The organism is Nocardioides sp. NPDC051685 (assembly GCF_044453405.1).
In the GTDB taxonomy this organism is placed as follows: Bacteria; Actinomycetota; Actinomycetes; order Propionibacteriales; family Nocardioidaceae; genus Nocardioides.
In genome coordinates, this window is sequence record NZ_JBITCR010000003.1 from 1 (window position 1) to 57,671 (window position 57,671).

General features: G+C 70.9%; 48 protein-coding genes (1 of these 48 running past the window's edge). 27 read left to right on the top strand and 21 right to left on the bottom strand.

What is annotated here, in order from left to right; translation table 11 throughout:
* Window positions 1-231: 231 nt before the first annotated feature.
* The 6 genes from ACIA03_RS10060 to asnB form a co-directional block, all read right to left on the bottom strand.
* The gene (locus tag ACIA03_RS10060; RefSeq protein WP_396981828.1) at window positions 232-567 is read right to left on the bottom strand and encodes an ArsR/SmtB family transcription factor; all 336 of its coding nucleotides are present in this window, start codon (window positions 565-567) and stop codon (window positions 232-234) included.
* Between the two features lie 4 nt (window positions 568-571).
* Complete coding sequence (locus ACIA03_RS10065; RefSeq protein WP_396981830.1) at window positions 572-1,213, bottom strand: SRPBCC family protein; 642 nt, start codon at window positions 1,211-1,213, stop codon at window positions 572-574.
* A gap of 41 nt (window positions 1,214-1,254) precedes the next feature.
* The gene (locus ACIA03_RS10070) at window positions 1,255-2,193 is read right to left on the bottom strand and encodes a hypothetical protein (RefSeq protein ID WP_396981831.1); all 939 of its coding nucleotides are present in this window, start codon (window positions 2,191-2,193) and stop codon (window positions 1,255-1,257) included.
* On the bottom strand, window positions 2,186-2,413 hold the full coding sequence (locus ACIA03_RS10075) for a hypothetical protein (protein WP_396981833.1): 228 nt from the start codon (window positions 2,411-2,413) through the stop codon (window positions 2,186-2,188). Before ACIA03_RS10075 ends, ACIA03_RS10070 begins: the two co-directional genes overlap by 8 nt.
* 78 nt (window positions 2,414-2,491) lie before the next feature.
* A complete protein-coding gene (gene nadE, locus ACIA03_RS10080; protein WP_396981835.1) occupies window positions 2,492-3,502 on the bottom strand; it encodes an NAD(+) synthase in 1,011 nt (336 codons plus the stop codon).
* The gene (gene asnB / locus ACIA03_RS10085) at window positions 3,499-5,505 is read right to left on the bottom strand and encodes an asparagine synthase (glutamine-hydrolyzing) (protein ID WP_396981837.1); all 2,007 of its coding nucleotides are present in this window, start codon (window positions 5,503-5,505) and stop codon (window positions 3,499-3,501) included. The genes nadE and asnB overlap by 4 nt, the downstream gene beginning before the upstream one ends.
* A 183-nt stretch (window positions 5,506-5,688) precedes the next feature.
* Between asnB and ACIA03_RS10090 the strand changes: the two genes are divergently transcribed.
* The 10 genes from ACIA03_RS10090 to ACIA03_RS10135 all read left to right on the top strand — a co-directional run bounded on the left by ACIA03_RS10090 (window position 5,689) and on the right by ACIA03_RS10135 (window position 18,637).
* Window positions 5,689-5,961: an acyl carrier protein gene (locus ACIA03_RS10090; RefSeq protein WP_396981839.1), complete on the top strand. Its 273-nt coding sequence runs from the start codon at window positions 5,689-5,691 to the stop codon at window positions 5,959-5,961.
* Entirely contained in the window at window positions 5,951-6,595 is a 645-nt protein-coding gene (locus tag ACIA03_RS10095; RefSeq protein ID WP_396981841.1) for a serine O-acetyltransferase, read from the top strand. Before ACIA03_RS10090 ends, ACIA03_RS10095 begins: the two co-directional genes overlap by 11 nt.
* On the top strand, window positions 6,592-7,422 hold the full coding sequence (locus ACIA03_RS10100; protein WP_396981843.1) for a glycosyltransferase: 831 nt from the start codon (window positions 6,592-6,594) through the stop codon (window positions 7,420-7,422). Before ACIA03_RS10095 ends, ACIA03_RS10100 begins: the two co-directional genes overlap by 4 nt.
* 19 nt (window positions 7,423-7,441) lie before the next feature.
* On the top strand, window positions 7,442-12,193 hold the full coding sequence (locus ACIA03_RS10105) for a DUF4082 domain-containing protein (protein ID WP_396981845.1): 4,752 nt from the start codon (window positions 7,442-7,444) through the stop codon (window positions 12,191-12,193).
* A gap of 285 nt (window positions 12,194-12,478) precedes the next feature.
* Window positions 12,479-13,549, top strand: coding sequence for a Gfo/Idh/MocA family protein (locus tag ACIA03_RS10110; protein WP_396981847.1), 1,071 nt, complete (start codon window positions 12,479-12,481; stop codon window positions 13,547-13,549).
* Window positions 13,546-14,550: an NAD-dependent epimerase/dehydratase family protein gene (locus ACIA03_RS10115; RefSeq protein WP_396981849.1), complete on the top strand. Its 1,005-nt coding sequence runs from the start codon at window positions 13,546-13,548 to the stop codon at window positions 14,548-14,550. Before ACIA03_RS10110 ends, ACIA03_RS10115 begins: the two co-directional genes overlap by 4 nt.
* Entirely contained in the window at window positions 14,547-15,692 is a 1,146-nt protein-coding gene (locus ACIA03_RS10120; RefSeq protein ID WP_396981851.1) for a DegT/DnrJ/EryC1/StrS family aminotransferase, read from the top strand. The genes ACIA03_RS10115 and ACIA03_RS10120 overlap by 4 nt, the downstream gene beginning before the upstream one ends.
* Complete coding sequence (locus tag ACIA03_RS10125) at window positions 15,689-16,357, top strand: acetyltransferase (RefSeq protein ID WP_396981853.1); 669 nt, start codon at window positions 15,689-15,691, stop codon at window positions 16,355-16,357. The genes ACIA03_RS10120 and ACIA03_RS10125 overlap by 4 nt, the downstream gene beginning before the upstream one ends.
* Window positions 16,354-17,463 carry a DegT/DnrJ/EryC1/StrS family aminotransferase gene (locus ACIA03_RS10130; protein WP_396981855.1) on the top strand — a complete coding sequence of 370 codons (1,110 nt, stop codon included), beginning with the start codon at window positions 16,354-16,356 and terminating at the stop codon, window positions 17,461-17,463. Before ACIA03_RS10125 ends, ACIA03_RS10130 begins: the two co-directional genes overlap by 4 nt.
* Complete coding sequence (locus ACIA03_RS10135; protein WP_396981857.1) at window positions 17,456-18,637, top strand: glycosyltransferase; 1,182 nt, start codon at window positions 17,456-17,458, stop codon at window positions 18,635-18,637. The genes ACIA03_RS10130 and ACIA03_RS10135 overlap by 8 nt, the downstream gene beginning before the upstream one ends.
* Before the next feature lie 31 nt (window positions 18,638-18,668).
* Here ACIA03_RS10135 and ACIA03_RS10140 read toward each other — a convergent pair whose 3' ends face one another.
* Genes ACIA03_RS10140 through ACIA03_RS10150 form a run of 3 tightly spaced genes read right to left on the bottom strand, consistent with a single transcriptional unit; the run spans window position 18,669 to window position 22,345 of the window.
* On the bottom strand, window positions 18,669-20,219 hold the full coding sequence (locus ACIA03_RS10140; RefSeq protein ID WP_396981859.1) for a hypothetical protein: 1,551 nt from the start codon (window positions 20,217-20,219) through the stop codon (window positions 18,669-18,671).
* Window positions 20,212-21,678, bottom strand: coding sequence for an oligosaccharide flippase family protein (locus ACIA03_RS10145; RefSeq protein ID WP_396981860.1), 1,467 nt, complete (start codon window positions 21,676-21,678; stop codon window positions 20,212-20,214). Before ACIA03_RS10145 ends, ACIA03_RS10140 begins: the two co-directional genes overlap by 8 nt.
* On the bottom strand, window positions 21,671-22,345 hold the full coding sequence (locus tag ACIA03_RS10150; protein ID WP_396981862.1) for a hypothetical protein: 675 nt from the start codon (window positions 22,343-22,345) through the stop codon (window positions 21,671-21,673). The genes ACIA03_RS10145 and ACIA03_RS10150 overlap by 8 nt, the downstream gene beginning before the upstream one ends.
* Window positions 22,346-22,465: 120 nt before the next feature.
* On the opposite strand from ACIA03_RS10150, the gene ACIA03_RS10155 reads away from it, so the two are divergent.
* Both ACIA03_RS10155 and ACIA03_RS10160 read left to right on the top strand, forming a co-directional pair.
* The gene (locus ACIA03_RS10155; protein WP_396981864.1) at window positions 22,466-23,179 is read left to right on the top strand and encodes a hypothetical protein; all 714 of its coding nucleotides are present in this window, start codon (window positions 22,466-22,468) and stop codon (window positions 23,177-23,179) included.
* A 10-nt stretch (window positions 23,180-23,189) separates the two neighbouring features.
* Entirely contained in the window at window positions 23,190-24,524 is a 1,335-nt protein-coding gene (locus ACIA03_RS10160) for an O-antigen ligase family protein (RefSeq protein WP_396981866.1), read from the top strand.
* On the opposite strand, the gene ACIA03_RS10165 is transcribed toward ACIA03_RS10160, so the two are convergent.
* From ACIA03_RS10165 to ACIA03_RS10175, 3 genes are all read right to left on the bottom strand, one after another.
* Window positions 24,480-25,334 (bottom strand): hypothetical protein, encoded by an 855-nt coding sequence (locus ACIA03_RS10165; protein WP_396981868.1) that lies wholly within the window; start codon window positions 25,332-25,334, stop codon window positions 24,480-24,482. The two genes, ACIA03_RS10160 and ACIA03_RS10165, sit on opposite strands and share 45 nt — an antisense overlap.
* 425 nt (window positions 25,335-25,759) lie before the next feature.
* Window positions 25,760-26,824 carry a hypothetical protein gene (locus ACIA03_RS10170; RefSeq protein WP_396981869.1) on the bottom strand — a complete coding sequence of 355 codons (1,065 nt, stop codon included), beginning with the start codon at window positions 26,822-26,824 and terminating at the stop codon, window positions 25,760-25,762.
* 124 nt (window positions 26,825-26,948) lie between these two features.
* A complete protein-coding gene (locus tag ACIA03_RS10175) occupies window positions 26,949-27,614 on the bottom strand; it encodes a polysaccharide deacetylase family protein (protein WP_396981871.1) in 666 nt (221 codons plus the stop codon).
* Between the two features lie 121 nt (window positions 27,615-27,735).
* On the opposite strand from ACIA03_RS10175, the gene ACIA03_RS10180 reads away from it, so the two are divergent.
* From ACIA03_RS10180 to ACIA03_RS10195, 4 genes are read left to right on the top strand one after another with little or no spacing between them, the layout of a single operon-like run.
* Window positions 27,736-28,692 (top strand): glycosyltransferase family 2 protein, encoded by a 957-nt coding sequence (locus tag ACIA03_RS10180; RefSeq protein WP_396981873.1) that lies wholly within the window; start codon window positions 27,736-27,738, stop codon window positions 28,690-28,692.
* Complete coding sequence (locus ACIA03_RS10185) at window positions 28,689-29,540, top strand: hypothetical protein (RefSeq protein WP_396981875.1); 852 nt, start codon at window positions 28,689-28,691, stop codon at window positions 29,538-29,540. Before ACIA03_RS10180 ends, ACIA03_RS10185 begins: the two co-directional genes overlap by 4 nt.
* 1 nt (window position 29,541) lies before the next feature.
* Window positions 29,542-30,744 carry a pyridoxal-dependent decarboxylase, exosortase A system-associated gene (locus ACIA03_RS10190; protein WP_396981877.1) on the top strand — a complete coding sequence of 401 codons (1,203 nt, stop codon included), beginning with the start codon at window positions 29,542-29,544 and terminating at the stop codon, window positions 30,742-30,744.
* A gap of 15 nt (window positions 30,745-30,759) precedes the next feature.
* On the top strand, window positions 30,760-31,026 hold the full coding sequence (locus ACIA03_RS10195) for an acyl carrier protein (RefSeq protein ID WP_396981879.1): 267 nt from the start codon (window positions 30,760-30,762) through the stop codon (window positions 31,024-31,026).
* Window positions 31,027-31,029: 3 nt separating this feature from the next.
* Here ACIA03_RS10195 and ACIA03_RS10200 read toward each other — a convergent pair whose 3' ends face one another.
* Window positions 31,030-32,457: an AMP-binding protein gene (locus tag ACIA03_RS10200; RefSeq protein ID WP_396981881.1), complete on the bottom strand. Its 1,428-nt coding sequence runs from the start codon at window positions 32,455-32,457 to the stop codon at window positions 31,030-31,032.
* Between the two features lie 153 nt (window positions 32,458-32,610).
* Between ACIA03_RS10200 and ACIA03_RS10205 the strand changes: the two genes are divergently transcribed.
* Both ACIA03_RS10205 and ACIA03_RS10210 read left to right on the top strand, forming a co-directional pair.
* On the top strand, window positions 32,611-33,909 hold the full coding sequence (locus ACIA03_RS10205) for a glycosyltransferase family 4 protein (protein WP_396981883.1): 1,299 nt from the start codon (window positions 32,611-32,613) through the stop codon (window positions 33,907-33,909).
* Between the two features lie 118 nt (window positions 33,910-34,027).
* Window positions 34,028-35,143 (top strand): DUF1972 domain-containing protein, encoded by a 1,116-nt coding sequence (locus tag ACIA03_RS10210; protein WP_396981885.1) that lies wholly within the window; start codon window positions 34,028-34,030, stop codon window positions 35,141-35,143.
* Window positions 35,144-35,149: 6 nt separating this feature from the next.
* Here the strand turns inward: ACIA03_RS10210 and ACIA03_RS10215 are convergent, their stop codons facing one another.
* Window positions 35,150-36,340: an MFS transporter gene (locus ACIA03_RS10215; protein WP_396981887.1), complete on the bottom strand. Its 1,191-nt coding sequence runs from the start codon at window positions 36,338-36,340 to the stop codon at window positions 35,150-35,152.
* 527 nt (window positions 36,341-36,867) lie between these two features.
* On the opposite strand from ACIA03_RS10215, the gene ACIA03_RS10220 reads away from it, so the two are divergent.
* Complete coding sequence (locus ACIA03_RS10220) at window positions 36,868-38,142, top strand: DUF222 domain-containing protein (RefSeq protein ID WP_396981889.1); 1,275 nt, start codon at window positions 36,868-36,870, stop codon at window positions 38,140-38,142.
* Window positions 38,143-38,624: 482 nt separating this feature from the next.
* Here ACIA03_RS10220 and ACIA03_RS10225 read toward each other — a convergent pair whose 3' ends face one another.
* Together ACIA03_RS10225 and ACIA03_RS10230 are read right to left on the bottom strand one after the other, a co-directional pair.
* The gene (locus tag ACIA03_RS10225) at window positions 38,625-40,523 is read right to left on the bottom strand and encodes a glycosyltransferase (RefSeq protein WP_396981891.1); all 1,899 of its coding nucleotides are present in this window, start codon (window positions 40,521-40,523) and stop codon (window positions 38,625-38,627) included.
* Window positions 40,520-41,266 carry a CDP-alcohol phosphatidyltransferase family protein gene (locus ACIA03_RS10230; protein ID WP_396981893.1) on the bottom strand — a complete coding sequence of 249 codons (747 nt, stop codon included), beginning with the start codon at window positions 41,264-41,266 and terminating at the stop codon, window positions 40,520-40,522. Before ACIA03_RS10230 ends, ACIA03_RS10225 begins: the two co-directional genes overlap by 4 nt.
* 158 nt (window positions 41,267-41,424) lie before the next feature.
* On the opposite strand from ACIA03_RS10230, the gene ACIA03_RS10235 reads away from it, so the two are divergent.
* Both ACIA03_RS10235 and ACIA03_RS10240 read left to right on the top strand, forming a co-directional pair.
* A complete protein-coding gene (locus tag ACIA03_RS10235; protein WP_396981895.1) occupies window positions 41,425-42,546 on the top strand; it encodes a glycosyltransferase family 4 protein in 1,122 nt (373 codons plus the stop codon).
* A 79-nt stretch (window positions 42,547-42,625) separates the two neighbouring features.
* Window positions 42,626-44,116 (top strand): lipopolysaccharide biosynthesis protein, encoded by a 1,491-nt coding sequence (locus ACIA03_RS10240; protein WP_396981897.1) that lies wholly within the window; start codon window positions 42,626-42,628, stop codon window positions 44,114-44,116.
* Here the strand turns inward: ACIA03_RS10240 and ACIA03_RS10245 are convergent.
* Window positions 44,103-45,236 carry a right-handed parallel beta-helix repeat-containing protein gene (locus ACIA03_RS10245; RefSeq protein WP_396981899.1) on the bottom strand — a complete coding sequence of 378 codons (1,134 nt, stop codon included), beginning with the start codon at window positions 45,234-45,236 and terminating at the stop codon, window positions 44,103-44,105. The genes ACIA03_RS10240 and ACIA03_RS10245 overlap by 14 nt on opposite strands.
* 194 nt (window positions 45,237-45,430) lie before the next feature.
* Here ACIA03_RS10245 and ACIA03_RS10250 point away from each other — a divergent pair, with 194 nt between their 5' ends.
* The 4 genes from ACIA03_RS10250 to ACIA03_RS10265 all read left to right on the top strand — a co-directional run bounded on the left by ACIA03_RS10250 (window position 45,431) and on the right by ACIA03_RS10265 (window position 51,021).
* Window positions 45,431-47,725: a hypothetical protein gene (locus tag ACIA03_RS10250; protein WP_396981901.1), complete on the top strand. Its 2,295-nt coding sequence runs from the start codon at window positions 45,431-45,433 to the stop codon at window positions 47,723-47,725.
* Window positions 47,726-47,845: 120 nt separating this feature from the next.
* Window positions 47,846-48,466, top strand: coding sequence for a hypothetical protein (locus ACIA03_RS10255; protein ID WP_396981902.1), 621 nt, complete (start codon window positions 47,846-47,848; stop codon window positions 48,464-48,466).
* 27 nt (window positions 48,467-48,493) lie between these two features.
* Window positions 48,494-50,122: a hypothetical protein gene (locus tag ACIA03_RS10260; protein ID WP_396981903.1), complete on the top strand. Its 1,629-nt coding sequence runs from the start codon at window positions 48,494-48,496 to the stop codon at window positions 50,120-50,122.
* Window positions 50,123-50,133: 11 nt separating this feature from the next.
* Window positions 50,134-51,021 carry a glycosyltransferase family 2 protein gene (locus ACIA03_RS10265; RefSeq protein ID WP_396981904.1) on the top strand — a complete coding sequence of 296 codons (888 nt, stop codon included), beginning with the start codon at window positions 50,134-50,136 and terminating at the stop codon, window positions 51,019-51,021.
* A 133-nt stretch (window positions 51,022-51,154) separates the two neighbouring features.
* On the opposite strand, the gene ACIA03_RS10270 is transcribed toward ACIA03_RS10265, so the two are convergent.
* From ACIA03_RS10270 to ACIA03_RS10280, 3 genes are read right to left on the bottom strand one after another with little or no spacing between them, the layout of a single operon-like run.
* Window positions 51,155-52,177, bottom strand: a complete 1,023-nt coding sequence (locus tag ACIA03_RS10270; RefSeq protein ID WP_396981905.1) for an acyltransferase family protein — start codon at window positions 52,175-52,177, stop codon at window positions 51,155-51,157.
* On the bottom strand, window positions 52,170-53,528 hold the full coding sequence (locus tag ACIA03_RS10275; RefSeq protein ID WP_396981907.1) for a hypothetical protein: 1,359 nt from the start codon (window positions 53,526-53,528) through the stop codon (window positions 52,170-52,172). The genes ACIA03_RS10270 and ACIA03_RS10275 overlap by 8 nt, the downstream gene beginning before the upstream one ends.
* A gap of 2 nt (window positions 53,529-53,530) precedes the next feature.
* Window positions 53,531-54,952, bottom strand: a complete 1,422-nt coding sequence (locus ACIA03_RS10280; RefSeq protein WP_396981909.1) for a polysaccharide biosynthesis tyrosine autokinase — start codon at window positions 54,950-54,952, stop codon at window positions 53,531-53,533.
* A 275-nt stretch (window positions 54,953-55,227) separates the two neighbouring features.
* Between ACIA03_RS10280 and ACIA03_RS10285 the strand changes: the two genes are divergently transcribed.
* The gene (locus ACIA03_RS10285) at window positions 55,228-55,938 is read left to right on the top strand and encodes a hypothetical protein (protein WP_396981911.1); all 711 of its coding nucleotides are present in this window, start codon (window positions 55,228-55,230) and stop codon (window positions 55,936-55,938) included.
* A 50-nt stretch (window positions 55,939-55,988) separates the two neighbouring features.
* On the top strand, window positions 55,989-56,771 hold the full coding sequence (locus tag ACIA03_RS10290) for a siderophore-interacting protein (protein WP_396981913.1): 783 nt from the start codon (window positions 55,989-55,991) through the stop codon (window positions 56,769-56,771).
* A 208-nt stretch (window positions 56,772-56,979) separates the two neighbouring features.
* Here the strand turns inward: ACIA03_RS10290 and ACIA03_RS10295 are convergent, their stop codons facing one another.
* Window positions 56,980-57,671, bottom strand: the 3' portion of a protein-coding gene (locus tag ACIA03_RS10295) for a M15 family metallopeptidase (RefSeq protein WP_396981915.1). It continues 217 nt past the right edge of the window; the window shows 692 of its 909 coding nt (coding positions 218-909); the start codon falls outside the window, past its right edge — the gene reads right to left on this strand; it ends in the stop codon at window positions 56,980-56,982.

Sequence of the window (57,671 nt, forward strand, 5' to 3'; positions counted from 1 at the left end):
TCTCCTAACGCCCTCATCGCCCTGGCCATGCTCAACCTCGGTGGCCACCGCCCCGTCCTGCCCGGACGATGACCCACGGATCAGTCAGAGGAGCCCAAAATTCTCGGCGGGGCCCGGTGTCAAGGATCGCCGGAGGCGACCGGCGAAGCCGGCGGCCGCAGGCCGTCCTTTACTCCGGGAACCGGCGAGAACACCCTCCCTAACGGGTCGGCGGCCACCAGCCCAAGCGACTCAGTCCCCCGAAGAACCCTTTCGACGCCCCCGCCTGATCTCCGTGTCGAGAGCATCGAGGTGCTGAGTCCAGAACCGGCGGAACGGGCTGAGCCAGGCATCGACCTCGGCCAGGGGGCCGGTGTCGAGGGAGTAGATGCGGCGGGTGCCGTCGGGGCGTACGTTGGCGAAGCCGTGCTCGCGCAGGACCTTGAGCTGCATGGAGACCGCGGGCTGGCGGATGCCGAACTCGGCCGAGATGGTCTCGACGACCTCGCCGGAGGTGAGGTCGCCGGCTGCGAGGAGCTCGAGGATGCGGCGGCGTACGGGGTCGCCGAGGACGTCGAAGGCGTGCAAGCGGCTACTCCGGCATCGCGGTGTAGGCGGCGACGCAGCGTTCGCCGGCGGCGCGGGCCTGGGCGGGGGAGGTGCCGAAGGCGATGTCGGCCTCGACCCAGGCGGCGGCGGAGCCCTGGATGTGCTCGACCATCGCGGGCAGGACCTCGGGGGACATCGGGTCGATCTTCTCGGCCTCGGGGGCGGAGAGGTGGAGGGCGAGGCCGAGCAGCATCTGCTCCCAGCCGATGCCGACCGCGCTGGGGCCGAACTCCTTCCACTGCTCCGGTGGGACCGGGGCGGAGTGCTCGAGGCGGAGCAGCGTACGGCCGCCGGTGGCGGTCAGGGTCGCGTCGACCCACGACCTCATGTCGCCGTAGTCCCAGGTGATCGAGAGCAGCTTCGGGCGGTCGCAGGCGAGGATCTCGCCGCCGGCGTTGCCCTCGAGCTGGTAGCGGCCGCCGACCTCGAAGTCGCCACTGGCCGGCATCAGCCAGCGCGGGATGCGCTCCTTGGTGGTCAGCGCGTCCCAGACCTCGTCCGGGTCGGCGTCGTAGCTGCGCTCGACGACGAGCACACGCAGCTCCTCGCCACCCCGGGTCGTGGTGGTCAGGGCGCGGTTCACGGCACCGAGGTGGTCGGCAGGAATGAAGGGTGGCGTGCTCATGCCTGCCGACGCTATATCAATGATTCTTGATATTCAAGGTTTCAGCCGACGGGAAGGTGCGCCTCGGGCCCGACGAACCGGAAGGCGATCTGGAGCTTCTTGAGGCTGCGGGGGTCCGGGGTGGACTTCGCGCCGGTCCCGCCCGTCTTGATCTCGAACTTCTTCCAGGCGGCGAGAGTGGCGCTGTCCACGATGCCGTTGACCACCAGGTTCGTCCCGGCCTTGACGTTGAGCGCGTTCTGGATCCACCCCACGCCGTTGGTGCGGATCCGCTTGCCCTTGCGGAGCCCTGCGGCGATCTGGAACTGCTGCTGGACGATCGCCAGGTTCGACTTGACGTCCTTCGGCTTCCAGACCGGCTTGGCCTTCGACCGCGCGAACGCCGCGTAGTCGAAGATCGTGGCCCCGATGACCGGAGGGTGCCAGGCTTCGTCAGTCCCCTCGCCGTGCTGGTTCTTGAGGCCGAACGCGTGGTGGTAGTAGTCGGTGATCTGCGAGCTGGTGGTCTGGACGCCGAAGAGTGTCGAACCCCCGTCGACGTACTTCCCGACGGTGACGCCGAGGTCGCGGAAGTCGTCGGTCCGGACCACTCCGGACTGCGGTGGCAGGGTGAACCCGTGGATGTGGTGGCCGAACAGCGGCGGGAACCGGTACCAGCAGGCGTACCCGTTGGCCCGCAGCCACTTCTCCTGCGTCCTCCAGTTCACGCCCGGGATGTGCATATCGGCGCAGGCGTCGTGGTCGTGGGTGCCCGCGGAGGCAGGCACGGTGGTGTTGAACGGGGCCTGGATGACGACGATCCCGGTGCCGAACTTCTTCCGCGCAGCGGCATCGATCGCGCACAGGTGCGCGATGGTCCGAGCCGACCCCTTGACCTGCTTGCCGCCCGAGGTCGTTCGTGGCCACAGCGCCAGGTCGGTCTGCTTCGGGGGCTTGTTCCAGTCGACCGGCTTGCCGTCGACGGTGAGCATCTCACTCATAGATCAGGTCCTCCGGAAGATCCTCGGCAGGGATCATCGCGTCGGTGCCCGCGGTCTCGGCCGCCTCGCCGTCCTCGGTGTCCTCGTCGAAGGTGTTGATGTCGGTGGCGGCCTCGTCGATGTCGATCATGGGTGCGTCGATCATCGATGCGGCCTCGGCGTCGGAGAGACCGAGGGACAGGTCTGCGATCTCGCCGGGCTCGGGTGTGGTGGCGGACATGGAACCTCCTGGTTCGTGGGGACATGCCACCTTCCAGGATCTGCCGACAGCTCCGCGGGGAGAAGCGGTTGCGGAGATCTACCCAGGACTGACGATCTCGGCGACGGCCTCGACGAGCATCGGCGCGGCGTGGAGGTAGGCGGTCGTTCGCCGCTTCTGCTCGATGTCGCGGTAGACGCGCTCGACCTGCTCGACGGTGAGCCCGGTGGCCTCGGCCACCGCGTCGGTCGCGACCCCGTTGTTGAGTCCGTAGAGGCACAGGTCCATCCGCTGGTAGGGCAGCGAGAAGTAGAACTCCTCCTGCGACTGCTCCAGCGAGTAGGTGTCGGTGGTGGAGGGACGCGCCTGGATCTCCGCAGGGACGCCGAGGTGGGCGGCCATCGCGTAGACCTGCGACTTGTAGAGGTGCGCGATCGGCTTCACGTCCGCGGCACCGTCGCCGAGCTTCACGAAGAAGCCCTGGTCGTACTCCAGCCGGTTCGGGGTGCCGGCGACGGCGTAGTTGAGCCGGTCGGCGTGGAAGTACTCCAGCGCCTTGCGGGCGCGCTGCTTGAAGTTCGTCGCCGCGACGATCTCCAGGTAGGCCTCGGTCGTGAGCCGGTGGGTGCTCTGCGCGCCGGACGGATCCTCGACCACGACGGAGAAGAGCCGGAACGCGTCGGAGTCGACCACGCTGGGCAGCACGATCTTCGACTTCCACCCCGGGCCGTACGCCGGCACGACCCGCCGGATCGCGTCGTCCCGCCGCTGGTAGGCGCCGAGGCCGACCAGCACCGGGGAGATGTCCTCGAGGGCCGAGTCGATCCCCAGCGAGTCGGTCAGCTTGGTGCTGAACCCCAGCGTGTCCTCCGACGACTCCTGCTCGGGCATGTGCAGCGCGAAGACCCGCTCCGGGCCGAGCGCCTTGACCGCCAGCGCGGCGACCACGCTGGAGTCGATGCCGCCGGAGACGCCGAGCACGATGCCCTTGCGCTTGTTGGCCACCAGGTAGCGGCGGATCGCGTCGCCGATCCGCCTCGCCTCCGCCTCCTCGTCGAAGCGGAGCGTCTCCAGTCCGTACGCCGTTTTCTGGTGGGTCGTGGTGGTCATGCTGAGGTCCTTCCGGTGGGCTCGAGAATGGTGTCGAAGACGGTGAGTGGTTCCGGTGGCGCGACCGCGCGGGCGACCGGGCCGGTGAGCAGCTCGCTGTGCAGCAGCTGGGTGGACAGGACGGCCACCAGGCGCATGTTGTCGGTGTTGCCGAGACCGCGGCCCTGGGTCCGCCGGGCCTTCTCCAGCAGCCGCTGGACGAGGTCCGGCCGGAAGACCCCGGCGGCCTCCAGGGCGGAGACCGAGGTGACGTCGACGACCCAGTCCGGGGTGCCCCCGGCGAAGAAGGCGGCCGCGTCCGGCGCCCGGTAGGGCTGCTTGGGGCGGCGCAGGATCTCCTCGGGCACCAGGTCGGCGAAGGCCCGCTTGAGCAGGTGCTTCTCGTCCATGCCGTGGATCTTGTGCTCGGCCGGGACCCGGCCGGCGAGCTCGGCGACGTGCGGGTCCAGGAACGGGAACCGGCCCTCGACCGAGTTGCCCATCAGCATCCGGTCGCCCTGGGAGGCCAGGATGTAGCCGGGCAGCAGGGTCGTCATCTCCAGCCACTGCGCCCGCGCGACCGGGTCCCACGAGGCCGCCGAGGCGGGCATGGCGGCGACCACGCCGTCGGCCGCACCGCCACCGAGCTCCCGGATCTCGGGGCGCAGCATCGAGGCCAGCACCGCGGTGGAGTCCCACCGCGGCCGGTGCGACATCGCCATGTCGTCGGGCGAGAGGTTGCGCGAGAAGAAGCTCCGGGCGAAGGCCGGCGCCTGGTTGGGGGAGCGGTGCATCCACGGGTAGAGCTGCTCCACCGCCGCCTCGGCGGCCGCCGGGTCCCGCAGCCACAGGTCGCGGATCTTGGCCTCGCGGAAGATGTCGTAGCCACCGAGCACCTCGTCGGCGCCCTCACCGGTGACGACCACCTTGAAGCCGGCCTCCCGCACCAGCCGGGACAGCAGGAACATCGGCGCCGGGGCGGTCCGCAGCAGCGGCGACTCGGCGTGGCGTACGACCTGGGGGAAGACGTCGGCGATGTCGCGCTCGCTGACCACGACGTCGTGGTGGACGGTGCCGAGGCGCTCGGCCATCAGCGCCTGGAAGCCGCCTTCGTCGAACTCGGCCTCGGCGAACCGCAGCGAGAACGTGTGCAGCTTCGAGGCGAACCCTGAGATCGCGCCGGCCGTGACCGCGGAGTCGATCCCACCCGAGAGGTACGCGGCGACCGGCACGTCGCTGCGCTCGAACCGCAGCCGGGTGGCCGCCATCAGCGTCGTACGCAGCGCCTCGGCGTTCGCGTCCAGGTCGGTGAGCTCCTCGGCCCCCGCCGGTGGGAACGACGGCGCCCAGTAGCGGTGCTCGACCGTGCTGCCAGCCCTGAAGGTCAGGTGGGAGCCGGGCGGGACCTGCGAGATCGCGCGGAAGACGGTGCGCGGCGCGACCGCCGACCACAGCGTCAGCACCTGGTCCAGCCCGGCGGGGTCCAGCTCGCGCGGGACGTCGGGGGAGGCGTACAGGGCCTTCACCTCGGAGGCGAAGAGCAGCTGCCCGGCGACGTGCGTGTAGAAGAGCGGGCGCACCCCGAAGCGGTCGCGGGAGAGGACGAGCGTCTGCGTCCGGCGGTCCCAGATCGCCAGCGCCCACTGGCCGTTGAACCGTTCGAAGCAGCCCGGACCCCACTCCTCCCAGGCATGCACGATGACCTCGGTGTCCGACCTGGTGTCGAAGACGTGGCCGCGGGCGCGGAGCTGGGCGGCCAGCTCGACATGGTTGAAGATCTCGCCGTTGAAGGTGACCCAGACCTGCTCGTGCTCGCGACGTGCGCCGCAGGAGCGGCCGGTCATCGGCTGGATCCCGCCGGCCGTGTCCACGATCGCCAGCCGGGTGTGGCCGAGCGCGACCTGCTCGTCGCGGTAGTAGCCGCTGCCGTCGGGACCACGGTGGGCGAGGGAGGCCAGCATGTCCCGGACGAGGGCAGGCTCAGGCGTCTCGGTGCTGCTCAGCACCCCACAGATCCCGCACATGGCGCTCCTCGATCGATCCCGGACGGTGCACGAAGGGTTGCCCGCGCGGGTGCGTCGGGGCATCGGGATGAGGGCGTTTATCACCCAATGTCGGCATCTCCGGGCCCCATTTCGGCTCCCGACCGCCTCCGACTGACAGAACGGGACGAGATTCGTAGAACCGTTCACAGACAGGGAGATGTGATGGCGGACGTACAGCGCACGATCGAAGGCTTCATCCTGGACAGCCTGCTGCTGGGTGATGAGACCCGGCTGCCCGAGCCGTCGGAGTCGCTGGTCGAGTCGGGCGTGATCGACTCGACCGGGATCCTGGAGCTCATCGAGTTCCTCGAGGCGGAGTTCGAGATCTCCGTCGACGAGGCCGAGACCGTGCCCGAGAACCTCGACGGGGTCGCCAACCTGGTGGCGTACGTCGGCCGGAAGACAGCCGAGGATCGAGAGAGCCTTGCTAGTTGACGGAGCCCGGGCGACAGGCGACTTCGAGATCGACCTGGCCAAGATGTACGCGATCGTCCTCGACGGTCCGCGTACGTCTTGGCTGTCCAAGCTGCGGTTCTGGCTCTTCGACTACGAGCTGCACTGTGTCGCCTGCTATCGCTTCGGACGCTGGGCGACCCGGCTGCGGACCCGCAACCGGGTCCTGGGCGTGCTCGCGCTGGGCCTCTACTGGTTCTGGAACCGGCGCAACATCCGCGTCCACCACGCCGACATCTTCCGGCGCGCCGACATCGGGCCCGGGCTGCTGCTCATGCACCGCTCGGGCATCATCATCGGCCCGGCCACGATCGGCAGCAACTGCGTGCTCCACCAGAACGTGACCATCGGCCAGCGCATCGCCGACGGCGACCTGGGCGTGCCCACGATCGGCGACGACGTCTGGATCGGCCCCGGCGCGGTGATCACCGGCGCGATCACGATCGGCGACGGCTGCACGATCTCCGCCGGGACGGTGCTGTCCAAGGACGTCCCACCCCACAGCCTCGTCGGCGGCAACCCCGGCCGCGTCATCGCCAAGGACTACGACAACAGCAACATGATCAACTTCGTCGTCCCCGCCGGCGGCTCGACCAACGGGGTGCGACCGTCATGATCGCGAGCGTCGTGGTGCCGGCGCACAACGAGGCCGGTGGGCTGTCGGAGAACCTGGGGGCCCTGCTCTCGGGTGTGCCCGCCGGCGCTCTCGACGTCGTGGTGGTGTGCAACGGCTGCACCGACGACACCGCCGCGGTGGCGCGGACGGTTCCCGGCGTACGCGTCATCGAGATCGCCGAGGCCTCCAAGGCCCGGGCGGTCGAGGTCGGCAACGCCGCGGCGGTGGTCTATCCGCGGCTTCACCTCGATGCTGATGTACGTCTCACCGGCACCGATCTGCTCCGGCTGGTCGACGCGCTCGACGAGGACGGGGTGCTGGCCGTCGCGCCCGGGCGGAGCATTCCGACCGAGCACTCCTCCTGGCCGGTCCGTGCCTACTACCGGGTGTGGCAGGCCCTCCCGAGCGTACGCAGCGGCCTGTTCGGCCGCGGCGCCTTCTGCCTCACCGCCGAGGGCCAGGCGAGGGTCGCCGCCGGAAACAGCCTGATGAACGACGACCTGGTCGCCTCGGAGCTGTTCACGCCCGACGAACGCCGTGTCGTCGCCGACGCGACCGTGGTCGTGCGGCCGCCGCGTACGGTGAAAGACCTGGTCAGACGCCGGATCCGCGTCGCGACCGGCAATGCCCAAGCCGATGACCACGGGGCTCGGCAGGGATCCACCTCGTTCACGGACCTGCTCGCGCTCGGGCTGCGTCAGCCGGCGATCGGACTCCGGGTTCCGGTCTTCATGACAGTCACCCTCGTCGCCCGGATGCTCTCCCGCAGAGCTGTCCGGACCGGCGACTACACCACCTGGTTGCGCGACGAGAGCTCGCGAGCCTGATCCGAGAAGGAGCACGACTGTGAAGCTGCGAACGGGACTGGCCGCGTTGCTCGGAGTTGTTCTTGTCATCCCTGTCCTCTCGCTGGTCACTGCGTCCAGCGCAAGCGCCGACCCGTGCGGCCCGGAGGGCAACGCGATCGCCTGCGAGAACAGCAAACCTGGGAATCCGTCGAGCGAATGGGGCATCACCGGCGCGGGCGACAGCTCGATCCAGGGGTTCGCGACCGACATCAGTGTCGACGCCGGCAACCGGATCGACTTCAAGATCGACACCAACGCCTCGGCCTACGGGATCACCATCTATCGGATGGGCTACTACGGCGGTGACGGTGCCCGCCGGATCACCTCGGTGACGCCGTCGGCGAACCTGCCGCAGAGCCAGCCCAACTGCTACCGCGACACCACCACCGAGATCACCGACTGCGGCAACTGGGCGGTCTCGGCCTCCTGGAACGTCCCGGCGACCGCGGTCTCGGGCGTCTACATCGCCAAGCTGGACCGCCCCGACACCAACGAGTCGAGCCACATCACCTTCATCGTCCGCGACGACGACAGCCACTCCGACGTCGTCTTCCAGACCTCCGACACCACCTGGCAGGCGTACAACTCCTACGGCGGCTCGAGCTTCTACGTCGGCGGCGGGAACGGAAGGGCCTACAAGCTGAGCTACAACCGCCCGTTCGCGACCCGCTCCGGCGGCACGTCCCACGACTTCTTCTTCGCCAACGAGTACCCGGCGGTACGGTTCCTGGAGCGCAACGGCTACGACATCAGCTACATCTCCGGGATCGACACCGACCGCCGTGGTTCGCTGCTCACCAACCACAAGACGTTCCTCAGCGTCGGTCACGACGAGTACTGGAGCGGGCAGCAGCGGGCCAACGTCGAGGCCGCGCGCGACGCCGGCGTGAACCTGCAGTTCCTCAGCGGCAACGAGGTCTACTGGCGGACCCGCTACGAGGCGTCGAAGGACGGCACCAACACGCCCTACCGCACCCTGGTCACCTATAAGGAGTCCTGGGCACAGGCGAAGATCGACCCCAGCGCGGAGTCGACCGGCACCTGGCGCGACCCGCGCTACGCACCCAAGTCGCAGGGCGGCGGGAAGCCGGAGAACTCGCTGACCGGCACCATCTTCATGTCCAACCTGACCGACCTGCCGGTGACGGTGAAGAAGTCCCAGGGTGGGCTGCGGCTGTGGCGCAACACCGGGCTGTCCGCGATGACCGCCGACTCGACCGCACTGGCGCCGCACACCGTCGGCTACGAGTCCGACGAGGACCAGGACAACGGGTTCCGGCCGCCCGGGACGATCCGGCTGTCGGAGACGACCGGGTTCATCCCCGGCCAGTACATGCGCGACTTCGGCCGGGTCACGGGCGACGGCACCACGACCCACTCGCTCACGCTCTACCGGGCGGCCAGCGGAGCGCTGGTCTTCGGCGCCGGATCGGTCCAGTGGACCTGGGGCCTCGACTCCGAGCACGACAACCCCTACCACGACGAGACCGCCGACCCTCGGATGCAGCAGGCGCAGGTGAACCTGCTGGCCGACATGGGCGCCCAGCCGACCACGCTGATGACCGGCCTGACCGCAGCCACCAAGTCGACCGACACGACCGGACCGACGGTCGCCATCACCTCGCCCGCCGCCGGCTCGACGCAGCCCAACGGCACCAAGGTGACGCTCACGGGCACCGCGTCCGACACGGGCGGCGGCGTGGTCGCCGGCGTCGAGTACTCCCTCGACGACGGCACCTCGTGGCACATGGCCACCGGGACGACCGCCTGGTCGGTGACGTACGTCCAGCCCGGGGTCGGCAGCACCCCGGTGCGGGTCCGCGCCGTCGACGACAGCGCCAACATCGGCACCTCCGTGACCAGGAGCTTCGCGGTCACCTGCCCGTGCAGCATCCTCGGACAGCGTGAGGTGCCGACGACCTGGAACGCCGTCACCAGCCCGGCGACCCCCTCGGCCGACGACAACAGCGCCGCCGAGCTCGGCCTGCGGTTCACCCCCCAGACCGACGGGTACGTCGCGGGTGTCCGCTTCTTCAAGGGCGCCGGCAACACCGGCACCCACGTGGGCTCCCTGTGGAGCAGCAGCGGCGAGCGGCTGGCCCAGGTCACCTTCGCCAACGAGTCGAGCGGCGGCTGGCAGTCGGCGACGTTCAGCCAGCCGGTCTCGGTCGCCGCGGGGGCGAGGTATGTCGTCTCCTACACGGCTCCGGCCGGGCACTACGCCGTGGCGCCGTGGGCGTTCGCGGCGCAGGGGTTCCAGGCGTACCCGTTCGAGGTGGAGGGCGGCTACGGCGCCGCGCCCGCGGGGGTCTACGGCAATGCCGGGCAGTTCCCGGGCAGTTCCTACCAGAACCCCAACTACTTCGTGGACGTGCTGCTCACGACCACGGACAACTCGCCGCTGACCGCGACCAACCAGTGGCCGCTGGACGGCTCCTCCTCGGTGCCGCGCAACACGACGGTGAGCGCCAGGTTCACCAAGCCGGTGGTCGCCTCCACCGTCGGGCTGCGACTGACCGACTCCGTCGGCAACGTGGTGACCGGGTCGACGGCCTACGACTCGACGACCAGGACGGTGACGTTCACGCCGTCGGCCGACCTGGCCGGGTTCGTCACCTACACCGCCACGCTCTCGGGCGAGGACAGCGGGGGGACGGCGGTCTCGACCGGGAAGACGTGGTCGTTCCGTACGGCCAAGCCGCCGGCCACGGCAGGAGTTTGCCCGTGCTCGCTCTATGACGAGGACGCCACGCCGACGGTCCTCCAGGACCCGGAGAACGCGCAGCTGACCCTGGGCGTCAGGTTCCGGGCCGATGTCGCCGGCACCGTCACCGGGGTGAAGTTCTACAAGGGCGTCAACAACGCCGCCCCGCATACCGGCACCCTGTGGTCGGCCAGCGGGGCCGTGCTCGCCCAGGGCACCTTCACCGGTGAGTCGACCAGCGGCTGGCAGACGCTGACCTTCGCCACGCCGGTGCAGATCCAGGCGAACACCGACTACATCGCCTCCTACCGCACCAACGGCTACTACTCGGCCACCCCGAACGCCTTCGCCTCGGCCGACCTGTCGAAGCCGCCCCTGCGGGTGACCTCGACGGCAGGGGCGTACGCCTATGGCACTGGGTTCCCGGCGGCGACCTCGCCCTCGAGCTACATGGTCGACGTCGTCTTCGAGAAGGGTGCACCGACGCTGACGATGACCTCGCGCAGCCCGGTGCCCGGGGCGGTCGAGGTGCCGCGCGGGACCAACGTGGTGGCGTCGTTCTCCTCGGCGCTCAGCTCCGGCTACTCGGTGACGGCGACCTCGGGCGGCCAGTCGATCCCGGGGACGACGACGCTCGGCAACTCCGGCACGACGCTGACCTTCGACCCCGCCTCCCTGCTGCCCGCGGCTGCGGACGTGACGGTCACGATCAGCGGGATCACCTCGACCGAGGGAGCCAGTATGTCGACGCAGACCTGGACGTTCACGACCAGATCCGCGGAGACATCGTCCAGCCAGACGCTCTTCGGTGACGTGGTGCCCGCGGTCGAGGCCCAGGACGACAGCTCGCCGATCGAGGTCGGGACCGTGTTCAGTCCCACCCGCGACGGGCGGGTGACCGCGATCCGGTTCTACAAGGGAGCCGGCAACGGCGGCACCCACGTCGGGTCGCTGTGGAACATGGCCGGTCAGCGGCTCGCCCAGGTGACCTTCACCGGGGAGACCGCCACCGGCTGGCAGCAGGCCACCCTGTCCAGTCCCGTCGACGTGCAGGCAGGGGTGTCGTACCTCGTCTCCTACCTGGCTCCTCAGGGGCACTACGCGACCACGTCGGGCTTCTTCTCGACGGCCTACGCCTCCGGGGACCTCACCGCCCCGGCGGGCAGCAACGGGCGCTATCTCTACGGCGCCGCCGGCGGGTTCCCGCAGTACACGTACGGCTCGACGAACTACTTCGCCGACGTCGTCTTCGAGCGGGCGACCCCGACCATCTCGGTCACTCAGCGTGACCCGAGCCCGGGCCAGACCGATGTGGCCACCTCGGTGAACCCGTCGATCACGTTCTCGACCGGGATCGCGAGCGGCTGGAGCATGTCGGCCACGGCCAACGGGTCCCCGGTGGCGGGGTCGGCGACCCTGAGCAGCGACGGACGTACGCTGCGCTTCACCCCGTCGGCGGCGCTGCCGGCCGGGGCGACGGTGGCGGTGACCGTCTCGGGCGTGGTCTCGACCGACGGGGCGAACCTGCCCACGCAGACGTGGTCGTTCACCACGCTCGCGCCCACCGCGACGGAGGTCTCGCTGTTCACCGGCGTCACGCCGCAGAACGCCTCGACGCTCGACGTGATGCCGATCGAGGTCGGCACCGCCTTCCGGACGTCCGTGGCCGGCACGGTGACGGCGATCCGGTTCTACAAGGGCACCGGCAACACCGGCACCCATGTGGGTTCGCTGTGGAGCCCGACCGGACAGCGGATCGCCCAGGTGACCTTCACCAACGAGACCGCGACCGGCTGGCAGCAGGCCACGTTGGCGACGCCGGTCGCGCTCACGCCGGGGTCGACGTACATCGTGTCCTACTACGCGCCCAACGGGCGCTACGCCGCCACGCCCGCCGCCCTCACGCAGAACTGGACGGCAGGCCCACTGACGGCTCCGGGCGGAGCCAACGGCCGGTATCGCTACGGGACCGGAGGGGGGCTCCCGACCCGATCCTGGAACTCCACGAACTACTTCGTGGACGTGAGGTTCCGCCCGGCGTCTTGATCCGGAAACCGCCGACTCGGCGCATCTGCCCCACGCAGACGCGTCGAGTCGGCGCGTCTGTCTCACTCGGGTGTGTCGAGCCGGCGCGTCTGCCCCGCGTTAACGCGATCGGGCGGCGTCCTATGGGGCAGATGCGCCGACTCGACGTCTGTGGATGGGGCGGATGCGCCGAGTCGGCGGGAATATCTGGGGCAGACGCGCCGGGTCGGCGGTGTCGTCCCGAATTGAGGGGATAGGTGGGGCGAGGCTCCTTGGGGCCCGCCCCACGCCGATTCCATGGGCCATATGACTGATGGCGAACCGCTCGGCGTGGCAGTGGTCGGAGCCGGTTACTGGGGGCCCAACCTGGTCCGCAACTTCCGCAACGCACGGGACTGGGAGCTGGTCGCGGTGGTCGATCTCGACCTCGAGCGGGCCCAGGAGGTGATCGGGGGCGGCACCGGCGTGCTGGCCACGACCGACCTCGACGAGGTGCTCGCGCGCGAGGACGTGGACGCGGTCGCGATCGCGACGCCGGCGGGCACACATCGGCGGCTGGTCGAGGCGGCGCTACGGGCCGGGAAGCACGTGCTCGTCGAGAAGCCGCTGGCCGACGACGTCGAGTCGGGGCGGAGCATGGTCGAGTCCGCGCGGGCCAACGGTCTGGTTCTGATGGCCGACCACACCTACTGCTACACGCCGGTCGTGCAGAAGATCCGGGAGCTGGTCGAGGACGGCTCGCTCGGCGAGATCCTGTTCATCGACTCGGTGCGGATCAACCTCGGGCTGGTGCAGCCCGACGTCGACGTCTTCTGGGACCTGGCCCCGCACGACCTCTCGATCCTCGACTTCGTCCTGCCCGGCGGGCTGCGCCCCACCGGGGTGGCCGCGCACGGCGCCGACCCACTGGGTGCCGGGAAGGCGTGTGTCGGCTATCTGACCCTGCCGCTCGAGGGCGGGGCGATGGCCCACGTCCACATCAACTGGCTCAGCCCCACCAAGATCAGGCAGATGGTGATCGGCGGGAGCCGGCGTACGTTGGTCTGGGACGACCTCAACCCGCAGCAGCGGCTCAGCGTCTTCGACCGTGGCGTCGACCTGGTCCAGCAGAGCGTGGACATCGCGGACCGTGCCGCCGCGACCATCTCCTACCGGCTGGGCGACACCTGGGCGCCGGCGCTGCCCGAGTACGAGGCCCTCGCCCGGATGGTCGGCGAGTTCGCCGGCGCGATCCGGGGCGAGCGCGCGCCGGTCACCGACGGGGCTGCCGGGCTCCGTGTCCTCTCCGTCCTGGAGGCGGCCCAGACCAGCCTCCGAGCCCGTGGCGCCCTCGTCGAGGTGGCCGCCCAGACCCCGACCCTGGAGCTGATCCGATGACTCAACTGCGTGGTGCGAACGTCCTGGTCACCGGAGGTGCGGGCACGATCGCCTCCACCATCGTCGACCAGCTCCTCGACGAGGGGGTTGCGCACGTCGACGTGCTCGACAGCCTGATCCGGGGACGCAAGGCCAACCTCGACGACGCTCTCGCCACCGGTCGGGTGCGGCTGGTGGAGGGCGACATCCGCGACCGTGACCTGGTCGGCGACCTGACCGCCGGCAAGGACCTGGTCTTCCACCAGGCCGCCATCCGGATCACCCTGTGTGCCGAGGAGCCGCGGCTGGCCAACGAGGTGCTGGTCGACGGCACCTTCAACGTCGTCGAGGCCGCCGTGCAGGCCCGGGTGGACAAGCTGGTCTACGCCTCCTCGGCCTCGGTCTTCGGGCTGGCCGAGGAGTTCCCGACGCCCGAGGGGCACCACCACAACAACAACGACACCCTCTACGGAGCCGCGAAGTCCTACAACGAGGGGCTGGTGCGGTCCTTCCGGGCGATGTACGGGCTCGACTACGTCGGGCTCCGCTACTTCAACGTCTACGGGCCGCGGATGGACGTGCACGGCGCCTACACCGAGGTGCTGGTGCGGTGGATGGAGCGGATCGCCGACGGGAAGCCACCGCTGATCTTCGGCGACGGCCGACAGACGATGGACTTCGTCTGCGTCCCCGACATCGCCCGCGCCAACATCCTGGCGGCCGCCTCCGACGTGACCGAGGGCGTCTACAACATCGCCTCCGGCACCGAGACCTCGTTGCTCGAGCTGGCCGAGGCGCTGCTGCGGGTCATGGGTGCCTCGTCGCTGGAGATCGAGCACGGTCCCGAGCGTGCGGTCAACGGGGTCACCCGCCGGCTCGCCTCGATCGCGGCGGCCCGCGAGGACCTGGGCTGGTCGCCGTCGATCGGGTTGGACGAAGGGCTGCGCCGGCTGGTCGAGTGGTGGGCGCCGCTGCGCTCCGAGATCGCGGCGGGGCGCGCCCTGCAGGGCGGTGCGTCGTGAGCCGGATCAACGTGATGCAGCCCTGGCTGGGCGAGGAGGAGGTCGCCGCGGTCGCCGAGGTGCTCCGCTCCGGCTGGGTCGCGCAGGGGCCGCGGGTGGCCGAGTTCGAGCGCCGTTTCGCGGCCTCGCAGCAGGCCGCCCACGCCGTCGCCACCTCGAGCTGCACCACGGCGCTCCAGCTGGCGCTGGTGGTCGCCGGGGTGGCTCCCGGCGACGACGTCGTCGTCCCCTCCTTCTCCTTCATCGCGACCGCCAACGCCCCCACCTACCTCGGCGCCCGGCCGGTCTTCGCCGACGTGTCGGCGGTGACCGGCAACCTCACCGCGGAGACGGTCAGGGAGGCGCTCACGCCGCGGACGACCGCGGTGATCGTGGTCGACCAGGGCGGGGTGCCGGTCGACCTGGACGCCATCCGGGCGGTCTGCGACCCCCTCGACATCGTGGTGATCGAGGATGCGGCCTGCGGCGCCGGGTCGACCTACCACGGCCGTCCCGTAGGTGCCGGCGCCGAGATCGCGGCCTGGTCCTTCCACCCGCGCAAGATCCTCACCACCGGCGAGGGCGGGATGCTCACCACCTCGCGCGAGGACTGGGCCGCGCGGGCACGGACGCTGCGCGAGCACGCGATGAGCGTCTCGGCCGCCGACCGGCACGCCAGCCTGGTCTCGCCGCCGGAGTCCTACGAGGAGATCGGCTTCAACTTCCGGATGACCGACCTGCAGGCCGCGGTCGGCCTCGTGCAGCTGTCCCGGCTGCCCGAGGTGGTCGCCCGTCGCCGCGAGCTGGCTGCGGTCTACGCGAAGGCCGTCGCCGAGATCGACGGGCTGCGCGCGGTCGCGGACCCGGCCTGGGGGACCAGCAACTTCCAGTCGTTCTGGATCGAGGTCTCGACGAGCTCGACCACCGGGGCTGCGTACGGGGTCGGCCGGGAGGGGCTGCTGAGCGCCCTGGCCGAGGCCGGGATCTCCGCGCGACGCGGGATCATGGCGGCACACCGGCAGCCTGCGTACGCCTCCTCGGGGGTCAGCCTCCCGGTCACCGAGCACCTCACCGACTCCACGCTCATCCTGCCGCTCTTCCACCAGATGTCGGACTCGGAGCAGGCGCGGGTCATCGACGTACTCCGGGGGGAACGTCGATGACCGCGCTCGTTCTCGTCGCCGCCAGCGGGTTGGCGGGCGAGGTCGCCGCGGCGGCCGCGGCGACCGAGTTCCGCTACGACGAGATCGTCGCGGTCGACGACGACCGCGAGCGCTGGGGTGAGCTGATCGGCTCCGTCGACGGGGTCGGCGGGGCCAAGGTCATCGGCCCGGTCGAGGTCGTCGCCGACTGCGGCGCCGACCTGGTGATCTGCGCCGGGGCCGGCACCACCCGCCGCCGCCTCGCCGAGCGGCTGAGCGGCTACGGCGTCGGACCGGACCGCTTCGCGACCATCGTCCATCCGTCCGCGTCGGTGCCGGCCGGCTGCGAGCTCGGCGCCGGGAGCGTGCTGCTCGCCGGGGTCGTGCTGACCGCCGCCGTACGCGTCGGGCGTCATGTCGTGGTGATGCCCAACGCCGTCCTCACCCACGACGACATCATCGGCGACTACACCACCCTCTGCGCCGGGGTGACCCTCGGCGGCGAGGTCGTCATCGGCGAGGCCGCCTACCTCGGGATGAGCTCCTCGGTGCGTCAGCGCACCACCGTCGGAGCCGACTCCGTCCTCGGCATGGGAGCGGTCCTGCTCAGCGACCTGCCCGCCGGGGAGACCTGGGCCGGTGTGCCCGCCCGTCCGCTCAACTCACGTCAGGAGCTTGTCTGGTGAAGGTGCCGTTCGTCGACCTCGGGGCGCAGCAGTCGGAGATAGAGGACGAGGTACGCCTCGGGCTGGACAGCGTGTTCTCGCGGACCGCGTTCGTGGGCGGACCGGAGGTGACCGCTTTCGAGGGGGCCTATGCGGCCTACGTCGGAGCCGAGCACTGCGTCGGCGTCGGCAACGGGACCGACGCGCTCGAGCTCGCGATGCGGGCGGTCGGTGTGAGACCCGGGGGCGAGGTGATCGTGCCCGCCAACACCTTCATCGCGACCGCCGAGGCGGCCACCCGGATCGGGGCGGTGCCGGTCCCGGTCGACGTCGACGAGTCGCACCTGCTGATCGACGCCGCTGCGGTGGAACGGGCGATCACCCCACGCACGCAGGCGATCGCGCCGGTGCACCTGTTCGGGCAGGCCGCGTTCGTGGAGCAGCTGCTGCCGCTCGCGTCCGCGGCGGGGATCCCGGTGATCGAGGACGCCGCGCAGTCCCAGGGCGCTCGACGGCACGGTCGCGCCGCCGGCTCGCTGACGACGGTCGCGGCGACCAGTTTCTACCCCGGCAAGAACCTCGGTGCGGCCGGCGACGCGGGCGCGGTGACGACCTCCGACCCGGAGATCGCCCGGACGGTCCGGCTGCTCGCCGCGCACGGCTCGGAGACCAAGTACGTCCACGAGGTCGCCGGGATGAACTCGCGCCTCGACACGATCCAGGCCGTCGTGCTCTCCGCCAAGCTCGCCCGGCTGGAGAAGTGGAACGAGCTGCGCCGGCAGGCCGCCGAGCGCTACCACCGGCTTCTGTCCGGGGTTCCCGGGGTCCGGGTGCCCGAGTCGGCTCCGGGCAACATCGACGTCTGGCATCTCTACGTCGTCCGCGTCGCGTCCCGCGACCGGGTCCTGTCGGCGCTGCTCGATGCCGGGATCGGCACGGGGATCCACTATCCGTTCCCGGTGCATCTGACCGCTGCGTACGCCTCGCTGGGGTTCGGCGAGGGCTCCTTCCCGGTCGCCGAGCGGGCCGCGGGGGAGATCCTGTCGCTGCCGATGTCCCCGCACCTGAGCCCGGAGCAGCAGGAGTACGTCGCCGAGGTGGTCGCGGAGGCGGTGAGGCATGGGTGAGGTGCGCACGCCGGTCTCGATCGTCTGCGTCTACAACGACCCGGCGGTGCTGGAGTCGTGCCTGGCCGCCTCGGTCAAGGCCGGCACGGATGCATCGCGGCAGACCGAGGTGATCGCCGTCGACAACGTCTCCGGTGCGTTCGCGAGCGCCGGCGCGGCGCTGAACCACGGCGCCCGGATGGCGCGCAACGAGGTCGTCGTCTTCGTCCACCAGGACGTCTACCTGCACTCGCTGCCCGCGCTGGAGGCCGCCGCGTCGGCCGTCCTGGCGGATCCGGCGATCGGGGTGCTGGGGGCGGTCGGGGTCGACCACCGCGGCGAGGTGATCGGAGCGATGCGCGACCGGGTCGTCCCGCTCGGCCGCTCCACGTCGGTCCCGACGGACGTGGACTCGCTCGACGAGGTGCTCTTCATGGTCGCTCGCTCGCAGGTGCTGCGCGAGCCGCTCTCGGAGTCGCCCGACCTGGCGTGGCACGCGTACGCCGTCGAGTACTGCCTCCGGATGCGGGCCGCCGGCCGGCGTGCCGCCGCCGTCGACATCCCGCTGACCCACAACAGCATGACCACCAACCTCGCCCGCCTCGACGTCGCCCACCGTGCTGTCGGGCGGACCTACGCGGGGCTGGTGCCGGTGCGTACGACCTGCGGGATCGTCGGCGGCGAGCACGGTGCCGCAGCGACCTCCTGGCCGGTCCGGCGGGCTCGCGGCGCCCGCCGGTTCCTGGGTGAGTCGGTCCGCGCCCGCCGGGTGAGGCGCTCGCTGCGCCGGGTCTCCCGGCCCGCTCGTGGTCAGGTGGTCCTCGCCGACATCCGGCTGCTCGTCGACGACGTCGCCCGCCTCGCCGGCAGCTCCTCGATCCGCGTCATCGACCCGTCCCGCGACGGCACCCTCGGCGAGGCCGACGGCCTCGAGCGCAACGGCATCCCCTTCTCCGCCGCCACCCTCCGCTGGCCCGGCGTCGTCGCCGCCGTCGCCGCAGCCGCCCCCTCCGAGCTGCTCCTCGTCTCCGGTCTGCGGCCCGAGGAGATCGCCCCGCTCGCCGCCACCACCCCGGCGCCCTACGTCGTGGGGCTGGCCAGCGACACCGGTCTCTGGCTCCTCCTCGGCGTCGAGCCCGAGGTTCTCGCGCCGCTGTGGAGCCGCCCACGGAACCGGCCGTTCTTCGTGGGGTGACGGGCGGAAGGGATACCCGGTCGACCGGGGATCACGCCGCCCGGCGCCGCAGCCGCGCCCGGACCGCAGCCGCGGCCCACTCCGGGGCGAGGTCGCGGAGGCGACCGGCGCCGCCGCGGCGGGTCTGGCGCCACATCGGGAGCCGGTCGGTGAGCGGCATCGCGCCGAGGAGGCCGGCGGTGATGTCGGCGGAGGTGCGGCTGAACGGGTTGGTCGCCTGGACGGAGACGGTGAGCAGGTCGAGGTGGCCGCGGCCGCGGACGGGCGGGAGGAAGTCGTCGTCGAGCCGCTGCGGCATCCGGTAGAGCGACTCGGCGTCGGCGAGCCAGCCGGGACCGGTGTGGCACTCCAGGATCGCCTGGGCGGTCGCGGTGCCGCGGGTGACCCGCTCGCGCGGGCGACGGACGAGGTCGACGAGGGTGTCGCGCAGCTGGTCGGGGGTCGTCGGCCGCAGCATCAGGTGGTCGATCCCGGGGGAGTCGGAGCCCCACACCGCGCACTCGGGCCGATGGCCGCGGAAGGTGACCACCGGGTTGGCCAGGCCGCCGGACTCGAGCAGCGAGGTGAGCCCGGCGAACGGGAACGAGTCGAGGTAGACGTCGGCGGCCTGGTGGAGCGGGGCGACGTCGGGGAGCATGCCGACGGCCTGGATCCGGCCGGACGTACGCCGGGCCAGCCCCGCCCACGGCTCCGACTCCGGGTCGGGGCCGGCGATCCGCCACTGCAGCCGGGGCTCGGCGGCCACCGCGGCCTCGACCGCCGCGAGGTAGGTGTCGCCGCCCTGGAACTTGCTCGAGTCGGCCGCGGTCACGACGAGGACGTCGGAGGCAGGTACGCGCCACCGTGGCTTCGCCGTCTCCCGTCGGTTCGTCCGGCCCCGGACGGCCAGCGGGCGGTTGCGGAGGACGGAGCGTTCCGTCGGCAGGCCGCGGCGGTGCAGGGCGAGGTCCTGGCCGCTGCGGCGCAGGTGGACGACCCGGTCGTAGGCTCGCACCCCGACCCAGAAGACGTGGTCGGTGTTGTCGATGTAGACCACCGGCGGCAGGCCGCGGCGGTCGGCGAAGGCGAGCGCCGGGACCACGTCGAAGGGGTGGCAGTGGGAGACCACCAGGTCGGCGGTCGAGGCGAGCGCGCGCAGCCGCGCGGCGCGGTACAGCAGCGACCCGGGCGCGGTGTCGAGCATGGTCAGGCCGACCCGGTCCCCGAGCCGGGACGCGACCTTGGCCGGCACCGGGGAGGTCATGTGCCGGGTCGCGACGATCTCGTGGGCGTGGTCGGCGAGCTGGTCGGTCCAGCCGGCGATGATCTGGGTGTGCCCGCCGCTCTGGTACATCTGCGTGACCACGTGCAGCGTGCGCCCCGGGCGGGCCGGCACCGGCACGGAGGGGAGCGAGCGGCCAAGGTCGGAGAGCAGCACCTCGAGCGGTTCGTACGCGAACCAGCCGGTGTGGTTGCCCCAGGCGAACTCGGCCGCGGCCTGGGCCAGGGCGGCCGCGCGCTGCGGCCGTCGTCGCCCGGCGGCTGCGGCGGCTGCGTACATCTCCTCCAGGGTGTGGTGGTTGTCGTCGAGACGGTCAGACATGCACGTCCTCGCTCCGGGGATCGGTGGGGGTCTCGGTGGGGGAGCCGGCGCCGGAGCGGAACCAGCTGACGTCCTCGCGCCGGCGCCGCAGCAGCACCGCCCAGACAGCGGCGAGCACGACGCCGGTGACCACGCAGGTCACCCAGACCGACGGCTGCGCGGCACGAAGGACGATCGCCGCGACCCAGACGGCAACAGCGCCGAGAGCAGGCAGGGTGGCACCGGCGGCGAGGCACCCGAGCCCGACCCCCGCCCGCGCGAGGTAGACGAGGTGCAGCGGCAGGATGACGACGAGCCCGACCGCGAACGCGGCCAGCCCGACCCCGCCGACGCCGGACCAGGCCGCCCCGGCCAGCAGCGCCGGCACCAGGGCGATCAGCCAGACGATCTGGATCGTCATCAGGCTGCGCGTCGAGCCGGCGATGACCAGGAAGTCGTAGGCGAGCTCGAAGGAGATCCGCAGCACGGCCAGCGCACCGAGCCAGAGGAGCGGCGCGGCCGCGGCCAGCCAGACATGGCCGTAGACCAACCGGATCACCTCCGGCGCCAGCGCGGCCAGCGCCGAGCAGCCGGGGAGCGTCACGGTCAGCACCAGCGCGGAGAGCCGGGAGAAGGCACGCCGCATGCCGTCCGGATCACGCTGCAGCCGGGCGAAGATCACCGGGGTGACCTGCCGCAACGGCCGCGACAGCATCGTCACCGGCCAGCTGGAGAGGTTGAAGGCGACCACGTAGAACCCGAGCGCGGTCGCGCCGAGCGTGCTGCCGATGACGATCTGGTCGGCGAACCCCACCGCGAAGACGAGGATGCTGGTCACCGCGAGCGGCGCTCCGAAGCGGAGCAGGGCGACCGCATGAGACCGGGAGAGCCCCAGGCGCCACGGCAGCGGCGACATCCGCAGGAACATCACCGTGGTGACGGAGACCCCGAGGAGGTGGCCGATGACCAGGGAGAACGGCCCCGCACCGGCCAACGCGAGCCCGAGCATGACCGGCACCGCCACGACCGTGGCCATCTGGTCGATGAGCATCCGCTTGCCCTGCATCAGGTCGCGCTGCAGCAGCGCCGCGGGCGTCGCGCTGATCCCGCTGAGCACCACCGGGACCGCGAAGAGAGCCACCAGCACCGCTGCGTCCGGCTCGCCCATCGCGCGCGCGTACGGCGCGGCCCCGATCACCATCGCCGCGGCGATGAGCAGGCTCGAGACGACCGAGATCGTGGTCACCGTCGGCGCGATCTCGCGGGGGTCGTCCTTCCAGCGCACGACCGCGAGACTCACCCCGAGCTCGTTGAAGCTGAGCACCGCCATCAGGGCGAGGAAGGCGACGGCGTACGTCCCGTAGCTCTCCGGGCCGAGCAGCCGCGCGACGAGGATGCCGACGACCATCGTGCCGAGCTTGGTCACCGCGGTGTTCGCGATGCTCCAGGCAAGGGCGGTGTGCGGGCGGGTCTCAGACAACGTCGGGCTCCGTGAGGGTCTCGGCGCGGCGCTCCCGGCGGCGCAGCAGGATCGGGTCGATGCGTACGACCAGGTAGAGGGTCGCCGCGGCGCCGAGCATCCCGGAGACCGCGAACGCCCGCCGCGAGCTCCCGCCGACGGGGTAGACGACGGTCGATCCGGGCGCCTCCTTGGTGGTCATCCGGAACGCCCGGGCCACGTGGTACTCGTCCTGCACCCGGTCGAGCGCGGCCGTCATGGCCTCGACCAGCTGCTCCTTGCGGGTGCGGACGGTCTCCGGGTCGGGACCGACGACCTCGATGATCAGCCACTGGTCGACGTAGTTGGGTGCCCACTGGCCACCGGTGTCGGGCAGCCGGACGGTCCACCCGTCGCGTACGCCCATCCCGATCAGCCCCGCGTCGGTGGCGGTGAACTTCGGCACCTGCCGGGTGCCGGAGACGAGCTTGCCGACCACGCCGGCGGTGATCACCATGTCCTCGGAGGTCGCCCGCAGCGCGTTCGGGTACTGCGCGTTCTCCGGAGCCAGGAAGAGCAGGTCCGTGCGTGTCCAGTACACGCTGCGGTCCTCGCTGGCGTAGTTCGCGGCGGCGAGGGTCAGGATCGCGCCGATCACCACGATCGGCCATCGTCGGACCATCGCCCGCAGCAGGTCCCACAACGCCATGCTCCGAACGCTAGGTCCGGCGAGGCTGGGTCTGCGCAGGTCAGCGGGGTCATCGCCCAAATCGGGTAGGAGCTCGGCGAGGTCGGTTCGTGCCGATCCCGGCTCGGTACGTTCGGGCCCATGGTCTTGTCGGAGTTCGTCGGTGCGATCCGCCGGCGCTGGTATCTCGCGGTGGTCGGCATCCTGCTGACCGGAGTGCTCGGGTGGAGCGCATCGGCCTTCGTGGCACCGTCCTACACCGCGCGTGGCTTGGTCCTGATGCTGCCCTCCAAGAGCGCGGTCGGCCCCGGCGGCAACCCGTTCCTCGGGCTCGGCGGGCTCGACCTGCCTGCCCGGGTCGTGGTCGCCTACTACACCAGCGCGCCCGCACAGGAGGCGATCGCGGAGGTCACCCCGGGCGCCTCCGTCACCGTCTCGATGGAGGAGTCGACGCGCGGTCCGGTGATCGCGATCGACGTCAGCGCGGACAGCGAGGCCAACGCCATCGAGGCGCTGAACTTCGTCGCCGACTCCATCCCGGAGACCCTCGGCAGGCTGCAGGACGAGGTGAACGCGAGAGGCAACGCCCGGCTGCGCTCCCGGCCGCTCGCGCTGGACGAGACCGCGGCCATCGACGGCAGCGGACCGCTGCGGGCCCGGATCCTGGCCGTCGTGGTCGGCCTCGCGATGACCTCGGTGCTGATCTACGCGATCGACGGGATCGTGCTGCGCCGCCGCCTGGCCCGCGAGGAGCGGGCCGCGTCCCTGGCCGCCCAGGACGTCGCCGACGACGAGCCCGCTCAGGACGACCGGGTCGACCGCGACGACCACGTCGTCCAGCGCCTCCACGGCTGAGGCCGGAACGATGGCCGTACGCCGTGGTGTCGATGCGGTGACGTGGCTGAGCCTCTACACGTTCGCCGTCTTCGTGATCCCGTCCTGGCTGGTCTTCCGGCCGTTGGGCAGCGCCGGCTCGGTCTCGATGCTGATGGGGTTGGGGAGCTTCGCGATCTGGGTGCTGCTCAGCATCGGCCGGCCACTGCCGGTGGACCAGCCCCAGCAGCCGATGCGCCTGGTCCTGGCGCTGTTCCTGTTCAGCGTCGGGATCACCTACGTCATCGCGATGTCGCGCCCGATCAGCCGCGACGAGGTGAGCCCGGCCGACGTCGCGATCCTCGCCATGGTCTCCTGGGTGGGCACGCTGCTGCTCGCCGGCGACGCCATCCCGAGCATGGCCCGGGTCCACGTGCTGGTGTGGCGGCTGGTCGTGGGCGGCAGCTTCCTCGCGGTCCTCGGCCTGGCCCAGTTCTTCGCCAAGCAGATCTTCGTCGACCGGATCTCGGTCCCGGTCCTGACCCCGATGACGACGGTCGAGCTGGCGATGCGCAACGGCCTCGTACGTCCCGCCGGGACCGCCCTGAGCCCGATCGAGTACGGCACCCTGATGGGGATGCTGGTGCCGATCGCGCTCCACGTCGGCTTCCAGCATCGCAACCTCAACCCGCTCGTCCGCTGGACCCCGGTGGTGCTGATCTGCATGATCATCGCCGCCTCCTCGAGCCGGTCGGCCTATCTCGGCGCCGCCATCGCGGTCGCGGTCTGCATGATCGGCTGGTCGCGCAAGCAGCGCGCGATGGTGCTGGCGCTCGCGGTTGGCGGGCTGGGACTGGTGTTCCTGGTGGCGCCCCGGATCATCAACTCGGTGACCGGCATGTTCGTCGGCGCCGAGGAGGACCCGAGCGTCACCTCGCGCACCGACAGCTACGGGGTGGCCTGGTTCTTCGTCGACCGCAACCCGTTCTTCGGGCGCGGGCTGGGGACGTTCCTGCCGAAGTACCGCATCTTCGACAACCAGTACCTCCAGATGATGGTGAGCATCGGCATCATCGGCGTGCTCCTCTTCGCGGCGTTCATCATCGCGACGTTCATCCAGCTCGCCCGGGTCTATCGCGCCTGCGAGGACCCCAAGACCCGCGACCTCGTCGTCGCACTCATCGGCGCCGCCGCCGCCGGCTTCGCCGGGCTCGCCTTCTTCGACGCGTTCGCCTTCCCGATGACGATGGGCACGATCTTCCTGGTGCTCGGGCTGGGGAGTGCGGTCACCCGGCTCGCACCCGGACAGCCACCACCCGCGGCGCCTTCACCCGAACGGCCGTCACCCGCAAGGAAGATCTCGGACCGGCCGGGGTTGGCCCGCTGAGTCCATCGTCGCGATCGCGGCCTGCCACTGGGTGACCAGACTGCACCTGACGTCGAGCGGCCCGAAGACCCAGCTGCGGTCGACCACGTACAGGTTCCTCACCGTGCCCGGGGTGCCGAGCCGGAAGGGGTAGCCGCCGCCGCTCACGACCAGGCCGTCGATGTCGACGGAGGTGTTGTCCTGGTCGGGGTAGAAGAACGGGGCGGTGCCGCCGCAGCCGTTGGTGTCGACGAAGTCGATGACCGTCTTCCGGACGGTGAGCGCTCCACCGCCGTACCCCTGGATGCCGTCACCGTGCCAGTCGGTGCAGACGTCGGGAGAGACGACACGTACGTAGGAGTCGTAGATCTCCACGCCGCCGCACGCCGACCGTCCCTGGGCCCGGAAGCCCTCCGGGACCCCGTCGATGAGTACGTTGCGCGCCGTGTAACCGCCCGAGGTGACCGCGGGCCAGGCCTCGTCCGTCGTTGGGGCCGTGCCACGGACGATCTCGGAGTCCTCGATGACGAGACCGGTCGCGCAGGTGGCGCTGGTGTAGTTGGCGATCACCGAGCCGACCGCCTGCACCCGGCGCAGGGTCACGTTCTTGGCGGTGACGTTGATCGTCCCGTTCGTGACGCGCAGGTCCTCGACGACTGCCCCTGGCGTGTTGATCGTGTACGTCCCGGTCACCGTCCGCTTCGGCTGCCAGCCGTCCGGCAGCCCGGCCGAAGCGCGGGTCGGGAAGCCACCGGAGGTCGGCGTAGAGGCGGTCGTCGGAGTGCCGGCCGGGGAGCTCGGTGAGCTCGACGGGGCTGTCGGCGAGCTCACCGGAGCGCTCGGGCTGACGCTCGGCGAGGGGCTGGGGCTCAGGGTCAGAGGCGCGCTGGTGGGCGATGCACGATGGTGTCGACCTGGTGGTCGGTGCCCCGGCACCGCCGGGGCCGCGTGGTCGGGGAGAAGGCTGACCGTCTCAGGGTGTGCGGTCGCCGTTCCGAACGCCCAGAGGGCGCTGCCTGCGATGAGGGTGACGAGGACGCTGGCGAAGGCGGTACGCCGCCACCGGGTGGTCCTGCGGCGACCGTGGGGAGGTCGGTCGATCCGTCGTCGATGCGTGCTGGGGGGCATGCTGGGGGAGGGCATGAATGCACCTGTTCGTATGGGATACCGGCAACGGCATCGACACTACGTTTGATCCGTCCGGGACGGGCACCCCCAAAATTCGGTATCTATTGCCGGTTTTCGGGCCCAGAAGGTCACTCGCAGGGTAGGGCGCTGATCGGCACCGGCTGGCCCGCTGAGTCCATCGTGACCACGGCCGCGCTCCACTCGGTGACCACCGAGCAGTCGACGTCGAGCGGGCTGTAGACCCAGCTCTGGTCGACCACGTAGAGGTTGCGGACCGGCCCGGGCATGCCGTTGCGGAACGGGTAGCCGCCGCCGGCCACGACCAGGCCGTCGATGTCGACCGACTCGTTGCCCTGATCCGCAGGGTTGAAGAACGGGGCGGTGCCGTGGCACTCGTTCTTCACGTCCAGGACCATCACCGTGCGGCGCACCTTGACCTTGCCCCCGCCGTAGCCCTGCAGGCCGTCGCCGTGCCAGTCGCTGCACACGTCGGGCGAGGTGACCCGGATGAAGGAGTCCTGGATCCCGACGCCGCCGCAGCGCTCCTTGTTGGAGGCGCGCAGCCCCTCGGGCACGCCGTCGATGACGACGTTGCGCACGGTGTAGCCGCCGGCGGAGACCGCCGGCCAGGCCTCCTCGGTGGTGGGGGCGCTGCTCCGGACGAAGTCGGAGTCCTCGATCAGCAGGCCGGCGTTGCACTGGTCGTTGTAGTCGTTGACCACGACCGAGGCGATCGCCTCGACACGACGCAGGGTCACGCCGGGGGCGGTGACGTAGATGACGCCGTTGGTGATCCGCAGGTCCTCCACGACCGCGCCGCGGTGCCGGATCCAGAAGTCTCCGGTCACGGTGCGCTTCGGCTTCCAGCCGGCGGGCAGGCCCGCCGACTCACGGGTGGGGAAGCCCTTGGCCGGCGGTGCCACAGCGACGTCCGAGGACTGGGTACGTCCCGGGGTCGCCGAGGGCGCGGGTGTCGGTGTCGGCGGGGTCGATGAGAGCAGCGGGCTCGGGTCGGCCGAAGGTGTCGGGGACGGGGTCGCGCTCGCGGGTGGCCGGACCGTCGGCAGCGAGTCGGAGCCGACGTTGCCCACCGGGCTCGGGTCGGGCCACAGGAACCAGGTCAAGGCGGCCAGCAGCACAGCCAGTCCTGCCGCGGTCGCGATCCGCCGGCGCCGGCCTGGCTTGGTTGGCATGTGTTCGCACCCGTTCGCGTCTCGGTGGCCATTGTCTTGTCGGCACTGTCGTGCCGACACTGCCCGACCGCGGGGTCGGGGGCATCCTTCAAACTGGTTACTTCCTCAGCGGGTCAGCGTGTGCTCAGCGCAGCCTCTTGACCAGGCCTGCCGCCTGACGTTCCACCCTCTTGGCGAGGCCCTGCCCGGTCAGGATGTGGCTGCGTACGCTGGCCCCGTCGTCGCCCGAGGTGACGCTGAACCTCGGCTGCAGCCAGGCTCCGGCGACCGCGTGGGCGCGGTCGCTGGTGTAGACGTGCTGGTAGCCGAGGCGGCGCAGGTGACGCAGCGTGGTGCGGTCGTAGCGGCCGAGCGGCAGCGCCGCGTCGTCCACCGTCTCGCCGGCGGCCATGGTGATCTGCTCGCGGGCCTGGATCAGCTCGCGGCGTACGCCGGCGGCGTCGAGGCCGCGCCAGCTGACGTGGTCCATGCCGTGGGTGCCGATCCGCATGCCCGCGACCCGGAGGAGTCGCACGTCGAGACGGTCGAGGCTTCCCGGCCCGTCCAGGCGTCCGGCCAGCACGAAGAAGGTGGCGCTCAGGCCGCGTGCCTGCAGACCCGGGAGCCCGATGGCGACGTCGGAGTGGTTGCCGTCGTCGAAGCTGATCCGCACCTCGGGGCGGCCGGCGATGGCATCCAGGATGTCCTCGTAGGCGTCCTGGCTGATCCAGTAGCGCTCCTCGCCCGGCTCCAGCTCGCGCTCGGGCACGCCGATGCCGTGGAAGCAGATGTTGGTCACATGGGCGGGCATGCACTTCACGTTAAGGAACCGAACGCCGGGTGCGTCCACCTGCTGGCAAGGCCTACCTCATACGGGGGATCGCGGTCGGGAGCGGGCTCCCGCGCGGCGGGAGCCGTCAAGACTCACCTGTGTGTCTCAGCCGATCCGCACCATCGCCGTCGTGGTGGTGACCTACAACAGCGCTCACCTGCTGGCCGATCTCTGCGGTTCCCTGCCGGGTGGGCTCGCCGGTCTCGGATGGCGTCTGGTGATCGCGGACAACGCCTCGGCCGACGACACCGTGGCCGTCGCGCACCGGCTCGCGCCGGAGGCGACCGTGGTCGAGACCGGGCGCAACGGCGGCTACGCCGCCGGCATCAACGCAGGTGTCTCGGCTGCCCTCTCCGCGGACCCCGGCCTCGATGCGGTGCTGGTGCTCAACCCGGACGTACGTCTCGAGCCCGGCTGCGGGGTGGCGCTCGCGGGCGAGCTCGCCCTGCCGACCGGTGGTCAGCCCGGCGTCGGTGTCGCGGTGCCCCGGCTGGTCGACGCCGAGGGCCGGCTGATCGAGTCGATGCGCGGGGCGCCGAGCCTGGTGCGGGCCTTCGCCGACGCCGTCGTGGGCGCCAACCGCGCCGGGCGGGTCCGGTGGGCGGGAGAGATCGTGGCGTCGCCCGAGGAGTACGAACGCGTCCAGGACACCGACTGGGCCGAGGGATCGACGCAGCTGATCAGCGCCGCGTGCTGGCGGGCCTGCGGGCCGTGGGACGAGTCCTACTTCCTCTACTCCGAGGAGACCGAGTTCCACCTGCGCGCCGGCGACCGTGGCTTCCGGGTGCGGTTCGTGCCGTCCGCGCGCGCGACCCATCTCGGCGGAGAGTCCACCACCTCGCCCGGGCTGTGGGCGCTCCTGGTCGCCAACCGGGTGCGGCTCTTCACCGTCCGCCGCGGGCGGGTCCAGGGGGCTGCGTACTGGCTGATGGTGCTGGCCCGCGAGTGCAGCCGGGCGCTGCTGGGGAAACAGACCTCGCGACGTGCCGTACGCACCCTGGTCAGCCGCCGGCGGATGAGTGCTCCGCGCGGTCCCGAGTGGGTGGCGAGCGCATGAAGGCGGCGCTCGCCCCGATCAGGGCCGACGACCTTCCGGCCGTCTCCTCGTTCCTGCACGAGCAGCTGAACCCGAGGGTTCAGGAGCTGGAGTGGACCCAGGCGCTGCGGGTGCCGTGGGACGTACCCCAACCCAACCACGGCTTCTTCCTCGCCGAGGGCGATCGGGTCGTCGGGGCCTACCTCGCCTACTACTCCGAGCGGGCGGTCGGTGCCGAGAAGCTCCAGATCTGCAACCTGGGCGCCTGGTGCGTGCTCGACAGCCACCGTCATCAGGGGCTGCGGCTGCTGACCACGCTGCTCAAGCAGCCTGGCTACGAGTTCACCGACTTCTCGCCCTCGGGCAACGTGATCGCGCTCAACCGGAAGCTGAAGTTCACGGATCTGGACACGACCACCTCGCTGGTCCCCGCCGTGGCCGTGCCGAGGCGCGGGGTGCGGGTGAGCAGTCGTCCCGACGTACTGGACTCGGTGCTGCAGGGCGAGGAGCGGGACCTCTATGCCGACCACCGCGCCGCGGCGGCGGCCCGGCACGTGGTGCTGAGCACCGGCTCCGAGCACTGCTACGTGGTCGCCCGCAAGGACACCCGCAAAGGGGTGCGGGCCTTCGCCTCCGTCCTCTACGCGAGCAACCCGGAGCTGCTCCGGCGGCACGCGCCCCGGCTCGCCTCGCACCTGCTGACCCAGCACGGCGCCGCGGCGACCCTGGTCGAGCACCGGGTCGCGGGTGGGGCGCCGAAGGGTTCCTACCGGCTCTCGCGGTCGCGGCCGAAGATGCTGCGCAGCGACGCCCTCGACCCGGCCCGGGTCGACTACCTGTACAGCGAGCTGACATGTCTGGAGTGGTGAGATGACGTACGTCGGGGGCATTGCCGTCGGGGGTGTGCCCGTGCGGCTGTTGGCGGAGAGGGTCGGCTCGACGCCGTTCTTCGCCTACGACCGGGCCGCGATCGACGCCCGGGTGGCCTCGCTGCGGGCGGCGCTGCCCGGCGACGTACACCTGAGCTACGCGGCCAAGGCCAACCCGATGCCCGCGGTGGTGCAGCACCTGGCCCGGACCGTCGATGCGCTCGACGTGGCCTCGGGGGCCGAGATGCGGGTGGCGCTCGACACCGGGATCGCTGCCGGCTCGGTGAGCTTCGCCGGCCCCGGGAAGTCGGTCGCCGAGCTGACCCAGGCCGTCGCGGCCGGGGTGCTCGTCGAGATCGAGTCGCCGCTGGAGGCCGACCGCCTGGTCGAGGCCGCCGACCGGCTCGGTATCCGGCCGCGGGTCGCCGTTCGGGTCAACCCGGACTTCGAGGTCAAGGGCTCCGGGATGCGGATGGGCGGCGGCGCCCAGCAGTTCGGGGTCGACGCCGAGACGGTGCCGCTGCTGCTCAAGACGCTGCACGACCGCGACGTCGAGGTGGCCGGCTTCCATGTCTTCTCGGGGTCCCAGAACCTGCACGCCGAGATCCTGGCTTCGGCCCAGGAGCAGACCGTCGATCTTGTGCTGCGGCTGGCTGTGGATCTGCCGGGACCGATGACCTACCTCAACATCGGCGGCGGCTTCGGGATCCCCTACTACGCCCAGGATCGTGCTCTTGACCTCGGCCTCGTCGGCTCGCGGCTCGAGGAGCTGCTGGCCACCCGCGTACGTCCCTCGCTGCCGTCCGCGCAGGTCGTGATAGAGCTCGGCCGCTACCTGGTCGGCGAGGCCGGGGTCTATGTGACCCGCGTCGTCGACCGCAAGATCTCCCGCGGCAAGACCTTCCTCGTCGTCGACGGCGGCATGCACCACCAGCTCGCCGCCTCCGGCAACTTCGGGCAGGTCATCCGCCGCAACTACCCGATCTCCGTGGTGGCGGCTGCTGGTGATGCCCAGGATGCGGTGGAGACCGTGCAGGTCGTCGGCTGTCTCTGCACGCCCCTGGACCTGCTCGGCGACAAGGTGAGCCTGCCGCGGGCCGAGGTGGGCGACCTGGTCGTGGTCCATCAGGCCGGGGCGTACGGCCTCACCGCCAGCCCCACCGCCTTCCTCAGCCACCCCGTCCCGCTCGAAGTTCTCGTCTGAAACCCAAGGAGTCCCATGACCATCGACGCCACCGAAGCGACCCTCGACCGGGTCGGCGAGGCGATCACCGACGTGATCGGCGCCGACCACAGCGCCGGCACCCTGACCGCGGACACCCTGCTGTTCGGCTCCCTGCCCGAGCTCGACTCGCTCGCCCTGGTCGAGCTGATCACCGTCCTCGAGGACCGCTTCGGCTTCGAGATGGACGAGGACGACATCAACGCCGAGGTCTTCGAGTCCGTCGGGTCCTTGGCCGAGTACGTGCGCGGGCAGGTGGGGTGATGTTCACCGAGGCAACTCGGTGAGCATCCCGCCCTCGACCAGCCCCTGAGCCGCCACCTGGTCGATCTTGCCGTTGCCCAGGCGGGGGAGCTGGGCGACGGGGACGAGTACGTCCGGGACCGAGTCGGGGCGGAGGACGGTCGGGAGCCGGCGGCGGAGGTCGTCGAGATGGGTGCCGGGGCCTTCGACGAGGCAGACCAGGTCCCCGCTGGGAGTCGCGGCGGTGAAGGTGGCCAGGCCGAAGGCCTGCTTCACCTCGGCGTCGAGCGAGTCCAGGTCGACGAAGCTCGCGCTGCGCTTGACCCGGCGGCCCGCGCGGCCGAGGCAGAAGAGCTCCTCGCCTCGCCGGGCGCCGAGGTCGCCGGTGAGCACCCGCTCCGGGCCCTCCCAGCGCGGGAACTCCCCGTTCGGGTTGCCGAAGAGATAGCCGCCGGGCAGGTGCGGCGACTCGATGGTCAGCATGTCCGCGGCCTCGTCCGGAAGCAACGAGGTACGCCACGCCCCGACCGTCCCGCGCCCGATCCCGAGCGCGCCGTGGACCGCCGGCAGGTCGTCGCCGGCATCGAACCGGGCGGCGCTGGCGAACCCGATCGTCTCGCTGGTGCCGTACGTGTTGACGACGGTCGCGACGCCGAGGCCGAAGACGCGCTGCGCGTCGGCGGCGGAGAGCCGGTCGCCGCCGGAGCCCCACACCCGCAGGCTGGTCGGGGTCCCGTCGCCACGCTCGGCGGTGGCGAGGTCGATGAATCGAGGGGCCAGCCGCAGATGGGTCGCCGAGACCCGGGCGCAGAAGCCGAGCGGCCGGAGCCGGTCACCCAGCGACGACGACACCTGGACGGACGCGCCGGCGGAGAGGGCGACCAGCAGGTTGGTCATCGCCAGGTCGTAGGAGAGGTGCGAGACCTCGGCCCACACCGAAGAGGCGTCGAGGTCGAGCGCGGCCGCGCCGTGCGGGACGAAGGCGTCGATCCCGGCCCAGGCCGACAGCACCCCCTTGGGGCCGCCGCCGGTGGAGCCGGAGGACATCGCCACGTACCCGGCCTCGCGTGCGTCAGTGGACGATCCCGCCGACGACTCCGCGTACGGGGACGAGGCGACCGTGCGGATGCCCGACCGGTCGAGCACGACGTCGGGATGCAGCGCCTGGACGAGTGCCTGGCGGTGCGCCTCGGGCGCCGACGGGTCGACGAAGCAGACGGAGAGGTCGCCGACGATCGCCGCCACGAGCGCGACGACCGCATCGGTCGACAGCGGCAGTGCGACCGCGACCAACGGCCGTGGGACACCCGCAGCCGCGACGAGCGCCAGCCGCAGCTCCTCGGCCGCCTCGACCAGCCCGTCTGCGCCGACCGACGAGCGCCGGTCCGCGATCACGGCCGTCGACGAAGGTCGGGTGCGTACGGAGAGGATGCGCTCGGCCAGCGGGTTCACAGCATGCGACGCTAGGAGCCGCAGAGGGCCGCGGCACCCGGGTCACCGATCACGATCCCCGGATTCGGGGATATGCCTGGTGTGCCCGGCGGACGGGTCTCCGCACTCCTCAACGCTGCTCCTATGGTCAACGCAGCCCAGCAGAGACATGGCGTGGCAGAGACGCACGTGCTGATCATCGTCCAGAACCTTCCCGTGCCGCTGGACCGGCGGGTCTGGCTGGAGTGTCAGGCGCTGGTCGCGCGCGGCTACGAGGTCAGCGTGATCTGCCCGAAGGGCCCCGGCGACCCGGGGCGTCAGCAGCTGGGCGGCGTACGCATCTACAAGTACCGGGGCGCGCCGCAGGCCCGCGGCGTGCTCGGCTATCTGCTCGAGTTCGTCTACTGCTGGATCCGCACCGCGCTGCTGGCCAGGAAGGTCTGGCGCGACCGCCCGTTCGCGATCATGCAGGCCTGCAACCCGCCCGACACCTACTGGCTCCTGGCCCGCATCTGGAAGCGCCGCGGCGTCCGGTTCGTCTTCGACCAGCACGATCTCAACCCCGAGCTCTTCCTCTCCCGGTTCGGCACGCCGACCTCGCTCTCCGGCCGCGCCCAGCTGGCCGTGCTGCGCTGGCTCGAGAAGCAGACGTACGCCACCGCCGACCAGGTCATCTCGACCAACGAGTCCTACCGGAAGGTCGCGATCACCCGCGGCGGGATGGCTCCTGAGGACGTGACCGTGGTCCGCAGCGGACCGGACACCTCGGTGATGCGTCCGGTGCGGCCGCACGACCCTGCTCCCGCGGGCCGTCGGCACACCCTGGTCTACCTCGGGATCATGGGGCCGCAGGACGGTGTCGACACGGTGCTGGAGGTGATGGAGGAGCTCGTCCACCGGCGCGGCCGCACCGACGTCGACGCCGTGCTGATGGGCTTCGGAGACTGCCTCGAGGACCTCAAGCGCCGCTGCACCGAGCTAGGCCTCGACGACGTGGTCACCTTCACCGGCCGTGCCGGATCCGCGCTGATCGCCGAGCACCTCAGCGCCGCCGCCATCGGCCTGTGCCCCGACCTGAAGACGCCGCTCAACGACGTCTCGACGATGAACAAGACGATGGAGTACATGGCGTACGCCCTGCCCTCGGTCTCCTTCGACCTGGTCGAGACGCGGGTCTCCGCCGAGGACGCCGCGCTCTTCGTGCCCTCCGGGGACGTGGCCGCGTTCACCGACGCCGTCGAGACCCTGCTCGACGACCCGGAGCTGCGGGTCGAGCTGGCGCTCCGGGCACGGGAGCGCGCGGCGAAGGTGCTCGACTGGGGCCCGCAGTCGGCGGCGTACGTGCAGGTCTACGATTCCATGTGCGCGATCGGGGAGGCGCCGGCGGCGATCGACGGCTTCGAGTACGTCGACCTGGACGACCCGGACGCACTGCGTCAGTTCGTGCTCACCCGCGGACCTGCGGTGACGTAACCGATTTCGGGTATATGACCCCGACTTCAGGGCCGCGGATCGCGCGGATCCCCTTGGATGGCTCCTTGTGCTGAAAGTAGGGGCCGTCGGCTCCTAGCAAACTAGGAGTCAACCCCACGTGACCCCCACTGTACGCATGCTCGGGACCCGTGGCGTGCCCGCTGCTCATGGCGGTTTCGAGACCGCGGTGGAGAACATCGGCCTCGACCTGGTCGACCGCGGCTGGCGGGTGGTCGTCTACTGCCAGGACGACGAGCCGCATGCGGACCTGCGCATCGACACATGGAAGGGCATCGAGCGCGTTCACGTGCCGGCCCGGCACGACGGCCCGCGCGGGACGATCGAGTTCGACGTCGGCGCGGTCCGGCACGCCGCTCGGGAGGCCGAGGTGGACGGCAGCGTGTGCGTGACGTTCGGCTACAACACCGGCGCGCTCAACGCGGTGCTGCGCTCCCGCCGCGTCCCCAACATCATCAACATGGACGGCATCGAGTGGAAGCGGGCTCGCTGGTCGGGTCCGGAGAAGGCGTTCCTGTGGACCCAGGAGCGGGCCGCGTGCTGGCTGGGTGACCACCTGATCGCCGACCATCCCGAGATCGCCCGCCACCTGGCGACCCGGGTTCCGGCCGAGAAGATCACCACGATCGCCTACGGCGCTCCGGCGGTGGTCGACGCGCCCGAGTGGGCGGTGCTCGACCATGGCCTGGAGCCCGGCTCCTACCTCACCCTGATCGCCCGGCCGGTGCCGGAGAACAGCATCCTCGAGGTCGTCCGGGCCTTCTCCAGCCGGCGCTGGGGCCGGAAGCTGGTCGTCCTGGGCTCCTACGACCCGTCGGACGCCTACCAACGCGCCGTCCTCGAGGCGGCGAGCGACGAGGTCGTCTTCCTCGGCGCGATCTACGACACCGACATCGTCTCTGCCCTGCGCTTCCACTCCGCGGCGTACGTCCACGGGCACCAGGTCGGCGGCACCAACCCGTCGCTGGTCGAGGCGCTCGGCTGTGGCAACGCCGTGATCGCCCACGACAACCGCTACAACCGCTGGGTCGCTTCTGGTGCCGCGCTCTATTTCTCGGACGAGGCCGGCATCGTCACCGCGCTGGAGCGGGTCCTCTCCGAGCCGTCGCTCACCGCCTCCCTGTCCGCCGCTGCCCGTGCCCGGCACTCGGCCGAGTTCACCTGGAGCCGGATCACCGACCAGTACGAGGCGCTCATCCGCGCCCACCAGCGCTGAGGCGTCCTAGACGTCGGTGGTGATGTCTGCTGCGCGGGGCGCGGCCTCACGCGCGGCGTAGGCGCGGTAGGCGAGCACGCAGGCGACGGTGAGGACGGCGGCGGTCGCGGCGCAGACGGTGAAGAGCGCGTGCCATTCGTTGTTGTCGGCGGCCGGGCCGGCGGCGACGGCGGCGACGGAGCTGCCGATGAAGAGCGAAGCGGCGAAGCAGGCGACGACGGTGCCGCGCGCCTCGGGGACGATCGAGGTGGCCCACGTCTGCAGCGAGGTGTGCAGGAAGGCCCAGGTGACACCGAGCATCACCACGATGCCGATGATCGTGGGCACCGAGACGCGCATGGTCGCGACGGCGTACCCGGCCGTCAGGGCGCTGCCGCCGATCCCCATCAGCGCCCACCGCGAGAGCCGCCGGGTGAGCGCCTTGAGGACCTGCGAGGAGAGCAGGACCGCGATGCCGTACGCAGCCGCCGCGAGCCCCGCTCGGGCGGCGTCGACGCCCTGCGCCTGCAGGGCGGGCGCGAGGAGGGTCAGGACGCCCAGGACCAGGCCGCCCTCGACGAAGACGAGCACCCCGACGACCAGCACCCAGCGGTTGCTCAGCGCGGCCCGGAACGCTGCTCTGACCCCGCCGTCGGTGGTCCGCGGTGGTTCGGCGAGCTTCCTGATGCCCCAGGCGCTGACCAGTGCGACCACCGCCGGCACTGCGAACACGACCCGCCACCCCGCCAGCTGGCCGGTGATCCCCGCCGCGGCCGCTGCCAGTGCGGTCCCGACCGCCATCGCCGCCATCAGATCCGAGAGCGCCCGCTGTCGGTGGGTGGTGGAGACGGTGTCCCCGACGTACGTCAGCGACGTCGGCACGATCGCCCCGAAGAACGCTCCTGCGACGACCCGCACCACGACGAGCGTGATCAGGTTCGGGGCTGCGGCCGATACGAGGCCGGCGATCCCGGCCCCGACGAGCGCGCCCTGCATCAGGCGGACTCTGCCGAATCTGTCCGAGAGGGCGCCCCAGAGGGGTTGGCACAGTCCGTACGCCAGGTAGTAGCCGCTCGCGATCGCCACCGCCTGCCCTACCGAGACCTCGAACGTCGCGGCGACCAGGACCAGGATCGGGCTCACCACGAACCGGTCGAAGCTGCTCACGAACGATGCGACCGCTATCCAGAGTGGTGGGCGTCTCGGGTCTGGGGGCACCTGATCAGGTTAGTAAAGAGCTGATGCCTCGGTGGTCGAGCTTGTCGAGACCGCCCCGCTCCGATGGTCGAGCCGCCGGAGCCGCTAGGCGGAGGCGTGTCGAGACCAACACGGTCCTTTCCGGTGGTCGACTTGTCAGGGGCTCCCTGCCGGAATGTTTTGCTTGAGGGCTGGTCTTGGCCGCCGACCCTGTTTTGAGGGTCTTCACGACGGGTCCCGGAGTAAAGGACGCCCTTCGGGCGCCGGCTTCGCCGGCCGCTTCGCGGTCCTTGACACCGGAACCCGTCGCGAAAGATTTGGCTGGCTATCGGGGCGGCGGCCGGGGTGTGGCGCAGCGGATTCGTACGCGATCGAGCGGGTGTCGTGGGGGTGGGAGGGTGGCCCTTCGGGCCACTTATCATCCACAAGTCCCATTCTGTTCTCTGGCCGCAAAAACCGCCTTTGACCTGCATCTATAGGTGGTTAGGTATCCCATCTGGAGCGTAGAATCACCCATCACAACACGCCTTTTGAAGGGAAGGATGGCGATGAGTCTCGGCCGCGACATCGACCACTGGGGAACCAACCCCGGCGAGGCGATCGATGCTGCCCTGAGTGCCATCGAGACTGCCCTTCACGACCTCCTCGCCACCGACCCGGCATACTGGCGAACCGGGCAGAAGAAGGACCTGCTCGAGCGGTTGGAGAAACTCCAAGCGCAACAGGCCGCGCTGAGGCTGCGGGTTCTCGCATCGGCCGGCGACATCGCTGACGAGACCGGGGACAAGGACGCCTCGGCGTGGATGCGTGCCGAGCTGTTGGTCGACAAGGCTGCCGCCCGGTCCCAGATCAAGCTCGCGACCAGTGTCGCCAGGTACGAACTGGTTGCCGCCAGTCTCGCCGAGGGCGACGTCTCGCAAGAGAAGGCCCGGGTGATCACCACAGCGCTCGACAAGATCGACGCCGACCCGGTGGCCAGTGCCGAGGATCTGGTGTTGGCCGAGAAGCTCCTGGTGGATTACGCCGGTCGTCTGACCGCGAACGAGCTCCGCATCGTCGGCAAGAAGATCCTGGCCGAGATCGACCCGGCCTGGTTCGAGGACGCCGAAGCCAAAGCGTTGCTGGCTGAGGAGGAACGTGCGCAGCAGAAGACCGCGCTCCGGGTCTGGGACAACCACGATGGGACCGTCGGCTTCGACGGCGTCCTCCCGACGGCGATCGGGATGAGGTTCAAGCGGCTCGTCGAGGCCTACGCCCAGCCCCGCAAACAACAGCTCCTCGACAAAGGCACGCCGCTGCCGCCGTGGGAACGGTTGCTGGGCCAGGGCTTCGCCCGGTTGTTGGAGACCATCGACCCGGCTGCGTTGCCCCGCCACGGTGGTGACGCCACCACCATCAACGTCGTGATCAGCCTCGAGGAGCTTCGCAAGGACCTCGGGATCGCGACCCTGGGCTACGACGAGACCAACGGCGCCACGATCAGCGCGGCCGAGGCGCGGCGGATGGCGTGCAACGCCACCATCATCCCCTGGGTCCTCAGCGGAGACAGCGAAGTCCTCGACAAAGGTCGAGAAAGCAGGCTCTTCCAACCCATCCAACGCAAAGCACTCCGGCTCCAGCAGAAGAGCTGCCAAGCCGAGGGCTGCGACGTGCCACCCGAGTGGTGCGACGCCCACCACCTGGACCCCTGGGCCGCAGGTGGAAAGACCAACCTGAAGGACGGCGCCCTGCTCTGTCTCCATCATCACCGGCTGGCCCACAACCCTGCCTACGTCCATGAACGGCTGCCGGATGGCACGATCCGGTTCACCCGCCGGCCCTGACCCGGCCGGCCATCGATTCCTCTCGCCTGCTCGTCGAGCGGCACAGTTTCCCGGTTCCGACCCGGGTCGTCGCCGCACGCCCGCATGCCCGTACGCCCGCCCCCGACTCGGCGCGACTGTCTCGCATGGGAACGGTCGGGAAGGCGCGACGGTCCCGTCCGGAACTCCTGAGTGGAGCGGCTGGTAGCTGGATCTCTGACTTGGCGCGATGGCGCGGAACAGGCGCCCCGATTGAGCATCGGCGGACGTGAAGTGGCGCCAGGAGGTGGGATCTTTGTGAATCCTTCACAAGGTCGGATCCTGTGTCGTAGTCGACGCCGAGACCATCCCCGGCCTCCCGGCGCATCGACCCGTGTCCCCAAGCCCGTGCCCAACTGAATCCGCTGCGGCAAACACCAACCCCGCAGCGCAGCCGACGATCGATGGTCGACGACGTACAACCCGTGTCATCGCCACCCCAAGAGATCGAGCGTCGAGATGACCTACGGATACAGGGACGCCCGAAATGCCGCGGCGTGGAGCGCCGCCGATTCCGGCCACTCCCGACCCGACAGGTCGGGGCGGCCGGCGGGCGGGCCGGCGGCGACCGCCTTCAACGCTTGCTCCAGGTCGTCGATGGTGAGGGTGCCCTCGAAGAGGTGGAGCCAGCCCTCGCCGACCTCTTGGGCGAGACGACGGTTGACCTCGTTGTCGGGGGCGAGGACGGGGGTGTCGAGGGAGAGGGCCAGGAGCAGGGCGCCGGAGTTGTGCATCGCCCGGTAGGGCAGCACCACCAGAGCGGCAGCGGCGATCTCGGCGGCCAGGGTGGCGTCGTCGGCGTAGCTCAGGTCGGCGGTGATCCGTGGGTCGGTGGCTACCGCGGCGCGGACCTGGTCGGCGAGGGTGGGGTCGGAGGGGGAGCCGACGAGGCGTACGTCCAGGTCTGCCTCGGGGGCGGCGGCTACCGCCTCCAGGAGCTGCTCGACGCCCTTGTAGGGCTTGATCAGGCCGAAGTAGAGGGTTCGTCGAGGATTCCGGGTGGTCTCGGCGGCGGGCGCGATCCGTTCGAACCAGTCGCGGTAGTGGGCGTGGACGATCGTCGAGGTCGGCACGTCGAGCGGGGGAGCGGTCTGGTCGGTGAGCCGGATGACGTGCCTGGTGCGCCGCTCGAGGGCGTCGAGCAGCCGGTGGTCCCAACGGCTCAGGCCGTCGGGGCGAGCGAGGTTGTGCCAGGTGCGTACGACCGGGGTCCGGGTCAGCCGCAGCCGAGCGACGAAGGCGGTGGTGAGCAGGCGGCGGGCCAGGCGGCGAAGGGGCGTACCTGCCGACGTCATCAGCAGCTCGGGCCAGTGCACGTGGAAGACGTCGTAGCGGCCCGCGATGGCCCGCGCGAAGCCGAACAGCACGACCTCGGTGTCGTCGCGCCGCTCGAGAGTCTCGACGAGTTGGACGATGTAGGGGTTGGTCGTCGCCCGCAGCTCCCGGACCGACTCCAGGACCCGGACCGGCCGGTCGCGGCGCCCGTCGCGCAGCCCCTGCAGGACAGCGGACAGCGGTCGTACCGGGTGCAGGAGCTGGCGGCGGCCGCCGCGCATCAGGATCTCGTACGCAGCCCCGACCGCCCCGCGACGCCAGGCCCGCTCGCGCTCCTGGCCGAGCCAGGTCCGTGCGAAGAGGGCTCGGTTGCGGATGTTGAAGTAGTAGTAGGCCGGCGACTTGGCGCGGCACCCCTCGCTGCGCTGGGTGCCGCCGCCGGAGTGGACCGCCGTGGCCCCGTCGACGACCGCGACCCGGCCGCCGAACGCCCGGACCCGGGCGCACAGGTCGACGTCCTCCCAGTAGAGGAAGTAGCGCTCGTCGAAGCCGGCCAGCCGCTCCCACAGCTCACGGGTGACCGCGAAGCAGGCCCCGGTGACCCACGGCAGCGTCTCGGCGTCCGGTCCCTGCTCGGCACGCCGTCGCCACGGACGCATCCGGCCGGTCTGCAGATCGAGATCGAGCCCGGCAGAGGCGACCGACCCGTCCGGGCCGAGCACGGTGGGTCCGGCGAGCAGGAGCGGCTCGGCTTCGACGGCGGCCATGAGACGTACGGCCGACTCGGCGTCGATCGTGGCATCCGGGTTGAGGAAGAGCAGCACCTCGGCACCCTCGGCGAGCGCGGCCGCGGCACCGAGGTTGCAGCCGGCACCGAAGCCGGTGTTGGTGCCCGGGAAGACGCCGGTCCAGCCCTCGCGCTCGCAGAGCGCCCTGACCGCCGAGCGATGGGCGTCGGTCGAGTGGTTGTCGACCACGACGATCCGCGCGGGCCGGAGGGCCGCGGCGACCTGGGTCGTGTTCCGCTCGAGCAGGGCAGGATCGCCGTAGCCGACCACGACCACGGCGAGTCGCCCGAGGTCGCTCACGACGTGCCGTCCAGCGTGCGCAGCTCACGCCACCACTTGCGCAGCGCGATGACCAGGGCGGCGGCGTTGCAGGCGAAGACCAGCGCGTAGGTCCACCAGAAGAGCATCCCGAACCCGAGCAGCACGAACATCCAGCACTGCGCGCCGTAGTCCATCGGCAGCAGCGCCCACTTGCGCAGCGGGTTCTCGCGGGCCGCCGCCGACGGCGCTCCGAAGGAAGTAGGGCGCAGGGTCGGCATCAGGATCAGCCCGAAGTACGTCACCACGGCGACCACCTCGAACCCCAGCGGCACCAGCAGCCAGCCGTCGGTGACAGGGCCGAAGCGATAGCAGGAGACGAGCACCGCCAGATGCAGGCTGGCGGTCTTGAAGCAGTCGATGGTGTGGTCGAGCCACTCGCCCGAACGCGACCCACCGCCACGCAGCCGGGCGAGCTGCCCGTCGGAGGAGTCGAGCACGTAGCCCGCGGCCAGCAGCACCGCGACGACGAGGCCCGTCCACCAGTGCGGCTCGACCAGCGCGAGCACCGCCAGCCCGGCGGCCGAGAGCGTGGCACTCAGCGCCGTCACCTGGTTGGGGGTCGCGCCGAGCGTGTGCGCGGCCGCGGCGACGATCCGGCCGGCGGGCCGGTTGACGAGCCGCGAGTAGGCCGCGGTGTTGAGCGACGGCTTCTGCGCCCTACCGAGCGCCTCCAGATGCGTACGGAACCCGCCGGGGGCGCGTTCGGCGCCGGTCGCGGCCATGCTGGATCCTGCTTTGCTGATACGTGGGGGAGGGACATCGGGACCCTAGAAGACCCTCGATCGTCCTGGGCCGCTCAGGCCATCCGCTCCCCAGATCTGGGTAGGACTTTGCCAGGACCTTCGGCCCGGGCTCTCCTGGTGGCCTACCTTTGCTCATCATGCGTTTGTTGGTCGCCCACCCGTCGCCGGACGTCTACGGCTCCGATCTTCAGCTGGTCGAGACGGTGCGTGGGCTGCACCGGGCGGGGCAGCGGGTCACCGTGGTCGTGCCCGATCACGGACCGCTGATCCCGCTGCTCGAGGCCGCCGGCGCGAGCGTCGAGGTGATGCCCTTCCCGGTGCTGCGCAAGGCCTACCTCAGCCTCACCGGACTGGTCCGACTGGCCGCAGCGCTGATGGTCTTCTGGGTGCGCGCGGCGCGGTTGTGGCGGCGTGTCCGGCCGAGCCGGCTGCTGGTCAACACCGTGACCATCCCGTGGTGGATCGTCGTCGCCCGCGCTGCCCGCGTCCCCGTGGTCTGCCACGTGCACGAGGCCGAGGACGACCAGCCGAAGCCCGTACGTCTCGCCCTGACCGCTCCGCTGCTGCTGGCCACCCGGGTGGTGGCCAACTCGCGGGCATCGCGCGATGTGCTCGTGCGGACGGTGGCGGCGCTGGGGCGGCGTACGACGGTCGTCTACAACGGGGTGCCGGGGCCGGAGTCCGTCGCCGCGGCGCGCACCCGGACCCCGAACGAGCCGCTGCGGCTGGTGCTGGTCGGGCGGCTCTCGCCGCGCAAGGGGACCGACGTGGCCCTCGAGGCGCTCGCCGAGGTGCGCCGGCGCGGGATCGACGCGCGGCTGCACGTGTGCGGGTCGGTCTTCGCGGGCTATGAATGGTTCGAGCAGGAGCTCCGCTCCCGTGCGTCCGACAGCGACCTCGCCGGCGCCGTCGAGTTCCTCGGGTACGTCGCCGAACCTGCCCGCGAGCTCGAGCAGGCCGACGTGGTGCTGGTGCCCTCCCGGGTCGAGCCCTTCGGCAACGTGGCGGTCGAGGCGCTGCTCGCCGAGCGGCCGCTGGTCGCGAGCCGGGTGCAGGGGCTGGCCGAGATCGTCACCGACGGTGAGACCGGTCTCCTCGTGACCCCCGGCGACGCCGGCGACCTCGCCGACGCGATCCAGCGGCTCGCCGCCGACCCCGCCTTGGCCGCCGAATTAGCGTCCGATGGACGCAAAAACGCCGAGGAGCGCTTCGGTGCCGAGCGCTACCGCGACGAGATCGCCGCCGAGGTCCTCGGGTGAGCGAGCGTCAGCGAGCGAACGGTGAGATCAACACGCCGCCGCGTCCGTATTCTCGCGCTTGCGCTACGGAGGTGGCGGCGTGACGGTGGAGCAGGACACCGGGCTCGGCAGGAGCGCCGCCCGAGGCGGGCTGGTGGTGCTCGGCGGGCAGGGCGTACGCATCCTGGTCCAGGTCGCCTCGGTCGCGGTGCTCTCCCGGCTGCTCACGCCTCGCGACTACGGCCTGGTCGCGATGGTCCTGGCGGTCGTCGCGGTCGCCGAGATCTTCCGTGACCTCGGGCTCTCGACCGCCGCGATCCAGGCCAAGGTGCTCACGCGCGAGCAGCAGACGAACCTGTGGTGGCTCAACACCGCCCTCGGTCTCGGCCTCGCGCTCGTCGCCGTCGCGGCCGCCCCGCTCATCGCCGCCCTCTACGACGAGCCGGCCCTGACGACCCTGACCGCCGCGATGTCGGGAATGTTCGTCCTCAACGGCATGGGCGCCCAGTATCGCGCCGACCTCACCCGCCGGATGCTCTTCACCCGGCTCGCCGCCGCCACGACTCTGGCGCCGCTGCTGGCCCTCGGGATCGCGGCGTACGCGGCGGCCAACGGCGCCGGCTACTGGGCCCTCGTCGTCCAGCAGCTGGTCCAGGGCGCTGTCGCCCTGGTGGCCGTCGGACTCTTCGCCGGCTGGCTCCCCGGACGCCCGCGGCGCGGCGTGGAGATGGGCGAGTTTCTCCGTTTCGGCTGGTCGCTGGCCGGAACCCAGCTGATCAACTACGCCGCCAGCAACATCGACTCCGTGCTCATCGGCACCCGTCTGGGCGCCCACCAGCTCGGCACCTACAACCGCGCCTGGCAGCTGCTGATGAACCCGTTGGGCCAGCTGCGCGGCCCCACCACGACGGTGGCGCTGCCCGTGCTGAGCAGGATCCGCGACAACCCGGCGCTCACCCAGCGGTTCGTGCAGCGCGGCCAGATCGCGCTCGGCTACAGCCTCGGCGCGGGGCTCGGCCTGGTCGCCGGGGCCGCGGTGCCGGTCTGCGCCCTCTTCCTCGGGCCCGGCTGGGACGTCGCCGGCGTCTTCGCCCTGCTCGCCTGCGCCGGCCTCTTCCAGACGCTGGCCTACGTCGGCTACTGGGTCTACCTCGCCCACGGCCTGATCACCGAGCTGCGCCACTACACCCTGGTCGCCTCGGCCCTGAAGGTCGTCTGCGTGCTCGTCGGGGTGCGCTACGGGATCACCGGCGTCGCGGTCGGCTACGCGACCGCCCACCTGCTGGAGTGGCCGCTGTCGCTGTGGTGGATCTCCCGGCGCACCCGGCTCCGGGTCGGCCCGCTCTACCTGGGCGCGGCCCGGATCCTGCTGGTCGCCGGTGCGGTCGCGGCCAGCGCGTACGCCACCGCCCAGGCCCTCCACGGGCAGCACCCCGGGGTGACGGTGCCGGTCTGCGTGGTGGCCGGGTCCGCGGCGTACGCGCTCCTGCTCGTCTTCCCGCCGATCCGCCGCGACGTGATGTCGCTGGTGGTGACGGTGCGGGGCGCGCTCGGGCCCCGCTTGTCAGGCCGGGACGTCAGCCGCGGGTGAGCGTCACCGGGCGGCCGGTGTCGTCCCAGACGTTGCCGGAGTGGTTGACCTTCGTGGAGGACGGGTGGATGATCGCGCAGCCGTCGACGCGCTGGTCGCTGAGGAACCGGTTGTCGTGGATCTCCGTGCCGCGGATCGGGCCCCGGCTCTTCTCGGCGATGTTGACGGTGCAGCCGCCTCCGCCGAGCAGGTTGTCGCGGATCGTGACGTCGCTGACGTCGCCGATGCTCTGGGTGATCATCACGCCGGCGTTGTAGGCACCCGTGAACCGGTTGTCCGCGATCGTGATGTTGCTGCCGCCGATGATCTGGATCGAGTCGTCGTGGGAGGCCCCGCCGTCCTGGTAGGGGTCGTTCTCGAAGTGGTAGTTGTCGTGGAGCCAGTTGTCGCGGACGATCACGTTGCTGCCGGTGATGTGGACCTGGTCGGTGACGTGGTGGATCTCCGAGCTCTCCAGGGTGAAGTCGTGACCGACCACCCCGTTGACGCCCGGCGCGGCGTTCTCGGCCATCACCTCGACGTTGCTGACCAGCATCCCCGCGCCGTTGCCGTTGTTGTTGGAGATCCCGGCGGTCTCCGAGCCGGTCGGCACGATCACCAAGGTGTTGCGGATCGTCACGTTCGGCGCCTCGACGCTGATGCGCCCATGCACCTCGAGGCCGTCGACCACCTCTCCGGGAGTCCTGATGACCAGGTCGCCGTTGTGGACCCGCAGCTTCTTCTTCGGAGGTACGCCGGTGTCGCGCGGCCCCGGCGAGCCCGCACCCGGGGGAGGCGAGCTCAGCGGTTCGCCCTCGCGCGGCTCCTGCCCGGAGGGCCGGTCGCCGGACCGGTTCGACTGGTCCGAGGGTCGACCTCCCGGCGACGCGCCGGCCGAGGGCTTGGTCGAGCTGGTCGAGGAGGCGGACGGGGACGCCGACGACGGAGAGGGCGTCAACGTCACCGGCCCGCCGAAGTCGTCGGGCGGCAGATTGGAGTAGTTCCTCTCCGTACGCAGCGGGGGCACCTCGGACTGACCCCTGGTCAGCACGTAGGTCGAGGACAGCGCGACCACGGTGACGACCGCGGCGATGCCGAGGAGGATGATCCGGGACGGGCCGGGCGGGACAGTCAAAGACATGTGCCTTCCTGTGGACTGTGCAGCCTACTGACGCTGCGGGAGTCTGCACCACGCAGTTTGCGCGGGTTGGGCTCCTGGGTCCAACACATACCCGATTCAGGGGATGGGAAGGGCGATTGGCGGGCGGATGGCTGCGGTCCTCCGCGACACTGCCGTGTCGCGGCCGAGGTGGCCGCCTTGTGCAGGGATGGATGATGACGCGGATTCACGAGTGGCGTCTGCTGGCGGCCGGGGCGGTCGCAGCTGTTCTCGGGGTGAGCAGCCTGGTCATGTCGGGAGGGGCGACGGCGGACACGGCTCCGGTCGACCCGGAGCTGCCGGAGACGGTCTCGGCCGACGTACTTCCGACGGTGCAGATCGACGGGGTCGCCTGGAAGCAGGTGATCGTCGGCGACACCGTCTACGTCGGGGGCAACTTCAGCTCCGCACGCCCTGCGGGCGCTGCGGCCGGGACGAACGAGACGCCGCGGACGCACCTGCTGGCCTACCGGCTCTCCACCGGTGAGCTGATCGACGGCTTCGCGCCGAGCCTCAACGGCCAGGTCAAGGACATGGCGCTCTCACCCGACAAGTCCCTGCTCTACCTCGCCGGCAGCTTCACCCAGGTCAACGGGGTCAACCGCTACCGCGGCGCCGCGATCAACCTGGCCACGGGCGCACTGACCAGCTTCCGGCCGATCTTCAACTCGACCACCAATGCGGTCGCGGCGACGTCCACCGCGGTCTTCTACGGCGGCGTGTTCACCTCCGCGGACAACACCGCGCGTACGAAGCTGGCGGCCGTCAGCCCCACCGACACTGGCACCGGCCTGCTGTCGATGAACCCGACCGTCTCCAACGGCTCCGTGCAGGACATCGTGGTCTCACCCGACGGCGCCGACATCGTGATCGGCGGCAATTTCACCCGGGTCAACGGCTGGTCCAGCCCGGGCTACGGACTGGCCCGGATCAAGGTCGCGACCGGCGCCTCGCTGTCGCTGCCGGTCAACTCCGAGGTCCGCAACGGTGGCTCCAACTCCGCGATCCTCGCGCTCGAGTCCGACGGCACCAGCTTCTACGGCAGCGGCTACCACTACGGCAGCGGCGGCAACCTCGAGGGCTCCTTCAAGGCCGACTGGGCCACGGGCAAGCTGACCTGGCTCGAGGACTGCCACGGCGACACCTACTCGATCTGGCCGACCGCCGACACGGTCTACCAGGCCAGCCACAAGCACTACTGCGGCAACTCCGGCGGCTTCCCGGAGACCAGCCCGCGCAGCTTCCAGCACTCCACCGCGGTCACCCAGGACGTACGCGGCACCAACACCCGCGACATCTACGGCTACCCCGACCACCCCGGCACCCCGCGGCCGGAGTTCCTGGAGTGGTACCCGAAGTGGACCCCGGGCACCTTCACCGGCTCCAACCAGGCGCCCTGGACGGTGGCGGCCAACGCCGACTACGTCGTCTACGGCGGTGAGTTCCTCAAGGTCAACGGGGTCGCCCAGCAGGGCCTGGTGCACTTCGCGGTCAAGACGATCGCGCCCAACGATGTCGGTCCGGCCCTGTCCGGTGCCGACTTCGGGCTCACGGCGACCTCGCCCGCCGACGGCCAGGTCCGGCTGACCTGGCCCGGCAACGCGGACATGGACAACGCGACCGTGACCTACCAGGTCTACCGCGGCTCGACCGCCGCCCCGATCCATACGCAGGCTGTCACCGCGGCGTTCTGGAAGCAGACCACGCAGAGCTTCCTCGACACCGCGGCGCCCCCGGGCACCACCCAGAGCTACCGCGTCGTCGCCGAGGATGCCTTCGGCAACCAGTCGTCCACCGAGTGGGTGACCGTCGACGTCGCGGGCGTGCCGGCGCCGCCCGCCGAGGGCGTTGTCGCCGCGGACACCTTCGAGCGGGCCGAGGCCAGCGGCTGGGGCACGGCCGACTCCGGTGGTGCTTGGACCCGCACCACCGGCACCGCGGGCAACTTCTCGGTCTCCGAGGGGCGCGGCCGGCACGCGGTCACCCCGGGTGGCACCACCGAGTCCCGGCTCGGCGAGGTCTCGGCGACCGACGTCGACGCGACCGTCAGCGTCGGAGTCTCCCGGCTCCCCGACGCCGGCTACGTCTGGTCGATCCTCGGGGCCCGCGTCTCCGGCACCGACCACTACGCCTCCCGGCTCCGGTTCAACCCGGACGGCACCGTCGGCATCCACCTCGTACGCAGCGGCACCCCGGTCGTCGGCGCCAACGTCGTCCCGGGCCTGAGCGTCGCGCCCGGCGACCGGCTGAAGGTACGCCTCCAGGTCACCGGCACCGCGCCCGCGACCGTGCGCACCAAGGTGTGGCCGGCCGGCTCCGCGGAGCCGTCGGGGTGGACGTACGAGCTCTCGGACTCGACCGCGGCCAACCAGCTCGCGGGCGGCGTGATGCTGCGCGGTTTCGGCTCCTCGACGATCGGCACCACGCCGGTGGAGGTCAGCTACGACGACCTGAAGGTGATCGAGCCGTAGGCGGCATACCCGATCTTGGGGAGTGGGCGCCTGGATCCTCCCGCGGGCGTCGGACTTGGGCTTGAATGCAACGTCTTTGAACAGATGTCTTTGTCCGACCCCGCCCGCGGAAGATCCCCCATGCTCAGTCACGTCCCGCGTTCGAGGATGTACGTCGCGGCAGCCGTCGCTGCCGTCGTCCTCGTGAGCGTCGCGGTCGCGCTCGTCGTGCGTCACTCGTCCGGCCCGGCCGATGCCGGGACGGACTCGACGGTGGCCGCCGCGCCTTCCCCGACGGCGACCCCGTCCGAGAAGGAGTCCGCGTCGGCCTCCGAGACGGAGGACGAGACCGCGGACGAGTCGTCGGAGGGCAACCGCGCACTCGGCCTGAAGGCCGTCGCGACCACCGCCCCGGGCGTGACGGCGCGGCTGGCCAGGATCGACTCCGTCCAGGCCACCGCGAGCCTGCCCGGTGAGATCGGTGGCCCTGCCCTCGCGATCACCGTCAAGGTGACGAACGAGACCGGGAAGAAGCTCGACCTGGCGCTCGGTGTGGTCAACGCCTACTACGGTCCGGAGCGCACCCCGGCGGTGAGCGTCGCCTCCGACGGCGAGGTGCCGTTCCCGGCCTCGGTCGCCGACGGCGAGTCGGCCAAGGGCGTCTACGTCTTCCAGATCCCCGTGGAAGCCCGCCCCGTACGCGTCGAGCTCGATCTGGGCAACGGCGCCGACGTGGTGGTCTTCAAGGGCCGTCCCCAATGATAAACCTCCCCCACGATGAGAGATGTGATGAAGCCGATCCTGGCTGTGCTGGCGCTCGTGGCCACGAGCCTGACCCTGGCGACGACCTCCGCCTCCGCGGACACCGCGCCGACCGACACCGACCTCCCGACGACGGTCTCCGCCGACGTACTTCCGACCGTGCAGATCGACGGCGTCGCCTGGAAGCAGGTGATCGTCGGCGACATCGTCTACGTCGGCGGCAGCTTCACCTCGGCCCGCCCGGCGGGCGCCGCGGCTGGCACCAGCGAGACGCCGCGATCCAACATGCTGGCCTACCAGCTCTCGACGGGGAAGCTGATCACCACCTTCGCGCCGAAGTTCAACGGCCAGGTCAAGGACATGGCGCTCTCGCCCGACAAGAAGCTGCTCTACGTCGCGGGCGGCTTCACCCAGGTCGACGGCGTCAACCGCTACCGGGGCGCCGCGATCGACCTCGCCACTGGCAAGGTGACCAGCTTCCGGCCGATCTTCAACTCGACCACCAACGCGGTCGAGGCCACGTCCACCGCGGTCTTCTACGGTGGCGTGTTCACCTCGGCCGACAACACGGTGCGTACGAAGGTCGCCGCGGTCAAGCCCGGTGACACCGGCACCGGCCTGCTGCCGATGAACCCGAAGGTCGCCGGCGGCAACGTCAACGACATCGTGGTCTCCTCCGACGGCACCAAGATCGTCATCGGTGGCGCTTTCACCAGCGTCAACGGCTCCTCCAACCCGGGCTACGGCCTGGCCCGTCTCGAGGTCTCCTCGGGCAGCTCGCTGGCCCTTCCGGTCAACGACGAGATCCGCAACGGCGGCGCCGAGTCGGCGATCCTCTCGCTCGAGTCCGACGGCACCAGCTTCTACGGCACCGGCTACAACTACGGCGGCACCGGCAACTCCGAGGGAACCTTCAAGGCCGACTGGGCCACCGGCAAGCTCACCTGGCTCGAGGACTGCCACGGCGATACCTACGCCGTCTGGCCGACCGCCGAGACCGTCTACCAGGCCAGCCACAAGCACGGCTGCGACACCTCCGGTGGCTTCCCGGAGACCAAGCCGCGGGCCTGGTATCACTCGACCGCGGTCACCCAGGACGTACGCGGCACCAACATCGCCGACGACAAGTACGGCTACCCCGACCACCCCGGCACCCCGCGCCCGGAGTTCCTGGAGTGGTATCCGAAGTGGACCAACGGTACCTACACCAGCGCCCAGCAGTCGACCTGGACCGTGACCGCCAACGCCAGCTACGTGGTCTACGGCGGCGAGTTCCTGAAGGTCAACGGCGTCGCCCAGCAGGGTCTGGTCCGGTTCGCCGTCAAGGACATCGCGCCCAACAAGGTCGGCCCGACGCTGAAGGGCGCGAAGTGGGCGCTGACCGGCTCCTCTCCGTCGGCGGGCAAGGCGACGCTGAAGTGGCCGGGCAACCCTGACAAGGACAACGCGACCGTCACCTACAAGCTCTACCGCGGCTCGCTCGACTCCACGCCGATCAAGACCGTGAAGGTCTCGGCCCCGTTCTGGAAGCACACCGCGATGACCTTCACCGACACCGGCCGCACCAGCGGCTCGGCGCAGAAGTACAAGATCGAGGCAGTGGACCCGCTCGGCAACATCTCCCGCTCCGACTGGGTCACGGTCACGATCAAGTGATCTGGGTCTGCATGCTCACCTATCGGCGCCCTGAGGGGTTGGCCGAGGCTGTGGGCATGCTCCGGGCCCAGCTCGATCTGGTTCCCGGCGCGCGGCTGCTCGTGGTCGACAACGACGAGCAGCCCAGCGCCTCCTCGGCGGTCGCGGAGGCGGCCGGGGGTGACGTACGGGTGCGGTATGTGCACGAACCGACCCCCGGCATCGCCGCCGCCCGCAACCGGGCGCTGGACGAGGCCGGTCCCGAGGCCGTCGTCGTCTTCATCGACGACGACGAGCAGCCCTCAGAGAAGTGGCTGCCGACCCTGCTCGGGTGCTGGGAGGAGACCGGCGCGGCAGCCGTCGTCGGTCCGGTGCTCTCCCGGTTCGAGGGTGAGCCGGACCCGTGGATCACTGCGGGTGGTTTCTTCCGGCGTCTGCGGCACCCCACCGGCACCGTCGTCACCACCGCGGCGACCAACAACCTCCTCCTCGACATGGCTCAGGTCGGCTCGCTCCGCTTCGACTTCGGCTTCGGCCTCTCCGGCGGCTCCGACACCGTCTTCACCCGCACCCTCTCTGCTGACGGTGGCCGGATCGTGTGGTGCGACGAGGCCCCCGTCCACGACCTGGTTCCCGTAGGCCGCGCGACTCGGGAGTGGGTACGCTCCCGCGCCTCCCGCATCGGCAACTCCGACTCCCGGGCGCAGGTCTACCTCACCCCGGCGCCCCGCCGGCTGATCGCCCGACTGCAGGCCACTGCTCGTGGCCTCGTCCGTGTCCTGGGCGGAGGCTCGCGCGTCGTCCTCGGCCATCTGGCCGGCTCGCAGACCCACCACGCCCGCGGCACCCGCACCCTGCTTCGGGGCGTGGGCATGCTCCGTGGCGCCTGGGGCTCCTACCTGACCGAGTACGCCCGCTAGCCGACTCGGCGCATCTGTCCCGCCGCAGCTCGTCGAGTCGGCGCGTTTGTCCCGCCGTATGTTGTCGAGTCGGCGCGTCTGTCCCGGTGGGGATCGCGCGAGGCATGAGGCAGTTGCGCCGACTCGGCAGTTTCTAGCGAGGCAGTTGCGCCGACTCGGCGGTTTCTGGTGGGGCAGTTGTGCCGGGTCGGTGAGGGATCGGGAAGTCGAAGATGCCGCGGATGCGGCCGGTGATCAGCCGGTCGAGAGCCAGCGCCAGCAGGATCGCGGCGAGGGTGAGCAGGGGTACGGCGACCAGGGTGGTTCCCGGGGGCCAGTCGATATTGCGCCCGGCGAGCAGGGCCGCGGCGGCGGTGATCGGGAAGGCGTGGACGACGTAGATCGGGAGGGTGCGGGTGCCGAGGTGGCGTACGAACCCGAGCGCCGGGACCCGGGCGATCAGCACCCCGAGCCCACACCCCGCGGCCACCGCGAGCAGGCCCAGCATCGGCCGCACGAAGAGGATCCGGTCGGAGGAGACGTAGAGGAAGAACCCCAGCACCACCACGTACGCCACCCCCACCCCGACCACGTGGACCGGCCGCATCCGCGGCACGACCGAGCGCACCGCAGGTGCGGCGCGGGAGGCCAGCACGAAGAAGAACCAATAGCGGAATGTCTTGTCCCACGGGACGTCGCCGGTGGAGACCAGCCCGGCGGCGAAGACCGCGGAGACGATCAGCGCCGTCCCGACGACGAGCCATGCGGGCAGCCGGCGGGTCAGCCACCCCACGAGCGTGAACAGGCAGAGCGTGTAGAGGAACCAGAGGTAGACGTTGGGCTCGACCAGCACCCGGGCGACCGCCGCGAACCCACCCGGCGGGGAGTGCGGCAGGAGCGCGCGGAAGGCGCCGAGGAGGACGCACCACAGGAGGTAGAGGTAGATCAGGGTCAGGCATCGGGTGCGCAGCACCACCCGCAGCGGTCGGGCGAGCAGCCCCGGAGCGAGGAGGCCGGAGAGGAAGAAGAACAGCGGCATCCGGAACGTGTCGAGGGTGTAGGCCAGCCGCGACCACGGGCCGGCGAGGCCCACCAGGTCGAGGTTGATCACGGCGTGGAAGAGCACGACCAGGATGATCGCGACGCCGCGCGCGGAGTCGATCCAGCTCTCACGCACGCTGCGGCCCTCCGGCGAGGTAGCGGCGGCGGGCGCGCCGGCCGTGGCGGCTCCGGCGCTGTGACAGCCGCGGTCGCGGCGCAGGTGCTGGCGGGGCCGGGTCGGCCTCGTTGCGCTGCAGCAGGAACACCCCGAGCGCGAGCGCGAGCGGCGGCAGCGAGCTGATGATCGGCCCGAAGAAGAGGTTCCAGCCCAGCTGCAGGGCGAGGTAGATGCCGAGCGCGGTGCCGGTGCGGTAAGCCATGCTGCGGCCCAGATAGGACGCCGCGAGCCACAGCAGCCACACCGACAGCACCAGCCCGGCGAGCCCGAACCACACCCACAGGTCACCCATCAGCGAGTGCACCTCGATCCGGGTGCCGAACATGTAGTGCTCGACGTAGCCGTTGTCGGGGTCGTAGCCCAGACGGGACATGCCCTGCTTCGCGACCTGCATGTCGGTCGAGGTGGCCATGGTGCCGGCTCCATAGCCGAGCGGCTCGTGCATCATCAGCGCGACCGTCGCCCCGATCTCCGGTCGACCGCCGAGGATGAGCGACCCGGCGGTCCGAGTCTGCTCCTCGGTGCGCTCCTGCGCCGACTGGCCCAGATAGCCGTCCAGCGCGGCACCTTCCAGCGCACGGTAGAGCCCGAACCCCAGCGCACCTACCAGCACCAGCGAGAGCAGCGCGGAGGTGGTCCGCTTCGCCGTCCTCGGCCGGTGCTGCCACAGCAGCAGCACCGCGGTCATGATCAGGAACGCGCTCATCGACCTGGCCCCCGACAGCGCGGTGACCGCGGTCAGCGCGCCGAGCGCGACCATGTCGGCGCCGACCCGTTTCACCATCAGGCAGATCCCGAGCAGCAGCATCGTCGCGGGCTCCGCGAACCCGAACCGCCACGGGTCCTCGGCGAACCGGGATCCCATCGTCGCGGTCATGAACGAGCCCACCGCGTAGAGACAGACCACGACGCCCGGCGACAGCACCCGCTGCGCCCACAGGAGCGCCCCGACGCACATCACGGCCGAGACGACCGGGACCAGCTCGAACAGCAGCCCGGCCTCGGTCGGTGGGTGGGTCGCCGAGCGCCACGTGGTGAGCGCCAGAGCGGAGAAGAGACAGGCAAGAAGGAGTACGCCGCCCAGGACCGCCCCGCGATAGCGGCCGGCCTCCCGGATCCAGACCGGTGCCAGGGCCGCACCCATCAGTCCGCCCACGGTCAGGCCACGGACGAGATGGAAGTCGGTCCCGGCCAGGAACGCGGCCGCCCCCGCCAGGAGAGCGGTCAGCACCTCCCAGCCCGCGCGCTCGGTGCGCCCGGCGTGCTGGGTGTGCCCGGCACGGAGCCGGACCGCCGTCGCGACGGTCATGCTCAGCTCCCGGCGGCGGGGTAGCTCTGCTGACGCGGGTCCCGAGGACGTACGAAACCGGAGAGGAGGCGGGCGAACCAGCCCTGCTCAGGTTGGCCGTAGTAGGTGTGCGCGGCGGTGTCGCGGACCTGGTTGGCGACGATGCCGAGGCAGCGGGCGTCGACGGTCTCGAGGCTGTCGATGGCCTCCAGGACCTGGGGACGGTGGATGGTGCGGCAGTTGGCGACCACCAGGGCGCCGTCGGTCAGGCGGGACAGGATCGCGCCGTCGGCGACCGGGAGCAGCGGCGGGGAGTCGAGGATGACCACGTCGTAGCTCGCGCGCGCCTCCTCCAGCAGGTCGGCCATCCGCGGCGAGCCGATCAGCTGCGCGGGGTTGGGCGGGATCTCACCCATGGTGAGCACGTGCAGGTTGGCGTCGCCCCAGACCTGGACGACCTCGTCGAGCTCGGCCTTGCCGATCAGCACCGTGGTCAGCCCGGCCGCGCCCTCCAGGCCGCAGTAGTCGGCGACCGCCGGGCGGCGCATGTCGGCATCGACGAGCAGCACCCGCTGGCCCTGCTCCGCGATCGCCAGGGCCAGGTTGATCGACGTCGTCGACTTGCCCTCACCACCGATCGAGGAGGTCACGACGATCGAGCGGACCGGGGAGGAGGCGTCGAGGTACTGCAGATTGGTCTGCAGCCTCCGGTAGGCCTCGGCGGCGACGTTGTGCGGGTCGATGGCGGTCACCGCGCCCCGTGAGCGCCGCCTGCCCCTTCGCCGGGGGATCGCGCCGAGCAGCCCCACGTCGGTCAGCTGCTCGATCTCGACGGCGGTGCGGACCCGGGTGTCCAGCAGGGCACGGACCACCGCGATCGCGACGCCGAGCCCGAAGCCGCCGGCGAAGCCGACCAGAGCGGCCAGCCGCGTACGCGGTGCGAACGCCTCCTCGGGCGGATCGGCACGGGCGACCACGGTCACCTCGACGGCGGACTTCTTGTTGGAGCTGGGGGAGAGGTTGGTGATCGTGGTGGTGAGCTCGTCGGCGACCGAGTTGGCGAGGTCGGAGGCGCCGCTGCTGGTGGTGGCCACCGCGTCGATCTCGATGATCACGGTGTCGAGCGGGTTCTCCGCGGTGATCTGCTCGGCCAGCGCCTTGGGGGTCGTGTCCAGGTCGAGGTCGTAGATGACCTGGTCGAGCACCACCGGCATCGTGGCGAGCTTGGCGTAGGACTGGACGATGTCCTGGGTGAACGTCGAGCCCTGGACCAGCTCCTGGGTCGTCGCGCCGCGCGCGATCGAGACGAAGACGGTGCTCTGTGCGCGGTACTGCGGCGGGCTCGCGTGCGCCTGCGCGAAGGCCGCGCCGGCGCCGATGATCGCGAGCACCGCGACGATGTACCAGCGCTTTCGCAGGGCAGCGACATAGTCGCGCAGGTCCAACAGGTCACTCCGTCCGATGTCATTGCCAGGCTGCTCGTCCGCGGCTCATCCGCCGTCAGGGCAGGTCCGCGGGGCCATCGCACATCCTCACCTGATTCTGGGGATGACGGGGCCGGGTGTTCGGCCCGTTCCCCCAAATGGGGGATTGATCCTCCGTCGGTTTCTAGGGCCGTACGCCGACTGCGTAATGTCTGTTCGTCACGTTCGGGGGGAAGGCCTGCGTGGACGCGCGATTCCACGCTCCAGAATCGCTAGGCAACTCGAAGGTAGGCACGATGGACACCGCGACGATCCTGGTCGTCTGCACCGGGAACGTACGACGTTCGCCGGCGATCGAGGCGATGCTCCGTGAAGGCGTCGGACAGATCGGTGGGCTCGCGCGCCACGGCATCACGGTGATCTCGGCCGGCAGCGAGGCGCTCGAGGGTTACGACATGGACCCGATGATCGCCTCCGAGGTGGCTCTCGCCGGCACCCGGCTGGCCCGGCACCAGGCCTACCCCCTCGACGTCGCCGACATCGAGAGCGCCGACCTGATCATCACCGCCGAACGCTCCCACCGCAGCGAGGTCGCCCGGCTGGTGCCCTCGGCGGTCAAGCGCACCTTCACCCTGGTCGAGATCGCCGCGCTCGGCGACCTGCTGGGACGTACGGCCCTGGGCGGCCCCGCGGGTTCGGAGGCGGACGCGGCCACCCGGTTGCGTACGTTGGTCCAGCTCGCTCCGCTGCAGAAGGCCCGGCGGCGGATCCGGCGGCCGGCCGACGACGACCTCCTCGACCTGCGGAAGCGGTCGCCACGCGAGGCTCGGCGGCTGGTGACCGAGGCGCGCGGCCACGTCGAGAAGTTGCTGCAGGTGCTCGAGCCGAGCCTGTCGCTGGTCAGCAAGCCTCAGCGTCCCGCTCCCGCTCCCGCGATCCCCGCGCCCGCGGCTCCGGCCGACACGACCCAGCCCCGTTCCGTCCACTCCACCCGGTCGGCGGGTTGACCGCGGCTGGTTCGGCGTGGCCCATTTGAAAGCAAGTTAGGGTTGCCTTCATGAACCGTCCCGCGAAGCCCGAGACCGTCCTCGTCGTCACCGCCACCGAGCGGCTCAGTCCGACGATGATCCGGGTGAGCTTCCGCTCCGAGGACCTCGGCGCCTTCTCGTCGAGCGTGTTCACGGACCGCTACGTGAAGCTCGTCTTCCCGCAGGTGGACGGCGAGGTGGTGCGCACCTACACCGCTCTCAACCCCTCGGTCGAGGACGGCACCCTCGACATCGACTTCGTCGTCCACGGCACCGAGGGGTACGCCGGTCCCTGGGCCGCCGCGGCCCAGCCGGGCGACACCCTCGTGGCCCGCGGCCCCGGCGGCGCCTACGCGCCCGACCCGGAGGCCGACTGGCACCTGATCGCCGGTGACGAGACCGCCCTGCCCGCCATCCGTGCGGCCCTGGCCGCGCTGCCGTCCGATGCCCGCGGCTACGCCGTCATCGACATTCCCGCGCGGGGTCACGAGCAGCCGCTCGACCACCCCGACGGCGTCGAGGTGACCTGGCTGGTCACCGGCGGTCACACCCATCACGCCGCCGAGGACGCCGAGGGTCACGAGCAGCCGCTCGTCACCGCCCTCCGCGACCTGAAGTGGCTCGACGGCCGCGTCCACGCCTTCGTCCACGGAGAGGCCGCGGTCACGATGCACGGCATCCGCCCCTACCTCCTCAAGGAGCGCGGCGTCCCGAAGGCCGACCTCTCCATCTCCGGCTACTGGCGCCGCGGTCGCACCGAGGAGACCTTCCGCGAGTGGAAGCGCGAGCTCGCCGAGGCCGAGTCCGCCTGACCGCCGACTCGGCGCGTCTGCCCCGCCAGTCAATGCCGAGTCGGCGCGTCTGCCCCGCCAATCAATGCCGAGTCGGCGCATCTGCCTCACGTCTCGTTGCGGCGTCCCAGCCCTTGGGGCATTTGCGCCGACTCGACGTGATTTCCTGAGGCAGTTGCGCCGAGTCGACGTGGTTTTGTGGGACAGTCGCGCCGAGTCGGCGTGGGTCTCAGGTGCCGTTCTCGCTGAAGTGCTGGTAGTCCTTCAGCGAGTTCCAGTCGCCACCCCACCCCCAGCCGATGTCGGCGAAGGCCCGGACCACGACGCCGCCGTCGTGGATCATCCCGGGCGCCTTCCGGTCACGGTTCAGATACCAGCCGGCCAGCTCGGGGATGACGCGGTCGCCCTTGACGTACGGGTTCTGGAAGGGGTTGATGTCGATAGCCAGCCCGTAGGCGTGCTGCGAGAACGAGGTCTCGCCCCTCGCCGCACGGCAGACGAAGGCGCCGGTGCCGTTGCCGTCGCCGGTCGGCGGCGCGTCCCGCTCCGCCTTCGTGGTGACGTCCATCTGCTCGATCGGGAACCTCGCCTCGTAGAGCCGCCGGAACACCCCGACGACGTCCTTCGCGACCCGGGCGTTGATCAGCATCTCGCCGGTGTGACGAGCGCCGTCGAAGCCCCAGAACGTCATCCGTACCCAGGCCAGCTCCTGGCGTGAGACCGGACATCCCGGCGCCCAGGTCGAGCGCGCGATGACCTCGTCGGGCGCGATGTCGACCTCGGCGGCGAACCCGTCGCCGGGCAGCATCGGCACGACGTCCGGCAGTGTCCACGCCCGGTTGCGCAGCTCCGGCGGCGTCGGCGCGGCGATCCCGAAGCCCTCCGCGTCCTCCTTCAGCACCCGGGTGCCGAGCCACGGCG

Bases quoted from the DNA above. Each gene is read 5' to 3' on its own strand.
- ACIA03_RS10185 (WP_396981875.1), top strand. From the start codon at position 28,689: ATGAAGGCGGCGCTCGCCCCGATCAGGGCCGACGACCTTCCGGCCGTC.
- ACIA03_RS10235 (WP_396981895.1), top strand. From the start codon at position 41,425: ATGCGTTTGTTGGTCGCCCACCCGTCGCCGGACGTCTACGGCTCCGAT.
- ACIA03_RS10220 (WP_396981889.1), top strand. From the start codon at position 36,868: ATGAGTCTCGGCCGCGACATCGACCACTGGGGAACCAACCCCGGCGAG.
- ACIA03_RS10160 (WP_396981866.1), top strand. From the start codon at position 23,190: ATGGCCGTACGCCGTGGTGTCGATGCGGTGACGTGGCTGAGCCTCTAC.
- ACIA03_RS10150 (WP_396981862.1), bottom strand. From the start codon at position 22,345: ATGGCGTTGTGGGACCTGCTGCGGGCGATGGTCCGACGATGGCCGATC.
- ACIA03_RS10265 (WP_396981904.1), top strand. From the start codon at position 50,134: ATGCTCACCTATCGGCGCCCTGAGGGGTTGGCCGAGGCTGTGGGCATG.
- ACIA03_RS10065 (WP_396981830.1), bottom strand. From the start codon at position 1,213: ATGAGCACGCCACCCTTCATTCCTGCCGACCACCTCGGTGCCGTGAAC.
- ACIA03_RS10140 (WP_396981859.1), bottom strand. From the start codon at position 20,219: ATGTCTGACCGTCTCGACGACAACCACCACACCCTGGAGGAGATGTAC.
- ACIA03_RS10135 (WP_396981857.1), top strand. From the start codon at position 17,456: ATGGGTGAGGTGCGCACGCCGGTCTCGATCGTCTGCGTCTACAACGAC.
- ACIA03_RS10090 (WP_396981839.1), top strand. From the start codon at position 5,689: ATGGCGGACGTACAGCGCACGATCGAAGGCTTCATCCTGGACAGCCTG.
- ACIA03_RS10100 (WP_396981843.1), top strand. From the start codon at position 6,592: ATGATCGCGAGCGTCGTGGTGCCGGCGCACAACGAGGCCGGTGGGCTG.
- ACIA03_RS10285 (WP_396981911.1), top strand. From the start codon at position 55,228: ATGGACACCGCGACGATCCTGGTCGTCTGCACCGGGAACGTACGACGT.
- ACIA03_RS10260 (WP_396981903.1), top strand. From the start codon at position 48,494: ATGAAGCCGATCCTGGCTGTGCTGGCGCTCGTGGCCACGAGCCTGACC.
- ACIA03_RS10155 (WP_396981864.1), top strand. From the start codon at position 22,466: ATGGTCTTGTCGGAGTTCGTCGGTGCGATCCGCCGGCGCTGGTATCTC.
- ACIA03_RS10290 (WP_396981913.1), top strand. From the start codon at position 55,989: ATGAACCGTCCCGCGAAGCCCGAGACCGTCCTCGTCGTCACCGCCACC.
- ACIA03_RS10170 (WP_396981869.1), bottom strand. From the start codon at position 26,824: ATGCCAACCAAGCCAGGCCGGCGCCGGCGGATCGCGACCGCGGCAGGA.
- ACIA03_RS10255 (WP_396981902.1), top strand. From the start codon at position 47,846: ATGCTCAGTCACGTCCCGCGTTCGAGGATGTACGTCGCGGCAGCCGTC.
- ACIA03_RS10190 (WP_396981877.1), top strand. From the start codon at position 29,542: ATGACGTACGTCGGGGGCATTGCCGTCGGGGGTGTGCCCGTGCGGCTG.
- ACIA03_RS10250 (WP_396981901.1), top strand. From the start codon at position 45,431: ATGACGCGGATTCACGAGTGGCGTCTGCTGGCGGCCGGGGCGGTCGCA.
- ACIA03_RS10115 (WP_396981849.1), top strand. From the start codon at position 13,546: ATGACTCAACTGCGTGGTGCGAACGTCCTGGTCACCGGAGGTGCGGGC.
- ACIA03_RS10245 (WP_396981899.1), bottom strand. From the start codon at position 45,236: ATGTCTTTGACTGTCCCGCCCGGCCCGTCCCGGATCATCCTCCTCGGC.
- ACIA03_RS10275 (WP_396981907.1), bottom strand. From the start codon at position 53,528: ATGACCGTCGCGACGGCGGTCCGGCTCCGTGCCGGGCACACCCAGCAC.
- ACIA03_RS10230 (WP_396981893.1), bottom strand. From the start codon at position 41,266: ATGGCCGCGACCGGCGCCGAACGCGCCCCCGGCGGGTTCCGTACGCAT.
- ACIA03_RS10110 (WP_396981847.1), top strand. From the start codon at position 12,479: ATGACTGATGGCGAACCGCTCGGCGTGGCAGTGGTCGGAGCCGGTTAC.
- nadE (WP_396981835.1), bottom strand. From the start codon at position 3,502: ATGACCACCACGACCCACCAGAAAACGGCGTACGGACTGGAGACGCTC.
- ACIA03_RS10075 (WP_396981833.1), bottom strand. From the start codon at position 2,413: ATGTCCGCCACCACACCCGAGCCCGGCGAGATCGCAGACCTGTCCCTC.
- ACIA03_RS10070 (WP_396981831.1), bottom strand. From the start codon at position 2,193: ATGAGTGAGATGCTCACCGTCGACGGCAAGCCGGTCGACTGGAACAAG.
- ACIA03_RS10195 (WP_396981879.1), top strand. From the start codon at position 30,760: ATGACCATCGACGCCACCGAAGCGACCCTCGACCGGGTCGGCGAGGCG.
- ACIA03_RS10175 (WP_396981871.1), bottom strand. From the start codon at position 27,614: ATGCCCGCCCATGTGACCAACATCTGCTTCCACGGCATCGGCGTGCCC.
- ACIA03_RS10125 (WP_396981853.1), top strand. From the start codon at position 15,689: ATGACCGCGCTCGTTCTCGTCGCCGCCAGCGGGTTGGCGGGCGAGGTC.
- asnB (WP_396981837.1), bottom strand. From the start codon at position 5,505: ATGTGCGGGATCTGTGGGGTGCTGAGCAGCACCGAGACGCCTGAGCCT.